Consider the following 55688-nt stretch of genomic DNA (forward strand, 5'->3'; position numbering starts at 1 on the left):
GGCCGACGGCGATCCCCGCCCGATCGGGCAGCTGCGCACCCTGGTCTACGCCGACCTGCTGCAGCGCCCCTGGGAGACCGGCCGGCCGCCGGTGACCGCGCACCTGCAGGTCATCGCCCCCCTCGGCGCCCTGACCGGCCGCAGCACCGAGGCCGGTGCGGTGGACGGGCTGCCGATCACCGCCGCCCACCTGCGGGAGCTGCTCACCCAGCTCGACGCCCTGGGGCTGCGAGCGCCCGACGGCGGCACGGTGACGCTGACGCTGGTCGACGACGACGGCACCCTGCGCGCGACGAGCACGCTGGACCAGCTGGGCCGGTTGGCCGGCCGCGGCTGCCCCGACCACCCTGACACCGATACCGACACCGCTTGCGAGTGCGCGGTGCTCGACCGGCCCGAGCCGACCGACGCCTACCAACCCTCCGCGGCGCAGCAACGGTTCGTGCACACCCGCGACCGCACCTGCCGCTTCCCCACCTGCGGCCAGCGCGTCGGCTGGGCCGACGCCGACCACGTCGTCCCGCACGCCCACGGCGGCACCACCGACTGCGCCGACCTGTGCTGCCTGTGCCGCAGCCACCACCGGCTCAAGACCTTCACCCGCGGCTGGCGCTTCCGGATGAGCGCCGACGGCGTCCTGGCGGTGACGACCCCGTCCGGCATCACCCGCACGACCCGGCCACCCGGGACGCGACCACCACCGGCGAGACCTGATCCGCCACCGGTGGATCCCGGACCACCGCCACCGGTCGACCCGGCCGACGACCCGCCGCCCTTCTGACCGCCGCCGTTCCACGTGGAACGGCGCGCGGGAGGGGTGTGACCACGGTGACAGCGAGGTCGTACGGTGCGCGGCGTGGGTGCGACGCACGAGGTCCTGAACCAGGCCCCGCCGCTGGTCGGGTACGACCCGATCGCCGGAGACGCGGCGCTGCGGGAGGCCTGCCTCCGGCACGCCGACGAGGCGACGCTCGCCTCGCTGGCCGAGCTCGGCGCGCTGGCCGGGAGCGAGCAGGCGCGCGAGTGGGGCCGGCTGGCCGACGAGAACCGCCCGGTGTTGCGCACCCACGACCGCTACGGCCACCGGGTCGACGAGGTGGAGTTCCACCCGGCCTGGCACGAGCTCATGCGGACGGCGTTCGAGCACGGCCTGGCCGGCGCGCCGTGGGCCGCGGCCGACGCCGGCTACCGGCACGCCCACGTGCGCCGCGCCGTCGGCTACCTCGGCTGGACGCAGGTCGAGGCCGGCCACGGCTGCCCGGTGACCATGACCTACGCGGCCGTGCCGGCGCTGCGGGCGGCTCCCGACCTCGCCGCCCGCTACGAGCCCGGCCTCACCGCGACCGGCTACCGGTTCAGCCTCACCGACCCCGTCGCCAAGCCGGGCCTGGTCGCGGGCATGGGGATGACCGAGAAGCAGGGCGGCTCCGACGTCCGGGCCAACACCACGCGCGCGGTCGCGGACGCCGACGGCAGCTACGTGCTCACCGGGCACAAGTGGTTCACCAGCGCCCCGATGAGCGACCTGTTCCTGGTGCTGGCCCAGCTCGACGAGGGCGTCTCCTGCTTCCTCGTCCCGCGGGTGCTCCCGGACGGCAGCCGCAACGTCTTCCGCCTGCAGCGCCTCAAGGACAAGCTCGGCGACCGAGCCAACGCCTCCAGCGAGGTCGAGTTCGACGGCACCACCGGCTGGCTGGTCGGCCCGCCCGGCCGCGGCGTCCCGACGATCATCGAGATGGTCAACACCACCCGGCTGGACTGCGTCATCGGCTCGGCCGCGACGGTCCGGGCGGCGCTCACCCAGGCGGTCCACCACGCCCGGCACCGCTCCGCCTTCGGCGCGCTCCTGGCCGACCAGCCGCTCATGCAGAACGTGCTGGCCGACCTCGCCGTGGAGAGCGAGGCCGCGACGGCCCTGGCGATCCGGCTGGCCGCCGCGGTCGACGCCGGCGAGACCGCGTTCCTGCGGCTGGCCGGCGCCGCCGCCAAGTTCCTCGTCTGCAAGCGGACGCCGGCCGTCGTCGGCGAGGCGCTCGAGGTGCTCGGCGGCAACGGCTACGTCGAGGAGTCGGGCATGCCGCGGCTCTACCGGCAGGCGCCGCTCAACTCGATCTGGGAGGGCTCCGGCAACGTCATCGCGCTCGACGTGCTGCGGGCCCTGGGCCGCAGCAGCGAGTCGCTGGCCGCCGTCACCGACGAGATCGAGCTGGCCCGCGGCGCCGACGCCCGCTTCGACGACGCGGTGAAGCGGCTGGCCGCCGAGCTCGGCGACCCGGACGCGCTGCCGCTGCGCGCCCGCCGCGTCGCCGGCCTGCTCGGCCAGTGCCTGCAGGGCTCGCTGCTGCTGCGGTACGCCCCGCCCGAGGTCGCCGACGCGTTCTGCGCCACCCGCCTCGGCGGGGACTGGGGCCCGGTGCTGGGCACGCTGCCGTCGACGGTGCCCGCCGCGCGGATCGTGGAACGGTCAACCGTTGCCCCTGCCTGAGCGTGCGCCGCTCCACTACCCTCGGGTACGCGTCGCGCACGGACCGACTTCCCATCCCGTCCCGGTCCGGTACCGGTGACCCGCACCACGGGGTCCGGCGTGCGGCAGGGGGAGAGAGAAGGCGTGCACCCATCCGACCGTGCAGGCGCGGCGGCACCGCCGAACCTGCTGGCCAGCGTCCCGGACGCGGTCTGTCACCTCGACCGGGAGTGGCGCTTCACCTGGCTCAACGCCGCGATGGAGGAGCTGCTGGGGCGGCCGGCCGACAGCCTCCTGGGGCAGACAGTCCTCGACTGCATCCCCGACCTGCGCGACACCGAGTTCGTGGCCGAGCTCGGCGGCGCCCTCGACGACGGCCACCCGCGCGTCTTCGAGTACCTGCACAAGCCGCGGGACCGCTGGTTCGAGGTGCGCGCCTCGGGCGACAGCGCCGGCCTGGTCGTGTTCATCCGCGACGTCGACTCGCGGCACCGCGCGCACGCCGCCCAGGCGCACGCCCTGCGGCAGACCACCGCCGTCCTCGACGCCTACCCCACCCCGACCGTGCTGGTCGACCGCGCCGGCCGGGTCCGCAGCGTCAACCGCAGCTGGGCCGACACCGCGGACCTCGTGCGCGCGGGGGGCTGGGAACCGGCCGAGGTGGGCGACGACTACCTCGCGCGGATCGGCCAGGGCCTGACCCCGGACGACCTGGCCCGCATCGCCGGCGGGCTCGCCGAGCTGCGGGCGGCGCCGCCCGGGGGACCGACGCGCACCTTCTCCTGCGAGTACTCCATCGAGTCCCCCAGCGGTCGCACCTGGTGGCGCATGCAGGCGGCGCGGGTGGAGGAGGACGGCCAGCTCGTCGCCACCCACATCGACATCACCGAGCGCGTCCGCGACCAGGAGCGGCTGGCCTGGCAGGCCACCCACGACGACCTCACCGGGCTGGCCAACCGCGCCCGGCTGCTCGAGCTGGTCGGCGAGGCGCTGACCGACGACCGCAGCCGCACCGCGGTGCTCTTCCTCGACATCGACGGCTTCAAGACCATCAACGACTCGCTCGGCTCCGAGGTCGGCGACGAGCTGCTGCGCCAGGTCGGCGCCCGGCTGGTCGCCCAGATCCGGCCCGGCGACGCCGTCGGCCGGCTGGGCGGCGACCAGTTCGTCGTCCTGGCCCGCTCGTGCGACACCCCGGAGGCGGCGTCGCTGGCGTTCCGGCTGCAGCGCTCCTTCGCCCGCCCGTTCGTCGCCCTGGGGGTCTCGGTGCCCGTCTCGGCGAGCATCGGGGTCGCCGTGGCCCAGCCCGGGCTGCGGCACGCCCACCAGCTGCTCAGCGACGCCGACGCTGCCAGCTACGCGGCGAAGGCGGCCGGCCGCGACCGCGTCCACCTGTTCTCCCCGGGCCTGCGCGACGCCGCCCGCTGGCGGATGGACGTCGCCACCCGGCTCCGCGACGGCGCGCTCGACCAGTTCGTCGTCCACTACCAACCAGTGGTGCGCCTGGACACCGGCGAGGTCGAGGGGGTCGAGGCGCTGCTGCGCTGGCAGCACCCCGAGCGCGGCCTGCTCTCGCCCGACGCCTTCCTCTCCGTGGCCGAGGAGACCGGCCAGCTCATCCCGATCACCCGCTGGCTGCTGCACGAGACCACCCGCCAGGCCGCCGAGTGGGCCGAGCAGGGCCTGTCGCTGCGGATGGCGGTCAACATCAGCGCCCGCCACTTCTCCGCCGAGACGCTGGTCCGCGACGTCCGGACGGCGCTGCACGAGTCGGGCCTGGCGCCCGAGCAGCTGATGCTCGAGCTGACCGAGACCAGCGTCGCCGAGGACCCCACCCGCGCCGAGGACCAGCTCGCCGTCCTGCGCGGCTTCGGCGTCCGGGTGGCCATCGACGACTTCGGCACCGGCTGGTCCTCGCTGGCCCAGCTCATGGCGCTGCCCATCGGGACGCTGAAGATCGACCGCTCGCTGATCAATGCCGCCGAGCGGCTGGCCTCCGGCGGCACCGGCGCGGTGCTCGGGGCGATCGTCGAGCTCGCGCACACCCTGGGCATCCGGTCGGTCGCCGAGGGCGTGGAGACCGCCGAGCACCTGCGGATGGTCCGCGAGGCCGGCTGCGACTCCGCGCAGGGCTACCTGCTCGCCCACCCCATGAGCGCCGAGGACGTCGAGCGCTGGGCGGACCGGGTGCGGGCCGGCGGCGGCGACTCCTGCGCGCTGGCCCTCGCCGGCCGGCTGCGCTGAGGGGGCTGCCCTGAGCGGACGGACGGGAGCGCGCCGGCGGTGACCGGTCCCGTCCGCCGGCGCGCCGTCCGCCGGGCCACCGCCCCGGCCGGCCCGCCGCCCGCCGTCGTCCCGCCCGTCGTCCCGCCCGTCACAGCCCCGCCCGCCGTCGAACCGCCCGCCGTCGAACCGCCCGCCGCCCCGCCGGTGCCGGACACGTCGGGTGGCCCCGGTCCGGACGCGACGGCGACCGGGCAGACTGCCCCCGTGACCGCGACCAGCGACGAGACGCCCCTGGCCGAGCCCCGGACCGACGGCGGCCGCGGGCGGCCCGCGCTGGACCTGCTCATCTGGGACGCGCCGAACATCGACATGACCCTGTCGACGGTCATCGGCGCCCGCCCCACCGCCGCCTCCCGGCCGCGCTTCGACGCGATCGCCGCCTGGTTCGTCGACGGCGCCGGCGACGCCGCCGCGCCGGACGCCCCCGAGGTCGAGGCCTGCGTGTTCGCCAACATCCCGCCGGTCGTCGGCTCCCTGCAGCGCTGGGTGGAGGCGCTGCGCGGCTTCGGGTACGCCGTCTTCGCCCGGCCCAAGAGCCAGCCCGACGACGACATCGACCAGGCGATGCTCGACCACATCGAGGTCCGCGCGCACAGCCACCGGCTGCGGCGGCTGGTCGTGTTCTCCGGCGACGGGCGCAACTTCGCCGAGCCGCTCGAGGAACTGGCGCGGACCGGCACCCAGGTCGTCGTCGTGGCCTTCAGCGAGGTCGCGGGCTACGCCATCGGCTCGGACCTGCTGGAGTTCATCGACATCGAGGACGTCCCCGGCGCCTTCGCCGCTCCGCTGGACCGCGTCCGGCTCGACGCCCTGCCGCCGGACGGCGCGTGGCTGCGGCCCACCCGCAGCCTGCGGGACTTCGTCTCGAACTGGACCGCCCGCCGCAGCAGCTGAACCGCGCCGTGTCCCGCGGTCCCGTCCGGGGAAGGGAGGGGCCATGGCGGTCTGCGAGGTCTGCGGCAACGACTACGACATGAGCTTCGAGGTGGTGGCCCAGGGGGCCCGGCACACCTTCGACAGCTTCGAGTGCGCCATCCACCGCATGGCGCCCATCTGCGAGCACTGCGGCGTCAAGGTGGTCGGGCACGGCGTCGTCGTGGAGGGGCAGTTCTACTGCTGCGCCCACTGCGCCCGCGCCGAGCACGACGGCGCGGCGGTGGCCGACTCGGCCTGAGCCGGGGTCAGTCGCGCGGGATCTCCGGCGCGCGCGGCTCGGGGACCTGGCTGCCGAACCCCTCGACCGGCTCCAGGCCCGAGGGCAGCCGCGCCCACACGTGCTTGCGGCCGGGGCGCTTCTCCCAGCCGTAGTCGACCGACAGCTGCGCGACCAGGTGCAGGCCCATCCCGCCCAGGGACGGGTCGCGGTCGACGGCGGGCACCGGCGGCCGCTCGGGCGCCTCGTCGCTGAGGTCCAGCAGCCAGCCGGCGGGGCTGGCCACCACCAGCGCGCGGACGTCGCCGCCGCCGTGCCGCAGGGCGTTGGAGGCCAGCTCCTCGAACACCAGCAGCAGCCCGTCGCGGGCGTCCTCGGTCGACGACGTGCTCACCGACGGGTGGGCGATGCGCGCCCGCAGGTCCGCGCGGACCCGGGAGACGACGTGCATGGCCTCCAGCTGCCAGTGCCAGACGTCGCCGGCCACGGAGGGCACCGGAGTGCACGGCCACGCCTCCTGGCCCATGTCCCACCCCTCGCGTCTGCTCCGCCGACCGGCGTCCATCCTGACCGAAAGCGCCCTGGCCCGCAGCGGCGGGCCCGCGCGTCCCCCGCACGGGGGTGGTCACCCGGGTCCCCGGGAGCCGCCGGTACGGGCAGGATGGGCCCGTGGAGGACCTCTGGCGCGCGCTGAGCCGCCTGCAGCTGGCCGACCGGGGCCTGGACGACGTGCTCCACGAGGTCACCCGGATCGCCGCCGAGAACATCCCCGGCGCCGAGTCGACGTCGATCACCCTCGTCCGCGGCGACGTGGCCACCACCGCCGCCCACCACGGGGACATGGCCCTGGCGGCCGACGAGCTGCAGTACGAGCGGGGCCACGGGCCCTGCCTGGACGCCGGCCGCGGCGGCGTGGTGCTGCGCATCGACGACACGCACACCGAGACCCGCTGGCCGGACTACGTCGCGCGGGTGGTGGAGGTCGGCGTCCGCAGCTCGCTGTCGATGCCGCTGCCCTACCAGGGCACCACGATCGGGGCGCTGAACAACTACTCCACGCGGCCCGCCGCGTTCGCCTCCGACCGGTCGGCCGAGGCGGCCCGGGAGGTCGCCGAGGCGGTCGCCGTCGCCGTCGCCAACGCCGACGCGCACGCCCAGCTCGGCGAGCACGCCCGCAACATGGAGCTGGCGATGCAGTCCCGCGCGGTCATCGAGCAGGCCAAGGGCGTGCTGATGGCGCAGCGGCACGTCGACGCCGACGCCGCCTTCGAGCTGCTGCGCGAGGCGTCCCAGCGGTACAACCGCAAGCTGCGCGACATCGCCGCCGGGATCGTGGCCTCGACCCAGGGCACGCGCTGAGCCGGATCGGCCCGCCCGCGCCGCTCAGCCCACCCTGGCGGCGAGGTCGGCCAGCCGGCTGACCAGGAACTCCACGGCGGCCGGGCTGTCCACGGTCTCGGCGACGTCGACCGCGGTGGGGGAGGCCGACACCGTCCGGCGGTCGACCAGCGTGTGCCCGCGGGCCGGCCCCGCGGTGGTGTCGACGACGACGTCGCGGCGGACGGTGCCCAGCGTGCCCGGCACGATCGCCTCGGTGAGCGCCAGCGCGTCGTGCACCACCACGCCGGTCGTGCCGTAGGAGGTGCGGGCGTGGTCCAGGTACTGCTGCAGGATCGCCGCCGCCGTCTTCCCGACCGGCCCGGCCGCGGCGAACCGGGCGACGCCGTCCTCGTCGAGGACCGTGGGCAGGGTGACGTCGAGGCCGACGAGCACGGTGGGCACCGTCGAGCCGAGCACCCGGGCCGCGGCCTCCGGGTCGGACCACACGTTGAATTCCGCGGCGGCGGTGACGTTGCCGCCGCGGCCGGCAGAGCCGCCCATGAGCACCAGCCGGTCGATCCGCTCCGCCGCCCCGGGGTAGGTGGCCAGCAGCAGCGCGATGTTGGTCCACGGCCCGATCGCGGCCACCGTCACCGGCTCCTCCGACGCCAGGAGCAGCTCGGCCAGCGCGACGACGGCCGGGCGGGGGTCGACGGCGGCCGGGGAGGGCGGCAGCTCGACGCCGCCGAGGCCCGCGGCGCCGTGGACGTGCCCGGCCCGCTCGGGCTGGGGGAACACCAGCGACTCGGCGGCGCCCGCGGCCACCGGGACGTCGGAGCGGTCGGCCAGGTGCAGCACCCGCAGCGCGTTCTCGGTGGTCTGCGCGAGGTCGACGTTGCCGTGCGTGGTGGTGACCAGGCGGAGGTCGACCTCGGGGCTGGCCAGCGCCAGCAGGATCGCCAGCGCGTCGTCGATGCCGGGGTCGGTGTCGATCACCAGGGGCCGCGGTGCGGGAGGAGGCACCCGGCCATCCTCGCAACCCGGCCGGGGGGCGCCTGCGCCGCGGTCAGCCCGCGGCCCGGCGCCGCGGCAGCGCGGTCACCAGGTACAGCACCACCCCGACGGCGAGCAGGACGCCGGCGAACGCCCACGTCCGGGCCTCCTGGGGCCACAGCAGCACCAGGCACGAGGCGATGCCGAGCACCGGGACCACCGGCGGCACCCGGAAGTGCGGGGCGTCGACGCGGTCGCGGCGCAGCACCAGCACCGCGGCGTTGGTGCTGAGGAAGACGAACAGCAGGAGGAGGACGACCGTGTTGGCCAGCGTGGCCAGGTCCCCGGCCAGGCTCAGGCCCATCGCCACGAGCGTGGTGACGGCGATGGCCACCCACGGCGTCCGGCGGCGCGGCAGCACCCGGCCGAGGACCGCCGGCAGCAGGCCCTGCTCGGCCAGCCCGTAGGCCATCCGGCTGGCCATGATCATCGTGAGCAGCGCGCCGTTGGCGACGGCGACCAGCGCGACGACGCTGAACAGCTCGTCGGGGACGCCGGCGTCGGCGGCGCGGACCACCTCGAGCAGCGGCCCGGTGGAGCCGGCGAGCTCCTCGGGCGGGAGGACGACCGCGGCGGCCAGCCCGACCAGCACGTAGACGACGCCAGCGGTGAGCAGCGCCCCGAACAGCGCCCGCGGGTAGACCCGGCGCACGTCGCGGACCTCCTCGGCGACGTTGGCAGAGGTCTCGAACCCGACGAACGAGTAGTAGGCCAGCAGCGCCGCCGACAGCACCGCCGTCCCCGCGGACACCCCGGGCGGGAACTCCACCACCCGGCCAGGGTCGCCGTCGCCCCGCCCCAGGACCACCGCCCCCAGGACGACGACGAGCACCAGGCCCGAGGTCTCCACCAGCGTCATGACCAGGTTGGCGCGCAGCGACTCCCGGATGCCGCGGGCGTTGAGCAGCGCCACGGCCAGCAGGAAGACCAGGGCGGCCGGTGCGGCGGGCACGTCGAGGAAGACGGTGAGGTAGTCGCCGGCGAAGGCCAGCGCCAGGCCCGCGGCGCTGGTGACGCCGGCGGCGAGCATGCAGAAGCCGACGAGGAAGGCGACCACCGGCGAGCGGAACGCCCGCTCGGCGAACACCGCCGAGCGCCGGCGCGCGGGTACTTCGTGACCAGCTCGGCGTAGGAGCCCGCGGTGAGCAGCGCCAGCAGCAGTGCGACCAGCAGCGGCACCCAGATCGCCCCGCCGACCTCCGCGGACACCTCGCCCACCAGCGCGTAGACACCGGCACCCAGGACGTCGCCGAGGATGAACAGGTAGAGCAGCGGGCCGGTGACGGCGCGGCGCAGCTTCGTGTCCGGCTCGGCCGGGCCGCCCGGGATCCGGTCGGGGGCCGCGGTTGCGGGCTGCTCTCTCACCGGTCGAGTCTCGGCAGGGCCGGAACACCCGGCAACCGGACCGCACCGTTCCGGGACACGGGACGGGCCGCCGGGACGGGACACGGGGACGGGCCGCCGGGACGGGCCACCGGACACGGCTCGACACGCCGGGCGCGGCGGGGCGTGTCCCGGGATGACCGGAGGCCCCGCGGGGGCCTCCCACGCTCGCGGGCCGTCGACGGGTCGACAAGTGATCGCCGGCAGCGCCGGGTGACCAACGCGCTGGTCAGGGCGTCACAACGGTTGCGTCACGGGGTCTCCAGGACGTGTCCCGATCGGCCGTCCGCGAGGCCCGTCGTCCCTACCGTTCCCCCTGTCCGCAGCACCTTCCCCGGCTGCGGACCAGGACCCCTCAGGAGGACGGCATGGCGATCGACCGGGCACCCGCCCCGTCGTCGGCGACCCTGCCGGACGACCTGTCCCTGGCCGGCCTGCTCGGCCTGCTCGACCGGGCGCACGAGCTGCCGCGGCGACCCCGGCCGCGCCGCGCGGTGGCGACCCGCTCGCCGGGCGCCGCCCGCGCGCTGCGCCCGCTGCCGCTGGCCCGCCCGGTGCCCGTGCCGCGGCCGCGCCCGGTGCCGCCGGCAGTGGCTCCGGTCCCCGCGACCCCGGTCCCGGCAGTTCCGGCGGCGCCGGCCCCCGTGCCGGCTCCCGCCCCGGCGACCGGCCCGCGCTGGCGCGCGCGGCTGCGGGCCTCGGTCCGGCGGCTGGCGATGTGGGGCGCCGGCCCCGGCGGCGCCCACGCCGCGTGGCCGACCGCGCCGGTCGTCGTCCCGCCGGCCGGGCCGGGCCTGGTCCGGCGGCTGGCGCTCTGGGGCGCCGGCCCCGACGGCGCGCACCTGGCCTGGGGCCGGCCCCGCCCGGCGGCACCGGCCGCCCCGCGGCCCCGCGTCCCGAACGACCCCGTGGTGCTCACCGAGCTGCCGAGCACCCCCACGATCCGGCCCGTGGCGTCTTCCCCCGCCGCGGCGTCGCCCCCGGCCGGCTCCGGCCGGCCGGTCCCGCCCCGTCCCGCCGCCCCCCGCTCCGCGGGCCCGGCGCTGGCCCCGGCCGGCTGGCCGGCGCGGCCCGCCGCCGGGCGGCCGACGGCGCGGGCGCCCGACCCGCCGCGCACCGCCGGGGCGGTGCGCACCCGGGGCGACCCGGGCGGGCACCCGGCGCGGGGTTCGCCCCGGCCACCGCCGCCGGCTCCCGGCTGATCCGCAGCGCGCCCCCTCCCCGGGGACGCGCGTCCGCCCCTCGTCGACGTGCTCGACGGGCCCGGCCGCCCCCTTCCCCCCGCGGGTGGCCGGACCGCCGGCCCGCTCCCCGAGCAGATCCACCTCCCGGCCGACCACGGCCGCCCCTGGGCCTCCACCCGCGGCACGCCGCCGCCGGGCAGACCCCTCCGCACGACGATCCGGCCTCGACCCCCCGCCGACTCACCCCCGGGTGCAGCGCGCGGACCCTCCAGGGAGGCCCCGGACCGCACCGCGGAGCGGCGCCCGGCAGCGGGAGTCCCCCCGCCGCCCGACAGACGCTCCCGCACGACGATCCGGCCTCGACCCCCCGCCGACTCACCCCCGAGGTGCAGCGCGCGGACCCTCCAGGGAGGCCCGGACGAGCGCGGCGCGGCCTGTCCGGCGACGGTCGCCGCGGCGAGGAGGACCGGGTCCCGCCGGTGCCCGGCGGGGGACGACCCGCCCCGTCGTCCCCCCGGGTCTCTGACCGCGCGGAACCCGGCCAGGCAGGCGCCCGGCCCGCCGGAGGAGGTGGACGCCCGCGGGACCCGGCCGCGGTCCCCGGCCCGGCGCCGCGAGGAGGACGACGGACGCCGCCCCCGCTCTGGGGCGCGCTGCGACGAGACGACACGACGGGCGGGCACCGGTCCCGACGAGTTGCGCATCCCACCCGTGCACGGTTCGTTCCCCTCCGTGGAGGTTCCTCCACCGGACGAGGGGACGAGATGCACACACGCACGAAGGCGGTGCTCACCGGCGCCGCGGCCCTGCTCACGGTCGGCCTGGTGGCACCCGCACCCGCCGGGGCGGTCACCGGGGGCATCGAGGACCGGGCGAACGTCTACGACGACGTGGGCCTGCTGGTCTTCTACGACGCGACCGGCCGCTACCGCTGCTCGGGGACGCTCGTGTCGGAGACCGTGGTCCTCACCGCGGCGCACTGCACGGCCGGCACCGTGGGCGACACGATCGTCACCTTCGAACCGGTGGTCGACGAGGAGGCGCCCTCCGACCTGCCGACCGCCGGTGTCCCGGCCGAGGGCTTCGGGTCGGGGGAGGACCTCCCCGACGGCTGGTACCCGGGTACGGCGTACACCCACCCGGAGTACTCGGACTTCACCGACACGGACAACTGGAACGACGTCGGCGTCGTCGTCCTCGACGCGCCGGTCACCGGCATCGAGCCGGCCCAGCTCGCCGCGCCGAACGAGCTGGACCGGTACGCCCAGCCGCGGCTGAACCGCACGACGTTCACCGCCGTCGGCTACGGCACCGAGGTCCGGCAGGCCGACTCCGGCCCGCAGAAGCCGACCCCGCAGAGCTTCCCGATCCTGCGCCGCTACACCGACGTCGTCGGCCATAAGCTGACCCCGCAGATCCTGCAGGTCAACGGCAACGAGCACGACAACCGTGGCGGCGGGGGCACCTGCTTCGGCGACTCCGGCGGTCCGAGCTTCAACCCGGAGACCGGGCACGTCGTCACGGTGACCAGCTACGGCTACACCTCCAACTGCCGCTACATCGACGGCCTGCAGCGGGTGGACGTCCCCGTGGTCCAGGACTGGCTGGCCGGGTTCGGGGTCACGGCCGCCTGACGCCGCACCGCCCGCCGGGAGCCCCGGTCCGCGACGCGGGCCGGGGCTTCCGCTCGTCGGGACGCGGTGTCGACTCGGGCACACCGGTTGTCGTCCCGGGGCCGGGCATGGGACAAAGGACGGCGGACCACCGCTCTCTCCTGAATGGACTCCTGCTGCCCGTGACCGTCCCCGAGCAACGTCCGGGGCCACGGGGAGCGGCAGCCCGCCCGCTGTCCGTGCTGCCCGACGATCCCGAGGTCGCCCGGCTCCGCTTCGAGCTGGCGATCGACGCCGCCGGCATCGGCAGCTTCGACTGGGACCTGGAGACCGGCCGGCTCGCCTGGGACGACCAGCTGATGGCGATCTTCGGGATCGAGCCCGACGGCTTCGGCGGGACGATCGAGTCCTTCGCCGAGCGCCTGCACCCCGACGACCGCGGCCGCACCCTCGCCGCGCTTCAGGAGGCGATCGACACCGTCGGCGCCTACGACGCCGAGTTCCGCGTCGTGCTGCCCTCCGGTGAGACCCGGTGGATGCAGGGCCGCGGGCGGGCGCTGGCCGACGACCGGGGGCGGGCGGTGCGGCTGCTCGGCGCCGGCATCGACACCACCGGCCGGCACGAGGGCGACGCCCGGGTGTCCCGGGTCCTCGAGACCATGCGGTCGGCGTTCTTCGCCCTGGACCGCGAGTGGCGCTTCACCTACGTCAACGCCGAGGCCGAGCGTGTGCTGCGCCGCGGCCGCGACGAGCTGCTCGGCGGGGACATCTGGGAGCTGTTCCCGGCCGCCGTCGGCAGCGACTTCGAGGTCAACTACCGCGCGGCCATGACGGGCGGCGAGGAGCGGGTCTTCGAGGCCCACTACCCCCCGCCGCTGGACGCCTGGTACGAGGTCCGCGCGTGGCCGGGTCCCGACGGGCTGTCGGTCTACTTCCTCGAGGTCACCGAGCGCCGCGCCGCCGAGCAGCGGGCCCGGGACAGCGCCGCCCGGCTGTCGCTGGTCGCCGAGGTCAGCGCGCTCATGTCGGCGTCGCTGGGCTCCGGGGGCGCCGAGGAGCCGGCGCTGCAGCGGGTCGCCGAGGCCGTCGTCCCCGTGCTCGGCGACTGGGTGATCCTCACGCTGTCCGCCGGCGAGGACGGCCGGATGCGCGACGTCGCGAGCTGGCACCGCGACCCGGCGATGCGGGCGGCCGCGGCGGCCTACGCCGACCTGCGGCTGGCGTCGGTCCCCGCCGACGCGCCCGTGCTGCAGGCGCTGCAGTCCGGCCGGCTGCTCACCGTCGACGACGTCCCGGCGGCCATCCGCCCGACACTCCCGGACCAGGTCCGCGAGGTCTTCGACGCCCTCGCGCCGCGGACGGCGGTCACCCTGCCGCTGATGGCCCGCGGGCGGACGCTCGGCGCGCTCAGCGTCTACCGCGGCGCCGACCGGCCGGCCGCGAACGCGGAGGAGGTCGCCGCCGCCCGCGAGGTGGCCGACCGCGTCGCCCTGGCCCTGGACAACGCCCGGCTGTTCGACCAGCAGCGGCGGCTGGCCGAGGCGCTGCAGCGCAGCATGCTCACCGCGCCGCCGCAGCCCGACCACGCCGAGATCGTCGTCCGCTACCAGCCGGCGGTGGAGGTCGCCCAGGTCGGCGGCGACTGGTACGACGCGTTCCTCCAGCCCGACGGCGCGACCGTGCTGGTCATCGGCGACGTCGTCGGCCACGACACCGAGGCCGCGGCGAGCATGGGCCAGCTGCGCGGCATGCTGCGCGGCATCGCCTACCGCGGCGACGTCCCGCCCGACGCCGTCCTGGCCGAGCTCGACGCCGCCGTCGACGCGCTCGGCATGCGCACGATGGCCACCGCGGTGGTCGCCCGCGTCGAGCAGACGCCGGAGCAGCGCGCCGCCGGGACGACGACGCTGCGCTGGTCCAACGCCGGGCACCCGCCGCCGCTGCTGCTCACCCCCGACGGCGAGGTGCACACGCTGGGCACCGAGCGCGGCCAGCTCATGCTCGGCGTCGACGCCGGCGCCCGGCGCAGCTCGGCCGCGGTGGAGGTCCCCCGCGGCTCGACGCTGCTGCTCTACACCGACGGGCTGGTCGAGGGCCGCGACCTGCTGCTCGACGACGGGATCGGCCTGCTGGGGACCGCGCTGGCCCGCCTCGCGGACCTCCCGCTCGAGCGGCTCGGCGACGCGTTGCTCGCCCGGCTGCGCCCCGAGGGCCTCCAGGACGACGTCGCCCTGGTCGCCATGCGCCTCCACCCGCAGGGCTGAAGCTCAGCGCGGGGGGAGCACCGCCCAGACGGTCTTGTGGCCGTCGTCCGCGTACCAGCCGTGCGCCGTCGACAGCTCGGCGATGAGGTAGAGCCCCAGCCCGCCCTCGGAGGGGTCGCGGTCGACCGCCGGGGTGGGCGGGGTGCCGGCGGCGCCGTCGGACACCGCGACCAGGATGGCGTCCGCGGTGCGGCGGACCACCGCCTCGACCGCGCCGCCGCCGTGGCGCAGCGCGTTGGAGGCCATCTCGTCGAGCACGAGGACCAGCCGGTCGCGCACGTCCGGGGAGCCGGGCGCGACGTGCGACCGCCGCAGCTCCTCGCGCACCCGGGGCAGCTCGGCGACGTCGGACAGCTCCCAGGACAGCCCGTCCCAGGCGGGCGGTGGCGACGCCGACGGCCAGCCAGGACCGGCCGTTCCGCGTGTCACCCCGTGGACTCCTCGTGTCGGCGTCCCGTCGTGGACGCGAAGTCGAACACCTGCGTATGGCTCGCGGACCGGTTCCGTAAACCCCGGTGCGACCAGCGTCACACGGCAGGGGACCGGATCAGCAGGTGGGGAGGGCCGCGCGGTAGGCCGCGACGACCGCCGGGTCGCGCATCACCGGCCCCATGACGGCGACCCCGTGCGCCCCGGCGGCCAGGCACCCGGCCACGTCCCCGGGCCACACGCCGCCGAGCGCGAGCACCGGCGGGGCACCGTCGCCGAGCGCGGCGACGTGGGCGGCGAGGCCGGCCGCGCCCAGCGCCGGGCCGTAGCCGGGCTTGGAGGCGGTGGGGGCGACGGGGGACAGGGTCACCCAGTCGCAGCCCTCGGCCGCCGCCCGCGCCAGCTCCGCCGCGGAGTGGCAGGAGCGGCCCAGCAGCGGCGGGCGCACGGCGGGGACCGGGTCGGTGGCGGACAGGTGCACTGCCGTCCCCGCCGGCGCCCCGGCCGCGCCGCCCCACACCAGCAGCCCGCCCACCGGGTCGAGCACCGCCCGCAGCTCGCGGGCCAGCGCCGCCCGCTCGGGCAGCGGCAGGTCCTTGTCCCGCAGCAGCACCGCCCGGGCGCCCGCCGCGACGGCGTCCGCGACCACCTCCGGGAGCGGGCCGCGCGCCTGCGTCCGGTCGGTGACGACGAGCAGGCGGGGGACGGTCACAGCGCGGGCAGCCCCTCGAACGGCGTCGACGCCTCGGCGTGCCAGCGGCGCGGGATGCGCCCGGCCAGCTTCGCCAGGCGGCCGGCCTCCACCGCCTGCCGCATCGCCAGCGCCATCCGCTCGGGGTCGCGGGCGCGGGTGACCGCGGTGGCCAGCAGCACCGCGTCGCAGCCCAGCTCCATGGCCAGCGCGGCGTCCGAGGCGGTACCGATGCCGGCGTCGAGGACCAGCGGCACGTCGACGGCCTCCCGCAGCAGCGCGATGGCGTGCGGGTTGCGGACGCCCAGCCCGCTGCCGATCGGCGAGCCCAGCGGCATCACCGCGGCGCAGCCGGCGTCGGCCAGGCGGCGGCCGAGCACCGGGTCGTCGGTGGTGTAGGCGAGCACGGTGAAGCCCTCGGCGACCAGCTGCTCGGCGGCGTCGAGCAGCTCCACGGCGTCGGGGAGCAGGGTGACGTCGTCGCCGATGACCTCGAGCTTGACCCAGTCGGTGCCGAACGCCTCGCGGCCCAGCCGGGCGGTGCGCACCGCCTCCCGGGCGGTTCTGCACCCGGCGGTGTTGGGCAGCAGCCGGACGCCGGCCCGGTCCAGCACCTGCATCATCGAGCCGGCCGCCGACGCCTCGACCCGCCGCAGCGCCACGGTGACAACCTCGGTGCCCGAGGCGCGCACCGCGGCCTCCAGCGCCTCCAGGCTGGGCACGCCGCCGGTGCCGAGCAGCAGCCGGGAGCCGAACGTCTCGCCGCCCAGCTCGAAGGGGTCGTCCACCACGGTCAGCCTCCTGCGGTCGGGGCGAGCACCTCGACGGCGTCGCCGGGGGCCAGCGGGGTCTGCGCCCAGCTGCTGCGCGGGACGACGTCGCCGTTGCGGGCGACGGCCACGCGGTCGTGGCCCGCGGCGCGCTGGGCCACGAGGTCGGCCACGGTGGCGCCGTCGGCCAGGTCGGCCGGGGAGCCGTTGACGGTCAGCTGCACTGCGTCCTCCTCGGAGGTCCGACCCGGAAGCGGTCGGCGGTGAACGGGGCGGCGACCGCGGGCAGCGCGCCGGTGGCGAGCAGCTCGGCGGTGGCCTCGGCGGTCACGGGGGTGAGCAGGACTCCGTTGCGGTGGTGGCCGGTGGCCAGCACCAGCCCGGGCAGCGACGAGGGCCCCAGCAGCGGCGCGTTGTCCGGCGTCCCCGGCCGCCAGCGGGCCAGCGTCTCGGTCAGCTCGAGCTCCGAGACCTCCGGGACGACGTCGATCGCGTCGTGCAGCAGGTCGTGCACGCCGCCGGCGGTGACCCGGGCGTCGAAGCCGCGGTCCTCGCTGGTGGCGCCCACGACCAGCCGGTCGCCGGCGTGGGGGACGAGGTAGACGGGCCGGCCGCGGACCAGCGCCCGCACGGTGCCCTCGAGCAGCCCGGCCGCACCGGCCAGCCGCAGGACCTGGCCCTTGACCGGGCGCACCGGCAGCGGCGGGACGCCGGGCAGCTGCCCGCTGCGCGCGCCGAGCGCGAGCACCGTGGCGCCGGCGGGGAGCACGTCCCCGGACGCCAGCCCCAGGCCGGCGGCGCGGCCGCCGTCGACGACGACCCCCGCCACCCGGTCGCGCACCAGGGTCACCCCGGCCGACGCCGCCGCGGCCAGCAGCGCGGCGTGCACCGCCCGCCCGTCCACCGAGTGGTCGCCCTCGACCAGCAGCCCGCCGCGCACCCGGGTGGCCAGCGCCGGCTCGCGGCGGCGGGCCTCGCGCGGGGTCAGCCGCCGCGCCGCCAGGCCGAGCTCGCCCTGGAAGGCGTGCAGCGCGTCGAGCTCACGGACGTCGTCCTCGTCGAACCCGACCACCAGCGTGCCGGCGGTGCGCAGCCCGACCGGCGTCCCGGCGGCGGCCTCGAGCTCCGCGGCGAAGGCCGGCCAGCGGGCGAGGGAGTCCAGGCCCAGCCGCAGCAGCGGCTCCTCGCGGTAGCCGGCCTCGGTGACCGGCGCGAGCATCCCGGCCGCCGCGGCGGAGGCGCCGCTGCCGGGGGCGTCGTCGACGACGGTCACCGACAGCCCGCGGCGGGCGGCCCGCCAGGCCACCGCGAGCCCGACCAGGCCGCCTCCCGCGACGGCGACGTCGGTCACCGCCGGCGGCCGGCCAGCACGAGCGGCACGGTGAGCACGACGGCCACGGCCAGCCCCACCAGCGACGCCGACCAGCCGTTGGCCGGGTCGATGCCGAGGTCGGCCTGCCGGGCGCCCCACCACGCCGTCCAGCCCGCTCCCGGGCCGGGGAAGTACGTGGGCAGGGTCAGCTGGTAGGCGACGAACCCGGCCGCCCACGGCAGCAGGTACAGCGGCCGGGCGGGCGCGGTGTCGGAGGTGTCCCAGCGCCCGCGCGGGGTCAGCCGGTAGGCCACGATCAGCACCCCGGCCAGCGGCACGAACACCGCGCCGATGAGGAAGAGGAACGGCTCGTAGGCGGCGACGTCGAAGGTCAGCGCGAGCAGCGTCGCGACGGCGCCCACGCCCACGGCGAGCACCCGCCGGTCCAGCCGCGCCACGACGTTCTGCGCCGACACCGCCGTCGAGTAGAGGTTGGCGAAGGCCTCGTCGAGCTCGACGGCCACCAGCACGAGCACCGCGACGGCGCCCAGCGGGACGGCCAGCAGCGCGCCGATGACGTCGATGCCCGCGCTGCCGTAGGCGGCCAGCGCCAGCACGCCGAGGGTGAACATCACGACGGTGGCGGCGCCGTAGCCCACCGCCGACCCGACGCCGGCGGCGCGGGCGCTGCGGGCGTGGCGGGTGTAGTCGGCGGCCAGCGGCAGCCAGGACACCGGCAGTGCGATGACGATGTCGGCGGCGGTCCAGAACGACGTCGCCCCGCCGCCCTCCAGCGGCGGCAGCGGCTCGGCCAGGACCTGCACGAACAGGTAGGCGACGGCGGCCAGCGCGGCCCAGACGGCGTACCGGGCGAGCACCCGCACCACGCCGAGGGGCCGCAGCGCCATCGCGGTCGCCAGCACCCCGGCGGCGACGACGAACGGCCAGCGCGGCGCGTCCAGCACCCGGGCGGCGGCCTCGGCGATGACGACGATCTCGAACGTCGCCCACCCGATGCACTGCACGAGGTTGAACGCCGTGGGCAGCCAGGACGTGCGCCGGCCGAGCAGCCCGCGCAGCAGCACCATCCCGGGCACGCCCTCGCGCGCGCCGGCGGCGGCCACCAGCCCGAGCAGCGCCGACCCGAGCACGGCGCCGACGACGACCGCGGCGAGCGTGACCGCCAGCGACCGCCCCGGCAGGACGACGAACACCGCCGCCACCGGCAGCAGCAGGCTGACGCCGAGGTCGGCCCACAGGCCGAGGTTGGCGGCCAGGCCCAGCGTGCGCGGCGGCGCCTGGTCGAGCGTCAGGGGTGCGTCGGGGGTGCGGACGTCATCCGCCGTGCTCATGGCTGCTCCCTACGCCGGCATTACCCGGTCAGGTTCCAGCGGTCGGCGGCGCGCTCAGCCGCCCTCTCAGCCCGGTTGCCCCGAGCTCCCGCACATGGCGGCGCCACCATAGCCACCCCGTAGGGTCGGGCGCCGTGCCGGTCGCCGACCTGCTCGCCCGCCACGCCGACGCCTGGGGCCGAGCCACCCGCCACCCGTTCCTCGACGCCGTCCGCGACGGCACGCTGCCGCCCGCTGCCTTCGACACCTGGCTGGTGCAGGACGCGTACTTCGTCGCCGACCTGCTGCGCTTCCAGGCGCGGCTGCTGGCCCGGGCGCCCCGCGCGGCGCAGGGGGTGCTCGCCGCCGGCTGCGTCTCGCTGGTCGCGGAGCTGGACTGGTTCACCGAGCAGGCCGCCGCCCGCGGGCTGGACCTCGACGCCCCGCAGCTGCCGGCCACCATCGCCTACGGGGACCTGCTGTACCGGCTCGACGCCGCCGACCTGCCCACCGCGCTCACCGCGCTGTGGACGATCGAGCGGACCTACCTCGACGCGTGGTCGGCCGCCCGGCCCGGCGCGGAGCCGTACCGGGAGTTCGTCGAGCACTGGACGGCGCCGGGCTTCGCCGGGTACGTGGCCGGGCTGGAGGCGGTGGCCGGCGGGGCGCCCGACTCCGTCTTCCTCGAGGTGGTCGCCGCGGAGACCGCGTTCTGGCAGATGGCGCTGGACGCGTGACCCTCGCGGCGGACCTCTGGGCGGGCAGCGCCGACCTCGCCGCCGCCGCGCGGGAGCACCCGTTCGTCACCGGGATCGCCGACGGCACGCTGCCGCGCGAGCGGTTCGCCGGCTACGTCGCCCAGGACGCGTTCTTCCTCGAGGCCTTCGCCCGCGCCTACGCGCTCGGGGTGGCGCACAGCCGCGACCGGGCGACGCTGGAGGCCTTCGCCGACCTGCTGGCCGGCGTCCGCGAGGAGCTGCGGCTGCACGACGGCTACGCCGCCCGCTGGGGCATCGACCTGGCCGACGTCGTCCCGTCCCCCGCGACGCTCGCCTACACCGAGTTCCTGCTGGCCACGGCCGCGCTCGGTGACGCCGGGGAGGTGTGTGCGGCGATGACGCCGTGCATGCGGCTCTACGCGCACCTCGGCCGGGCCCTGGTTCCACGTGCAACCGGGCCGTACCGCGAGTGGGTCGACACCTACGCCGACCCGGGCTTCGAGGAGCTCGCCGCAACACTCGAGGCGCTGCTGGACCGGCTGGCCGCCGACACCCCGGCCGTGCGCCGGGCCTACCGGCGGGCGATGGAGCTGGAGCTGGCCTTCTTCGACGGCGCCTGGCGGACCGGGGGTAGCGTCGGCGGGCAGTGACTCGGGGTGTCCGCCGTCCGGTGGGCTGAGAACACACCCGTCGAACCTGTCCAGGTCATGCTGGCGAAGGGATGTCACGGCGTGGATGCCGCTGCTCTGACCGCTGCCCGTCAGGCCCTGACGGGCGCCGCACCGCTGGTGCACTGCCTGACCAACACCGTCGTGCAGACGCTGACGGCGAACGCGCTGCTCGCCGTCGGCGCGGCCCCGGCGATGGTCGACGAGCCGCTGGAGGCCGAGGGCTTCGCCGCGGTGGCCTCGGCGGTGCTGGTGAACGTCGGCACCGTCAACCAGCGCACCGCCGAGGCGATGCGGCTGGCCGCCCGCTCGGCCGCGGCCGCCGGCACGCCGTGGGTGCTCGACCCGGTCGCCGTCGGCGCGCTGCCCTACCGCACCGGTCTCGCCGCCGAGCTGCTGGAGTCGCGCCCGGCCGTCGTCCGCGGCAACGCCTCCGAGGTCATGGCGCTGGCCGGCGCCGGGACCGGCGGCCGCGGCGTCGACTCGACGAACAAGGCGGACGAGGCGCTCGACGCCGCCGTCGCGCTGGCCGGGCGCACCGGGGGAGTGGTCGCCGTCAGCGGGGAGGTCGACGTCGTCACCGACGGGACCCGCACCGTCCGGGTGGGCGGCGGCTCGGTGCTGCTCACCCGCACCACCGGCGCCGGCTGCGCCCTCGGCGCCCTGGTCGCGGCCTACGTCGCCGTCACCGACGACCCGCTGACCGGCGCGGTCGCCGCGCACGCCCACGTCGCGCTGGCCGCCGAGGCCGCGGCCGCCGCCGCTGCCGGGCCGGGCACCTTCGCGCCGCTGTGGCTCGACGCGCTCGACGCGGTCCCCGACCTGTCCGCCGCGGAGGTGACCCGGTGAGGCCGGCGTTCGACCCGACGCTCTACCTGGTCACCGACACCGCGCTGGCCGGGCCCCGCGGCGTGCCCGACGTCGTCCGGGCGGCGGTGGCCGGCGGGGTGACCGCGGTGCAGGTCCGGGACAAGACGGCGTCGTGCCGGCAGCTGTACGCGCTGACGCTGTCGGTCGAGGAGGTCCTGGCCGGCACGGGCGTGGCGCTGTTCGTCAACGACGACGTCGAGGTCGCCCTGATGGCCGGCGCCGACGGCGTGCACGTGGGCCAGGACGACACCCCGGCCGCCGAGGTCCGCGCGCGGATCGGCCCCGACCGGCTGCTGGGCCTGTCGGCCGGGTCCGACGACGAGCTGGCCGTCGCGCTGGCGCTGCCGCCGGGCACCGTCGACGTCGTCGGCATCGGGCCGGTCTGGTCCACCCCCACCAAGCCCGACGCCGGCACCGGCCTCGGGCCCGAGGGGGTGGCCGCGCTGGCGGCGAAGGCGGCGGCCGGCGGGCTGCGGTCGGTGGCGATCGGCGGCATCGACGTCGAGCGGGCCCCGCTGGTCACCGGCGTGGACGGGATCTGCGTGGTCTCGGCGGTGTGCGCGGCGCCCGACCCCGCCGCCGCGGCCCGGGCGCTGCGGGCGGCCCGGTGACCGGGCGGGCGGGGGTGCCCGTCGCGCTGACCGTCGCCGGCAGCGACCCCAGCGGCGGCGCCGGCATCCAGGCCGACCTCAAGACGTTCAGCGCGCTCGGCGTCTACGGCACCGCCGTCCTCACCGCGCTGACCGCGCAGAACACCCGCGGCGTCACCGGCGTGCAGCCCGTGCCCGGGGCGTTCGTGGGCGAGCAGGTCCGCACCCTGCTCGACGACGTGACCGTGCACGCGGCCAAGACCGGCATGCTCGGCACCGCCGACGTCGTGCGGGAGGTCGCCGCGGTGCTGGCCGGCCGCGCCGCCGGGCCGCTCGTCGTCGACCCGGTCATGGTCGCCACCAGCGGCGACCGGCTGGTCGACGACGACGCGATCGCCGCCGTCCGCACGGAGCTGCTGCCGGTGGCCGAGCTGGTCACCCCGAACGTGCCCGAGGCGGCCGCGCTGCTGGACACCGCGCCCGCGACGTCGGTCGACGAGCTCGCCGCGCAGGCGGAGGCGCTGCTGGAGCTCGGGCCCGGCGCGGTGCTCGCCAAGGGCGGGCACCTCGGCGGGGCGGAGAGCGTCGACGTCCTGGCCACCGCCGACGGCGTCGAGGTCACCCGGCGGCCGCGGGTCGACACCACCGCCACCCACGGCACCGGCTGCACGCTGTCCTCGGCGATCGCGGCGCTGGTGGCCCGCGGGGTCGGCGGCCCGGGGCGGTGGGAGCCGGTGGTCGAGCAGGCCCGCGACTACCTGCAGCAGGCGCTGCGGGCGGGGGAGTCGCTGGGCATCGGCTCCGGCCACGGCCCGGTGCACCACTTCGCCGGCACCTGGCCCGCCTGAGCCCCTCCCGCGACCGCGGGGGTCACGGGGCGGGCAGGAGCCGGTCGAGCAGGTCCCGGGGCAGCAGGCCGGCCGGGCCGAAGCGGCGGGCCGCCTCGACGAACTCCGGCGCGGTGGCCGCGAGACCGGCGAGCAGCCCGCGCGCCGCCTCCTCCCGCCCGGCCAGGGCGGCGACGACCGCCCGCCAGAGCACCTGGTCCGGCTCGGTCCCCGGGTCCTGCGGGCGCAGCTCCCCCAGCTGCCGGTCGGCGGTGTGCGGGTCCCCGTCCAGGGCGAGCTGGAAGGCCCCGACCACCCGCTGGTAGCGCAGCAGCCGGGCCACGAGCCGGTCCAGCTCGGCGACCGGGTCGGCGTGGTCGTCGACCCGCAGGTCGACGACCCGGTCGTGCCACGGGCGGCCGGTCGTCCGCAACCGCACGACCGTGACCGAGGCCGACCGCCGTCCCCGGAGGTCACCGCCGGCGTCCTCGGCCGCGTGCAGGGAGTGCAGCAGCCGCTGCGCCAGCGGCCCGGGCGTGCGCTCGACGTCCTCGACCATCGCCTCCCACACCCGCGGGCCGGTGACCAGGTTGGCCAGCGCCGCGCAGTCGGTCCCCACCCGGTGTCCCGCGGCGGCCACGCACGCGTCCCCGGTGGAGACGGCGACGTCCCCGGACGCGTCGAGCAGGGCCACCTGCCGCCGCTCGGGGTGCGGGTCGACGCTCTGCAGCGCGGTGAGCGACTCCCGGGCGCTCAGGCCGCCGCGGAGCAGGTCCAGCCCGACCTCCCCGTACATGGGCTCGCCCATAGACTGGGTCGCGATGACGCCCTGGCCGGGGCGGGCGAAGGGCACGCTGCTGCCGACGGCGAGGGCCTGCGACTGGGTGGCCACGCCCATCTCGCCGGTGTCCCGGTCGCGGGCGACGATCGAGTACGTCACCCCGCGTCGGCTACCCGCTGACGGGCCGGCGCAGCACCTCATCCCGGGATCGGGGCCCCGGAATCGCGTTGCGGCGGCGGCTAGAACGGACGGGTGGAGATCGTGCGGACCGGCCCGGACGACGCCCGGTTCGCCGCCTGGTGCGCGGTGTGGGCGGCGGCCCAGCGCGCCGACCGCCCCGGCGAGGCCCCGCGGCCGGCGAGCGACCACGTCGCGCTGGGCCGGCGGCTGACCACCCCGGGCGGCGCCGTGCAGGGCACCCACCGGGCCGCGGTCGCCGGCGGCGCCGTCGTCGGCGCGCTGCGCCTGCTGCTGCCGGTGCGCGACAACACCTCGGTCGCGCACGTCGACGTCGCCGTGCACCCCGCCGCCCGCCGGCGCGGCGTCGGCACCGCGCTGCTGGCGGAGGCGACGCGGCTGGCCGCGGCGGCCGGGCGCTCGTCGCTGGTGGCCGAGGTCGACGAACCCGGGCCGGGCACGGCCGGCCGCGCCTTCGCGCAGGCGCACGGGTGGACCTGCGGCCTGCAGGAGACCCGCCGCGACCTGCTGCTGCCCGTGGACGAGGACCGGCTGGCGGCCCTGGAGGCCGTGGCGGCCGCCGCGAGCGCGGGTTACGAGGTGCGCACCTGGCGGGACCGGACGCCGGACGAGCTGCTCGAGGACCGGGCGCTGCTCGGCCGCCGGATGTCGACGGACGCGCCGAGCGGGGACGTGCCGGTCGGCGAGGAGGACTGGGACGCCGCCCGGGTCCGCGAGCAGGAGACCGTCGTCCTGGACCGCGGCCGCACCGTCCTGTCGGCCGGCGCGCTGCGGAACGGCCGGCTGGTCGCCTTCACCGACCTGCACGTCCCCCTCGAGCAGCCGGAGCGGGCCAACCAGGGCGCCACGCTGGTGCTGCGGGAGCACCGCGGGCACCGCCTCGGCGCCCGGGTCAAGGTCGCGGTCCTGCGCGAGCTCGCCGCGACGCTGCCGGAGGTGCGGCGGATCAGCACGTACAACGCCGACACCAACCGGCCGATGGTCGCGGTCAACGAGGCGCTCGGCTTCGTGCGCGCGGGCGGGCTGTCCACCTGGTCGACCCGCCTGCCCGCTTGACGCGGTCCCGGCCGTGCCGGGACCGTGCCGCATGGCGACCGACCGCCCGCACCCCGTCTTCAGCCGGTTCTACGAGCGGATGAGCCGGCGGATCGAGGACGCCGGCATGGCCGACCTCCGCCGCGAGCTGCTCGGCGGGCTGGCCGGCGTGGTGGTCGAGGTCGGCTGCGGCAACGGGCTGAACTTCCGCCACTACCCGCCGGCGGTCACCCGCGTCGTCGCGGTCGAGCCCGAGCCGCGCCTGCGGGCCGCGGCCGAGCGGGAGGCGGAGACGGCCGGCGTCCCCGTCGAGGTGCACGCCGGCACGGCCGACGCGCTGCCGCTGCCCGACGGCGCCGCCGACGCCGGCGTGCTGTGCCTGGTCCTGTGCAGCATCCGGGAGCGGGCGCAGGCGCTGGGCGAGCTGCGCCGGGTGCTGGGTCCCGGCGGGGAGCTGCGGTTCCTCGAGCACACCGTCGCGCAGGACCGCCGGCTGCGGCGGGTGCAGCGCCTGGTCGACGCCACCGTCTGGCCGCTGCTCGCCGCGGGTTGCCACACCGCGACCGACCAGGTCGCCGACATCGAGCGGGCGGGCTTCACCGTGCGGCGGGTGCGGCGCTTCGACTTCCCGCCGATGCGCCTGCGCCTGCCCCCGAGCCCGCACGTGCTGGGGACGGCGGTCGCCTGATCAGTCCCACGGCGAGGGGTGCTCTCGCGGTGTCCCCGACGCTCGTGCGGTGTGGCAGCACCGCAGGACCACCCGGGGCGCCGCAGGAGGCGCACGGTCCTGGGCCGACGGCGTCCGGGCACCGCCGACCTCGCCGCCGCCCGTCGCGCGGAACGGGGAGCCGCTGGTTGACTCGGGGGATGGTCGCGCCCATCCCCGAGCCGGACCCGCCCCTCGACCCGACCGAGCCGGTCCCCGACGACCCGGGCGAGCTGCTCCCCGACGCGCCGGAACCCCTGCCGCCCGCGCCGGTCGAGCCGACGCCGGACGACCCGGGCGGTGACCCCGGCGGCGTCCCCGAACCCGCCTGAGGGCCGCGGCCGGTCAGAGGATCAGGCCCACCAGCAGGTGGGCGTTGAGGCCGATGATCAGCAGCGCGACCACCGAGCCCGCCGCCGTGGTCACCCGCCGGTTCACCCAGCCGCCCATGAGGTCGCGGCGGCTGGTCAGCCACAGCAGCGGCACCAGCGCGAACGGGATGCCGAAGCTCAGCACGACCTGCGACCAGACCAGCGCCGTCGTCGGGTCGCCGCCGAGGACGAGCACCGCGAGCGCCGGGGCCAGGGTGACCAGCCGGCGGACCAGCACCGGGACGTGCCGCTTGAGGAACCCGGCCATCACGACCTGGCCGGCGTGGGTGCCCACCGAGGAGGAGGCGAACCCGCTGGCCAGCAGCGCGACGGCGAAGGCCAGCGCCGCGCCGGCGCCGAGCTGGTCGCCCAGGCCCGCGTGCACGCTCTCCAGCGAGGCGATGCCGTCGTCCGCGGTGAACAGCTGCGCGGCGATGACCAGCATGGCCGCGTTGACCAGCCCGGCCAGCCCCATCGCGACCAGGACGTCGATCCGCTGGGCCCGCAGCAGCCGGCGCCGTCCCTGCTCGGTCCGCCCCGCGGTGACGACGTCGCCGTAGCGGCCCGGGGTCAGCGCGGAGTGCACGTAGATGACGTGCGGCATGACCGTGGCGCCGAGGATGCCGGCGGCCAGCACCAGGCTCCCCGGGCCGTCGAAGGAGGGCACCATGCCGCCGGCCAGCCCGCCGACGTCGACCCCCGACCCGACCAGCGTGTAGCCGAAGCCCAGCCCGATCACCAGCAGCAGCCCGGTGATGACCCGCTCGAACGGCCGGTGCCCCCGCGACTGGGCGCCGAGCAGGACGAAGGCGACGACGGCGGTGATGACCCCGCCGATCGGCAGCGGCACCCCGAACAGCAGGTTCAGCGCCACCGCGCCGCCGACGATCTCGGCGAGGTCGGTGGCGATGGCGACCGCCTCGGCCTGCAGCCACAGCCCCCAGGTGACCGGCCGCGGCAGCCGCTCCCGGCAGTTGGTGGCGAGGTCGCGGCCGGTGGCCAGACCGAGCTTGGCGGTGAGGCTCTGGATGAGCATCGCCATGAGGTTGGCCGCGACGATCACCCACAGCAGCGTGTAGCCGAACGAGGCGCCGCCGGAGAAGTTGGTGGCGAAGTTGCCGGGGTCGACGTAGGCGACGGCGGCGATGAAGGCCGGGCCGAGCAGCGGCCAGACCCGCCGGCGCCCGGTGGCGGCCGGCGGGGGCGTCTTCGGGGTGCCGACGAGCGTCGTCGGCAGGACGGCGGCCTCGGTCTTCGACAGGTACACGGGGGCCTCGCAGGGGACGGGACGGGGTTCCTGCCCCCCGCACTGCCCGCCCGGGGTGTCACGGTGGGGCCAGGACGTGGCCCCCGCGGGCCGAGGTGAGGCTGTCCTGCGTCAGCCCGCGGTGAGCCGCTGCGCCCGCTCGACGAGGGCGTCGATCCGGCGGGCGTGCGCCCCGCGCCAGTAGACGCGGCCGCAGTCCGGGCAGCGGGAGAAGTCGGTCGCGGTCCGCCGGGTGCCCGGCTCCAGCTCGCCGGCCACCTCGGCGGCGTCGACGGCGACCGGCACGCCGTTGCAGGCCGGGCAGCGGGTGAGCGGCGCCAGCGGCGGGCGGAAGCGGTCGAGGACGTCGGCGAGCTGCTCGTCGGGCGCGGCGCCGCGCACCCACGCGCCCGCCGGCAGCGCGCGGCGCATGAGCAGCCCGCGGTCCTGGGTGAGCAGCACCCGGTCCTCGGCGACGGCGGCCGCGACCAGCTCGGCGTCGTCGGCGTCGGGGGCGCGGGCCTCCGGCGACCACGCGGCGTCCAGGCCCAGCAGCCGCATCCGCCGGGCCAGGGCGCCGAGCCCGACGTCGAGCAGGAAGCCCCCGGGCGGCGCCGGCTGCGGCCGGGGGACGGGCCGGACGACGACGGTCGCGCCAGGCGGCGGCCGGGCGTCCCGGGGCAGGGGGACGCCGTCGACCAGCAGCGCGCCCACCTCGGTCAGCGGGACGCCGGCGGCCTGCACCAGGTGGCCCGCGGTCGCGTCCGGGTCGGCGGCGAGCACGCGCCGGCCCGACGCCCGGTCCCGCGCCGGCAGCAGCGGCCGCAGGGCGTCGTCGACCGCGACCGTGACCGTCACTCGATGACGACCCGCAGGCTCTTCATCGTCGGGTCGGCCGCGTCCGGGACGAGCATCCCGGCCTCCACCCCGCTGGTCAGGTAGTCCAGCGCCTCCTGGCTGACCCGCTCGCCGGGTGCCAGCACCGGCACGCCCGGCGGGTAGGGGCTGACCATCTCCGCGACGACGCGGCCGGCGGCCTCGGCGATCGGCACCTGCTCGACGCGGCCGAAGAAGGCGTCCCGCGGGGTCATCGCGTTCTCCAGTTCCAGCGCGCGCGGCTCGGGCAGGTCCACCCGGGGCGGTCGCTCCATGGAGCGCGCGCCGTCGACCAGCGCGCGCAGCGCCTCGACCAGCGTCGCCTCGGTCTCGTCGTCGTCGGCGTGGGTGAGGCGGGCGCTGATCCGGCAGGCGTCGGCGGAGCCGATGTCGACGTGCCGCTCGGCGCGCAGCCAGTCGCCGGCCTGGTAGCCGGTGATCCCCAGTTCCCGGACGTCGATCGTGAGCACCAGCGGGTCCAGGTCGAAGGCCATGCCGGGGCCGACCACCTCGCGGCCCATCAGCTGTACCCCGGGCAGCTCCCGGATCCGCCCGGCGACCCGGCCGGCCCGCTCGATCGCCGCGCCCAGCAGCTCGCGGCCGTGCTCGACCATCTGCCGCCGCCAGCCGTCGAGGGTCAGGTAGACCAGCGCCGAGGAGCTCGTCGTCCCCAGCAGGTCCTCGCGCTGCTCCAGCACGTCCGGGTCCACCCGGTCGCCGCGGAGGTGGAAGACCGACGACTGCTCGACCGCCCCGCCCATCTTGTGCACGCTCGTGACGACGACGTCGGCGCCGGCGTCCATGCCCCAGGCCGGCAGGTCGGGGTGGAAGGGCAGGTGGGCGCCCCAGGCCTCGTCCACGATCAGCGGCAGGTCCCGCTCGTGCAGCACCTCGGCGACGCCGGCGACGTCGGCGCAGGTGCCCCAGTCGGTCGGGGTGATCAGCAGCATGCCCTTGGCCTCGGGGTGCGCCTCGAGCGCGCGGCGGACGTCGTCGGGCTCCGGCGGGTGGGCCAGCTGCCGCTCGGCGTCGAAGTGCGGGTGCACCCAGACCGGCCGGATGCCGCTGATGATCAGGCCGGCGACCACCGACTTGTGCGCGTTGCGGCTGACCAGCATGGTCTCGCCCGGCCCGGCCACGGAGATCATCGCGCTCTTGACCGACAGCGAGCTGCCGCAGGTGGAGAAGAACGCCCGGTCGGCGTCGACGGCGTCGGCCATGAGGTCCTCGGCCTGGGTGACCACGCCCTGCGACTCGCGCCGGTCGTCGAGCCCGTTGAGCGACAGGACGTCGCTGCGGAAGACGTCGGCGCCGACGACCTCCAGCACCCGCGGGTCCACCCCGCGGCCCTGCTTGTGCCCCGGCGGGCCGTAGACGACGTCGCCGCGGCGGCGGAACTCCTGCAGGGCCTCGAGGACGGGGGCGCGTGAGTGGTCCACGGGCTCCCCCTACCCCGAGGTCACCGGAGGCAACTGCTTGAGCGTTCATGCAGCGGCGCGCACACTCGGGGGATGCCGGTCCAGCGCCTCAACCACGCCGTCCTCTACGTCCGCGACGTCGCGCGCAGCACCGCCTTCTACCGCGACGTGCTCGGCTTCCGGGTGAAGGCGGAGATCCCCGGCCGGGCGGTGTTCCTGCAGGCCGAGGGGTCGGCCAACGACCACGACCTCGGCCTGTTCTCCGCCGGGGCCGGCGCAGGCCCCTCGCAGGCCGGCCACGCGACCGTCGGGCTGTACCACCTGGCCTGGGAGGTGGACACCCTCGCCGAGCTGGCCCGGGTCCGCGACGCGCTCACCGCCGCCGGGGCGCTGGTCGGCGCCTCCGACCACGCCACCACCAAGGCCCTCTACGCCCAGGACCCCGACGGCCTGGAGTTCGAGGTCTCCTGGCTGCTCCCGGCCGACCGGATCACCGACGACGTCCGCGCGCAGGCCATGACGATCCGCCCGCTGGACCTCGACGCCGAGATCGCCCACCACGGCGGCGACACCCGCGGCGGCATCGGGGTCTCCAGCCCGGTCTGAGCGGATGGGTCGGCCCCCGCCGGATCGGGCATGACCGCGGGCGACCGCAGCCGCGACCGACCCCCCGGGAGTCCCCGTGACCCTGCCCACCGACCGTCCCCTCGCCCTCGTCACCGGAGCCTCCAGCGGCATCGGCCTGGAGCTGGCCAGGCAGTTCGCCGAGAACGGCTTCGACCTGGTCGTCGCGGCCGAGGACGACGAGCTGGACGCCGCCGCCGAGACGCTGCGGGAGGCGGGCGCACACGTCTCGCCGGTCCGCGCCGACCTGTCGACGTACGACGGCTGCGAGCTGCTGGTGGAGGCCGTCCGCGGCGCCGGGCGCCCGCTGGCCGCCGCCGCGCTGAACGCCGGGGTGGGCGTCGGTGGGGCGTTCACCGACACCGACCTGTCGCGGGAGCTGGAGATCGTCGCGCTCAACTGCGGCTCGACCGTGCACGTCGGCAAGGCCGTCGCCCAGGACATGGCGGCGCGCGGCGAGGGCCGGATCCTCATCACCTCGTCGGTGGCCTCGCAGGCGCCGCAGCCCTTCCAGGCCGTCTACGGCGCGAGCAAGGCGTTCACCCAGCACCTGGCGCTGTCGCTGCGCGAGGAGCTGTCCGACCGCGGCGTCAGCGTGACCGCCCTGCTGCCCGGGCCCACCGACACCGAGTTCTTCGACCGCGGTGACCTCACCGACACCCGGCTCGGCGCCACCGACGCCAAGGACGACCCGGCGCAGGTCGCCCGGCAGGGCTTCGAGGGCCTGATGAAGGGCGAGGCGTCGGTGTTCGCCGGGTCGCTGGCCAGCAAGGCGATGGGCCGGCTGTCGGCGATCACGCCGGGCAACGTGGCGGCCAAGCTCAACCGGAAGATGGCCGAGCCGGGCTCCGGGGAGGACTGAGCCCTCCGGCACGATCGGGGGCGTGACCGACGTCGTCCCCGCCCCCGTCGAGGTGCCCGCCGGCCCGGTGCGGCTGCGCCCGTGGCGGGCCGGCGACGCCCCGGCTGTGCACGCCGCCCTCACCGACCCGGCCACGGCCGCGTGGAGCAACCCGGGCCGGGTGGCCACGCTCGAGGACGCGCGGGTCTGGGTGGCCCGCCGCGCCGACTGGAGCAGCGGGCGGATCGCCGCCTGGGCCGTCGTCGACTCCGCCGGCGGCGAGCTGCTCGGCTCGGTGAACCTGCACTCCATCGACCTCGACCAGGGCGACGCCGAGGTCGGCTACTGGACGGTGCCCGCCGCGCGCGGCCGTGGGGTGGCGCCGCGCGCCGTCGACGCCGCGCTGCGCTGGGGCTTCGCCGCGCTGCCGGTCGACCGGGTCGAACTGGTGCACGCAGTGGAGAACCCGGCGTCGGGCCGGGTGGCGGAGAAGGCCGGGTTCACCTTCGAGGGCCGGCTGCGCCGCTCCTTCCGCTACGGCGACGGCGCCAAGCACGACGAGCTGCTGTGGGCGCGCCTGGCCGACGACGACGTCCCCGACCTCAGCACCCGCAGCTGACCGGCGCGGTCAGCGGGTCGACGTCCGGGCGGGTGAGGCCGTCCGCGGTCGCCACCGGCAGCCCCTCCCGCGCCCAGTACTCGAAGCCGCCGATCATCTCCCGCACCCGGTACCCGAGCAGGGCCAGCGCCAGCGCCGCGCGGGTGGCCCCGTTGCAGCCCGGCCCCCAGCAGTAGGTCACCACCGGGACGGACCGGTCCAGCTCGGCCTCCGCGCGCGCCGCGACCTCCGGGCCGGGCAGGTGCAGCGCGCCGGGCACGTGCCCCTGGTCCCACGCCTCCCGGCTGCGGCTGTCGAGCAGCACGAAGCCCGGCTCGCCGGACTCCAGCGCGGCGTGCACGTCGGACACGTCGGTCTCCACGGCCAGCCGGCGGGCGAAGTGGGCGGCGGCGTCGGCGGGGGCGGTGCTCCAGTCCATGCCGGTGATCGTGAGGCGCGGTCCCCGCCCCGACGAGGCCCCCGCCTGCCACGGAGCGTCGGTTTCCCGCCTTCCGCGCGCGGAAGGCGGAGCAGGGGTTGACGGCGCCGTCTCTGACATCTGAGATGTCAGTTGTGTCCGCCCCGCTCGTCCCCGTCGGCCGGGTGCTGCTGCGCGACCAGGCGCTGGCCCGCATCCGGTCGGCGATCGTCAGCGGCGAGCTGGCGCCCGGCGCCGTCGTCAAGGACACCGAGCTGGCCGGCCGCCTCGGCCTGTCGGTGGCGCCGGTGCGCGCCGCGCTGGCCAAGCTGGTCGACGAGGGGCTGGTCGAGGCCAAGCCGCAGAGCCACACGCGGGTCACCCCGCTGCGGCCGCGGCAGGTGCGCGACGCCGCCGTCGTCGTCCGGGCGATGCACGAGCTGGCGGCCCGGGAGGCGGCCGGCCGGGTGACCGGTGACGACGTCGCCGCGATGCGCGCCGCCAACGAGCGCTTCGCCGCGGCCGTGGCCGCCGGCGACCTCGACGCCGCGCTCGCCGCCGACGACGAGCTGCACGGCGTGCTGCTCGACCGCGCCGGCAACACCGCGCTGACCGCGACCGTCGAGCGGCTCACCCCCGCCATCCGCCGCCTGGAGCGGGCCCGGTTCGCCGCGGCGCACGGCCGGGGGTCGGTCGCCCTGCACGACCGCCTGATCGCCGCCTGCGAGGCGGCCGACGTCGACGCCGCCGTCGCGACCACCACCGAGATCTGGACCGCGCTGCTGTCCGAACTGGAGGAGACCCATGACGACGCTGGCTGACTTCCCCCGCACCCCGCTGCTGTTCGGCCCCTCGCCGGTGCACCGGCTGGACCGGCTCACCGCGCACCTCGGCGGCGCCGAGGTCTGGGCCAAGCGGGAGGACTGCAACTCGGGCATCGCCTACGGCGGCAACAAGACCCGCAAGCTCGAGTACCTCGTCGCCGACGCGCTCGCCCAGGGCTGCGACACCCTCGTCTCCATCGGCGGCGTGCAGAGCAACCACACCCGGCAGGTGGCCGCCGTCGCCGCCCACGTCGGGCTGTCCTGCGTGCTCGTGCAGGAGAGCTGGGTGGACTGGCCCGACGCCGTCTACGACAAGGTCGGCAACATCCTGGTCAGCCGGCTGGCCGGTGCGGACGTGCGGCTGGTCAAGGCCGGGTTCGGCATCGGGTTCAAGGAGAGCTGGGAGGCCGCGCTCGCCGAGATCGAGGCGCGCGGCGGCAAGCCCTACGCCATCCCGGCCGGCGCCAGCGACCACCCGCTCGGCGGGCACGGGTTCGCCAACTGGGCGCTGGAGGTGGCGCAGCAGGAGGCCGAGCTCGGCGTCTTCTTCGACACCGTGGTCGTCTGCTCGGTCACCGGCTCCACGCAGGCCGGGATGGTCGCCGGGTTCGCGCTGCTCGAGGAGCAGGGCGGCCGGCCGCGGCGGGTGCTCGGCGTCGACGCCTCGGCCAAGCCCGCCGAGACCCGCGACCAGGTGCTGCGCATCGCCCAGCGGACCGCGCGGGCGATCGGCGTGCGGCGCGAGCTGACCCTCGACGACGTCGAGCTCGACGAGCGGTACCACGCCGGCGTCTACGGCATCCCCGACGCGACGACGATCCGCGCGATGGAGACCGCCGCCCGCACCGAGGGCATGGTCACCGACCCCGTGTACGAGGGGAAGTCGATGGCCGCGACCATCGACCTGGTCGGCCGCCGCGAGATCGACCCGTCGTCGACCGTGCTCTACGCCCACCTCGGCGGCCAGCCCGCGCTCAACGGCTACAGCGCGCTCTTCTCCTGACGCCCGGGTCCGCCTCCCGCGCGCGAGAGGCGGACCCCGACCCCGAGCAGGCCGGCGGCGGTGCCCGGCTCACCCGGCGGCCGGGGACCCGATCCGTGCGCGGCGCGAGGCCGACCCGGCAGTCACGGGCGGGGAGGCCAGCGGCCGGGACCGGGCCGTGTCACCGCCGGCGGGGACAGGGCCCGGCCCCCCCGCCCGCAGGCCCGCGCCGATCACCCGGCGCAGCGCGACGACGGCGGCCGCCGTGCCCACCGACGACCACGTCGGCTCGACGGCCAGGCGCAGCAGCCCGGCCGCGAGCAGGAGGTCCAGGAACACCGCCAGCGCGAGCCGGGGCCGCCGGGTGCTCGCGAGGGTCACCGCCCCGGCGACCAGGGCGAGCCCGCTGACGGCGACGGCGAGCAGCCCGGGGGCGGGGCCGAGCGAGGTCACACCCCGCGCCCGCGGTGCTCCGCCGACGCCGGGTCGGGCGCCGGCGCACCGGACTCCTCGGCGACCTGCCGCCGCTCCTCGGCGATCTCCTTCGACAGGAAGTAGTTCAGCGCCGTGCGGATCGCGGCGACCGCGGCGAGCTGGCCGAGCTCGCGGAAGCTCGGCGCGACCGCCGTCCGCAACACGTCGCTGGCGAGCTGGAACTCGAGGCCCAGGGCGAGGAACCGGCCCAGGGTGAGCCGGACCGGCACGAAGGCAGACGTCCCGCCGCGGCGCAGCCCCACCCACAGGAAACGGGCGAAGGCCCACAGCGCGCCGGCGAAGATGACCACGGCCCCGCACGCCTCGACGACCGTGACCATGACGCCGACGACGTCGGCGAGCACTTCCTCCACGCGCACTCCCGTTCCCGAAGCGCCGCCTCACAGCGGGACGGCGAGCCCCTCCCCGTCCGGGGCGCCCAGAGCGTCCCCCAGGTCGGCGCGCCACGGGGCCAGCCCGGCCCCGGCCAGGACGACGTCGCGGACCAGCGCGTGCCACCGCCCGACCCGGCGCACCATGCCGTGCCCGCCGGGCAGCGTGAACCGCGCGACCCGCGCGCCGGCCCGGTGCGCGCGGACGGCGAAGTCCGCCGACAGCCGCGCCGGCACCCAGCGGTCGCCGCGGCCGTGGGCGAGGACGACGGTGCGGCCGCGCAGGTGGCCGACGGGCTCGCCCGGCGGCGTCCACGGCGCGAGCCCGCAGACGGCGGTCACCGACGGGTCGTCGCCCGCGCGCAGCACCGCCCGGCCGCCCATCGAGTGCCCGACCAGCACCACCGGGACGTCGCCGTGCCGCTCGCGCACGCGGTCCAGGGCCCAGCGGACGTCGGCGTGCGCGTCGGCGGCGACCCCGTTCCAGCCGGCCATGCGGTAGCGGACCAGGTAGGTCTCCACGCCCCGCCCGGCCGCGGCGCGGGACACCGCTTCCTGGATCGCCCGCATCCGCACCAGCGACAGCGCCCGCTCCCGCGGCGGCTCGACGCTGGCCACCGTGCCGCCGTGCGCGAACACGGCGACCGCGCGGGTGGGCGCGGTCGCCGGGGTGTGGTCGAGGGCCGGGACCCGTTCGGCGGTGGTCACCGGCGCCGTCGGCCACCGCCGCGCAGCCGGGCCCGCGCACGGTCGCCGAGGTCACCGGCCCGGAGCAGCCCACGGCTGAGCTGGGTCGGCCCGGTCCGCCGTTCGAGGGCGAGCCCCGCGCGCCGGAGCAGCCCGGTGCCCAGGGGGACGAGGACGGTCACGATGAACCAGACCCGCAGCCGGCGGGTGAGGAGCAGCCACATCCCCGGCCCCTTCCCGGTGCCGTCCCGCCTCAATCCGGGTCGGGCGCCAGCCGGACGACCATCTTCCCGGTGTTGGCCCCCTTGAGGAGGTCGAGGAAGGCCGGGACGGCGTTCTCCAGCCCCTCGTAGACGGTCTCGCGGACGGCGAGCTGCCCCGACCGGATCCACCCGGACACCGTCTCGGTGAACTCGCCGTGCAGGTCGGTGTGGTCCCCGACGAGCAGCCCGGTGACCGCGAGCCGCTTGGCGATCATCAGCGAGCTGAAGTTCTTCGGCCCGGGCACCGCCTCGGTGGCGTTGTAGCCCGAGATGGCGCCGCAGATCGCCACCCGGCCGTGCACGTGCAGCGCACCCAGTGCGGCGTCCAGGTGCTCGCCGCCGACGTTGTCGAAGTAGACGTCGATGCCGTCGGGCGCGGCCTGCGCCAGCAGGTCCTTGACCCGCCCGTCGTGGTAGTCGAAGGCGCCGGTGAAGCCGATCTCGCGCAGCCAGGCCACCTTGTCCGGGCTGCCCGCGCTGCCGACCACCGCCGAGGCGCCGCGCAGCCGCGCGAACTGGCCGACCGCGCTGCCCACCGCCCCGGCCGCGCCGGAGACGAACACGGCGTCCCCCTCGCGGAAGGCGGCCACCCGGAACAGCCCCGCCCAGGCGGTCAGGCCCGGCATCCCGAGGACGCCGAGGGAGTAGGTGAGCGGCAGGTCCTCGGTGGCCGGGAGCTGCCGGACGTGCCGGGCGTCGAGGACGGCGACGTCGCGCCAGGCGGCGTCGGTGAGCACCAGCGCGCCCTCGGGGACGTCGGGGGAGCGGGACTCGACGACGCGGCCGACCGCGCCGCCCTTCATCACCTCGCCGACCTCCCACGGCGCCGCGTAGGAGGGGCCCAGCCGCATCCGCCCGCGCATGTAGGGGTCCACCGACATGGCGACCATCCGCACCACCACCTGGCCGTCGGCCGGGTCCGGGTGCTCGACCTCGACCAGCCGGAAGTCGTCGGGGGTGGGCTCGCCGTGGGGACGGGCGGCCAGGTGCCACTCGCGGGCGGTGACGGTCACGGTCGCTCCCTGCGTCGTCGATCCGGGTCCGCGGGTGATCCTGCCGCCGTCCCGACGCGGCCGCGCCGCCGGGTGGTGCGGCCGTCCTAGGCTCGGATCGTGTTGTTCTCCCGGTCCAGGACCCAGCCGGTGTCGCCGGAGGACGCGCTGCCGGGTCGTCCCGACCCGCTGCCGCACGTCCCGGAGACCCACGCGGTGAACGGCAACCGCATCCAGCCGCCGTTCCCCGAGGGGATGCGGACCGCCGTGTTCGGCGCGGGCTGCTCCTGGGGCGTCGAGAAGGTGTTCTGGCAGGTGCCCGGCGTGTACTCCACGGCCGCCGGCCACGCGGGCGGGTACACGCCGAACCCGACGTACGAGGAGGTCTGCTCCGCGCGGACCGGCCACGCCGAGGTCGTGCTCGTGGTCTTCGACCCCGCCGCCGTCACCTACGGCGAGCTGCTCAAGGTCTTCTGGGAGGACCACGACCCCACCCAGGGCATGCGGCAGGGCAACGACGTCGGCACGCAGTACCGCTCGGCCGTCTACTTCCAGACGCCGGAGCAGGAGGCCGCCGCGTGCGCCAGCCGCGACCGGTACCAGGAGCGGCTGAGGGCGGCCGGCTACGGCGACTTCTCGACGTCCTTCTCCTACGCCGAGGACCACCACCAGCAGTACCTGCACGAGGTGCCGAACGGCCACTGCCCGGTGCACTCGACCGGCGTGAGCTGCCCGGTCGGCCTCCCCGGCGTGTGACCTCAGGGGGACCCATGGACGTCATCCGCACGCCGGAGGAGCGGTTCGCCGCGCTGCCGGACTTCCCGTACCCGCCCACGTACGTCACCTTCGACGGCGGGGACGGCACGCCGCTGCGGGTCGCGGTCGTCGACGTCGGCCCGGCCTCCGGCGAGGTCGTCGTCCTGCTGCACGGCGAGCCGTCCTGGTCCTTCCTCTGGCGGCGCGTGATCCCGGACCTCACCGCTGCCGGCCTGCGCGTCGTCGCCCCCGACCTGGTCGGCTTCGGCCGCTCGGACAAGCCCACCGACCCGGCCGCCTACAGCTACGCGGCGCACGTCGAGTGGATGCGCCGGACGCTGTTCGAGGGCCTCGGCCTGGTCGGGGTCACGCTGGTCGGCCAGGACTGGGGCGGGCTGGTCGGCCTGCGCCTGGCGGCCGAGCACCCCGACCGGTTCGCCCGGCTCGTCGTCGCCAACACCGGCCTGCCCACCGGCGACGCCCCGATGAGCGAGGCGTTCCTCGCCTGGCAGCGGTTCGCCGCCACCGCCCGGGCCTTCGACGTCGGCCGGGTCGTCGCCAACGGCACGGTCACCGACCTGCCGCCCGAGGTGGTCGCCGCCTACGACGCGCCGTTCCCCGACGAGGCGTCCAAGGCCGGCGCCCGGGTCTTCCCGAGCCTGGTGCCGACGGCGCCCGACGACCCCGCCGCGGCCGCCAACCGGGCGGCGTGGGAGGTCCTCACCCGCTGGGAGAAGCCGCTGCTCACCGCGTTCTCCGACTCCGACCCGATCACCGGCGGCGGTGACCGCGTCTTCCAGCGGCTGGTGCCCGGCGCCCGGGGCATGCCGCACACGACCCTGCGCGGCGGCGGGCACTTCCTGCAGGAGGACGTCGGCCCGGAACTCGGCCGCGTGGTCGCCTCCTTCGTCGCCGCCACGTGACCCCCGACGAGGTGCTCGCGCAGCTGCGGCGGGAGCCCGACGTCGAGGCGCCCGACCTGGTCGCCGTCGACGCCACCGACCGGCTGCTGCTCGACACCGCGGAGGACCTGCCGGGGCAGCGGGTGGTCGTCGTCGACGACGCGTACGGCGCGCTCACCCTCGGCGCGGTCGCGGCCGGGGCGCGCGACGTGCGGGTGGCCCAGGACCTGCTGGTCGGCGAGCGGGCGCTGGCCCTCAACGCCGGACGCACCGGCCTGGCCGGCACCTACCGCCCGGGGAGCCTGGACGCCGGCCTGTTCGACGGCGCGACGCTCGTGCTGGCCCGCGCGCCCAAGGCCCTCGACGCGCTGCGCGAGCTGACCGAGCTGGCCGCGGCGGCCGCCGCCCCGGACGTCACCGTGCTGGTCGGCGGGCGGGTCAAGCACATGACCCTCGGCATGAACGACGTGCTCCGGACCGGCTTCGGCGAGGTCTCGGCCACCCTCGCCCGGCAGAAGTCGCGGGTGCTCGTCGCCCGCGGGCCGCGGCCCGGCGTCGCGCCGTCCTTCCCCCGCTGCCGGCACGACGACGCCTTGGGCCTCGACGTCTGCGCGCACGGCGCCGCGTTCGCCGGCGCCCGGGTCGACGAGGGCACCCGGCTGCTGGTCGCCGCGCTCGAGGGCGCCGCCCCGGACGCGCGCAGCGCCCTCGACCTCGGCTGCGGCACCGGCGTGCTCGCCGCCGTCCTCGCCCGCTCCCGGCCGGAGCTGGCGGTCACCGCCACCGACCAGTCGGCCGCCGCGGTCGCCTCCGCCCGGGCCACGCTCGCCCGCGCCGGGCTGGAGCGGGTGGCGGTCCTGCGCGACGACGCCGCCGCGACCGTGCCCGACGCCGGCGTGGACCTCGTCGTCTGCAACCCGCCGTTCCACCTCGGCGCCGCCGTCGTCACCGCCGCCGCCGACCGGCTGTTCGCCGCCGCGGCGCGGGTGCTGCGGCCGGGCGGCGAGCTGTGGGCGGTCTACAACAACCGGCTGCCGCACCGGGCGGCGCTGCGGCGGCTGGTCGGCCCGACCCGCGCGGCCGCCCACGACCGCCGGTTCACCGTCACGGTCTCCACCCGCCGCTGACGGCCGCGACCCGTCAGAGGGTGAGGACCAGGACCGGCTCGTCGTCGGCCAGCTCGCCGGTGCGGACGAAGCCGAGCGAGCGGTAGAACGGCTCCGGGCCGCCTTCGCCGTCGACGACGCTCACCCGCAGCTCCGGCACGCCCTGCGCGCGCACGTACGCGGCCACCTGCTCGACCACCTGCCGGCCGACGCCACGGCCCTGCGCCGACGCGTCGACCATCAGCCGCCACAGCATGTGCCCGAGCTCCTCGGGGGAGTCCCAGAGCATCACGAAGCCGACCAGCCGCCCGTCGGAGCGCACCGCCCGGCACCACGCCTGTGGGTGGACGTACGCCTCGGCGATCGAGACGGCGTTGGGCGCCACCAGGTGCTCCTGACCGGGGGCGACCCGCAGGTCGCAGACGACCCGCACGTTCTCCGGGGTGAGCGGCTCCAGGACGACCATCAGTGCGCGGGGCGGGTGCTGCGCGTGCGCACCGGCGGCAGGGAGGACCACGGGAAGTCGATCCAGCGGTCGGTGCGCCGCCACACGTAGTCGCAGCTGACCACCGAGCGCGGCTTCTCGTAGACGACCGCCGTCCGCACGTCGGAGACGTAACCCGCGCAGAAGTCGCGGACCAGCTCCAGCGTCTTGCCGGTGTCGGCGACGTCGTCGGCGACCAGCACCCGCGCGCCGGTCAGGTCGACGGCGTCCAGCGTCGGCGGCAGCACCACCGGCAGCTCCAGCCGCTCGTCCACGCCGGTGTAGAACTCCACGTTCATCACGAACAGGTTCTTGACGTCGAGCGCGTAGCCCAGCGCCCCGCCGAGGAACAGCCCGCCGCGGGCGATCGAGAGGATCAGGTCGGGCTCGAAGCCGTCGTCGGCGACCTGCTGGGCCAGCTCGCGGGCCGCGGTGCCGAACAGCTCGTAGGTCAGGACCTCGCGCTCGTCGCTCACGGCCCCCACCTCAGCAGAAGCCCGGCGTGCCCAGCCACGCGACCTCGGCGGGCGGGACGTCGTCGCGCAGCACCGTCCCCTCGATGAGCCCGTAGGGCCGGTCGTCGGCGTGGTAGACGACGTCCGGGTTGTCCAGGCCGTAGGCCGACAGGTCCTGCAGGAAGTGGTGGCGGTTCGGCATCGACAGCCGCACCTCGGCGACGTCGGGGAAGGCCTCGAGCACCGCCTCGCCCATCCGGTACAGCGTCTGCTGCAGCGCGAGGGAGTGCGTGGCGGCGAACGCCTCGAGCAGCGTCGTCCTGACGCCGTGGAAGTGCGCGTCCCAGTCCAGCTCGGCGGAGGTGTGGCGCCAGCGGGCGGTCACCGCGGTGGCGAGGATGCGGTCGCGGGTCTCGGCCAGGGTCGTGTACCGGTCGCGCGGGAAGCCCCAGAACTCCGAGCCGGTGGTCTTGAGGACGACGAGGTCGGTCAGGCCGGCGAGCACGTGCACGTCGTCCCCGGCCACGGTGACCACCGCCGTCCGGACCTCCCCGCCGGGCCGGCGGAACGCGTGGTCGTGCGGCTGCCCGCCGACGGCGATCCGCTCCCAGCCGTAGGACTCCACGGCCACCCGGGCGCCGGTGATCCAGTCGTAGGACCCGGCGAGGTGGCGGGCCAGCCGCAGCCCGAAGGCCTCCGGCGAGCCGACGCCGTCGCGGGCGAAGGCGAACACGGTGTTCTTCTGCGCGTCGGTGGTGAGGACGTGGGCGTTGTCGCCCCGCGTGTGCGCGGCGGTGAAGTCCCCGCGGAGGCTGGTGCTCACGTTCAGGTCGACGAGCTCGTGCCGGGGGGAGCTGCGGTCGACCGCGACGACGCGGACCTCCGCCTTCCCGTACTGGTTGGGTCCGAGCACGATCGCCATGCGCGCAGCCTGCCGCACACCCGTTGCGCCGGTGTTGCACGTGGAACCGGCGCGCCTCAGCTGCCGCGATAGGTGGAGTAGGCGAACGGCGAGAGCAGCAGCGGCACGTGGTGGTGCTCGGCGGGCGCGGTGACGGCGAAGGTCAGCGTCACCTCCGGCCAGAACGCATCCACCCCGCGCCCGGCGAACCAGGGGCCGGTGGCGAACACCAGCCGGTGCGGCCCGGCGACGGTGGCGTCCTCGGTGAGCCGGCAGCGGCCGTCGGCGTCGGTGGTGCCCTCGGCGAGCAGGTCCCCGCCCGCGAACAGCCGGACGGCGATCCCAGCGGCCGGCCGCCCCGCCACGGCGTCGAGCACGTGCGTGGAGACGCTCACGAGACCAGCCCGCGCACCCGCAGCTCGCTGATCTGGGCCAGCTGCTCGACCACCTCGGCCCGCTCGGCGTCGTCGTCGTCGCCCAGCCGGCGGCGCAGCTCGGTGAGCATCTCCTCCGGGGACCGCCCGGCCGCGCGGATCAGGTAGACGTGCCCGAACCGCTCCTCGTAGGCGCGGTTGCCCTCGACGATCGCGGCGCGCGTGTCGTCGTCGGCGCCGCCCATCGACCCCTGCTCCCGGCGGGAGGCCGCCGCCTCGGCCGAGGAGCCCTCGACCCGGTCGCCGATCCGGGGGTGCGCGGCCAGCGCCAGCTGCACCTCGTCCCACGGCAGCGCCCGCGCCACCTCCCCGGCCCGGCGGACGAGGGTGTCGGCGTCGGGGAACGGGCGGCCGGCGACCAGCTCGGCGGCGAAGCGCGGCGCGGCGTTGCAGCCGCGCAGGGCCTCGACGGCGGCGTCGGCGGGCTCGCTGTTGAACTCGTCGAGGCGGCTCACGGTGACAGGATGGCAGCCCGCCGGTCGAGAAGAGGGTGCAGCGGATGAGCGACGTGCGCGTGCAGGGACCCGACGTCGAGCGGTCGGAGGAGGTGCTGACCCCCGAGGCGCTGGAGTTCGTCGCCGACCTGCAGCGCCGCTTCGGCCCGCAGCGCGACGCCGTGCTCGCCGCCCGCGCCGCCCGCCGCGCCGAGATCGCCGCCGCTCGCTGGCTGGACTTCCGCCCCGAGACCGCCGACGTCCGCGCCGGCGACTGGCAGGTGCCCCCGCCGCCGCCCGGCCTGGTCGACCGCCGCGTGGAGATCACCGGCCCGACCGAGCCGAAGATGGCCGTCAACGCGCTCAACTGCGGCGCCGACGTCTGGCTGGCCGACCTCGAGGACGCCAACACCCCGCACTGGCACAACGTCGTCACCGGGCAGCTCGTGCTCCGCGACGCCGTCCGCCGGCAGCTCGCCTTCACCAGCCCGGAGGGCAAGGAGTACCGGCTGCGCGAGGACGGCGACCTGCCCACGATCGTGCCGCGCCCGCGCGGCTGGCATCTGCCCGAGCGGCACCTGCTGGTCGACGGGCAGCCCGCCGTCGGCGCGCTGGTCGACGCCGGCCTGTACCTGTTCCACAACGCCGCCGAGCAGCTGTCCCGCGGCAGCGGCCCGTACTTCTACCTCCCGAAGATGGAGGGCCACCTCGAGGCGGGGCTCTGGAAGGTCGTCTTCGACCACGCCGAGCAGGTGCTGGGCCTCCCCGAGGGGTCGATCCGCGCCACGATGCTCGTCGAGACCATCCCGGCTGCGTTCGAGATGGAGGAGATGCTGCACGCGCTGGGCAGCCACGCCACCGGCCTCAACGCCGGCCGCTGGGACTACCTGTTCAGCGTCATCAAGGTCTTCCGCGAGGCCGGCCCGGACTTCGTGCTGCCCGACCGGGCCGCCGTCACCATGACCGCGCCGATGATGCGGGCCTACACGGACCAGCTCGTCGCCGTCTGCCACCGCCGCGGCGCCATGGCCATCGGCGGCATGGCCGCGGCCATCCCCAGCCGCAAGGACCCCGAGGCCAACGAGCGGGCGCTGGCCAAGGTCCGCGAGGACAAGACCCGGGAGGCCGGCGACGGATTCGACGGCTCCTGGGTGGCCCACCCCGACCTGGTGCCGGTCTGCCGGGAGGCCTTCGACGCCGTCCTCGGCGAGCGCCCCAACCAGCTCGACCGGCAGCGCCCCGAGGTGTCGGTGACCGCGGCGCAGCTGCTCGACGTCGCCGGCGTCCCCGGTGCCCGCACGATCGCGGGCCTGCGGGCCAACGTCGAGATCGCGCTCCGCTACCTGGCCGCGTGGCTCGGCGGCAACGGCGCGGTCGGCATCCACGGCCTCATGGAGGACGCCGCCACGGCCGAGATCAGCCGCTCCCAGGTGTGGCAGTGGGTGCACGCCGGGGTGGAGCTCGACACCGGCGAGACGGTGACGGAGGAGCTGGTGCGCCGCGTCGTCGCCGAGGAGGTCGCGGGGATCGGCGAGTTGCCCCGCCTCGACGACGCCCGCCGCCTGTTCGAGCAGGTCGCGCTGGCCGACGAGTTCCCCGACTTCCTCACCCTGCCCGCGTACGAGCTCATCGACTGAGGAAGGACCCCCGTGCCCCCCGAGAAGGACCCCCTCGCCCCCCGCCGCTCGCAGGCTCGCGCCGGGACCCTGCGAAGGGGCCGATGGGCGCTCGCGGCGGGCTCCTGCACGAGGGCCGAGCTCATCCGAGCTACGCGGTGACCCTGGACGAGGGGATCTACGCCGAGCTCGACCGCCGCCTCGCCCCCGTCGACGCCGCCCGCGCCGCCGCGTACCCGGGGGAGCGGCCGGGCCGGCAGCCGGTGCACACCTGCTACGTGCCCGCCGACGCCGTAGTCCCCGGCCTGGCCGCCGCCTGGGGCGCCGCGGCGCTGGCCACCCTCGACGAGCACGGCCTGCCCGACCTCGGGTACGACGCCGCGCTGCTGGACGAGGTGCTGCCGCGGGTGCGCGCGAAGCTCGCCGCCGAGCCGGTCGAGGACCTGCGGGTCGACGCCGAGGACGGCTACCGCGGGCACCCCGACGCCGAGGACGGCGACGTCCTGCGCGCCGCTGAGGCGGTGGCCGGCGACCTCGCCGCCGGGACCGCGCCGCCGTCGGTGGGCATCCGGGCCAAGTCGCTGGAGGGGGCCACCCGCCGCCGCGGCGTCCGCTCGCTCGACCTGTTCCTCTCCGCCGTCCGCGCGCGGAGGGCGACCGTCACCCTCCCGAAGGTGACCGACGTCGAGCAGGTGCGGGCCTTCCTGCCCGTCCTCGACGCGCTGGAGGCCGCGCACGGCCTCGCCCTCGACCTCGAGCTGCAGGTGGAGACCCCGCAGGCGGTGCTCGGCGCCGACGGCGCGGTGACGCTGGCCCGCATGGTGCACGCGGCCGGCCCGCGGCTGACCGGCCTGCACCACGGCACCTACGACTACAGCGCGGCGCTGGGCATCGCGGCGGCGCACCAGTCCTCCGACCACCCGGCGCTCGACCTCGCCAAGCAGCTCATGCAGGTCGCCGTGGCCGGCACCGGGGCGCGCGCGGTCGACGGCTCGACCAACGTCCTGCCGGTCGGCCCGCGGGAGCGGGTGCACGCCGGCTGGCGGGTGCACGCCGGGCTGGTCAGCCGCGCCCTGGAGCGCGGCCTCTACCAGGGCTGGGACCTGCACCCCGCGCAGCTGGTCACCCGCTACGCGGCCACCTACGCCTTCTTCCGCGGCGCGCTGCCGGCCGCGGCCGCGCGGCTGGCCGCCTACGTGGAGCGGGTCGACGGCGGGGTGCTCGACGAGCCGGCCACGGCCCGCGCGCTGGCCGGCGTGGTGACCCGCGGGCTGGACTGCGGCGCGGTCGACGACGCCGAGGTGACCGGCGCCACCGGCCTGGACCGCGCCGCCCTGGACGCCCTGGCCGGGCGGGACGCGGCGGGTCCCGGGAGCAACGCCTAGGCTGCCCTGCGTGGTGGCGCGGTGACCGAGGACGCGCGCACCTCGCTCTTCTCCGGCGGTGGCGAGGTGGGCCGGGAGATGGCCGCCCGCGACTGGTCCGGCACCCCCTTCGGGCCGCCCGAGCGGTGGCCGTCGGCGCTGCGCAACCTCGTCCGGATCGTCCTCACGTCCCGGTTCTCCATGTGGGCCGCCTACGGCCCCGAGCTGACCGCCTTCTACAACGACGCCTACCAGCGCGACACCCTGCAGGGGAAGCACCCGTGGGCGCTGGGCCGGCCGGCCCGCGAGATGTGGGCGGAGATCTGGGACGACATCGGCCCGCGGATCGAGTCGGTCCTCGAGACCGGCATCGCCACCTGGGACGAGGACCTGCTGCTGTTCCTCGAGCGCAGCGGCTACCCGGAGGAGACCTACCACACCTTCTCCTACAGCCCGGTCGCCGACGACGACGGCCGCACGGCCGGGATGCTCTGCGTCGTCACCGAGAACACCGACCGGGTGCTGGCCGAGCGGCGGATGGCCAGCCTGCGCGACCTCGCGACGGCGGTGGCCGCGACGCGCACCGAGGCCGACGTGCTGGCCGCCGTCGGCGCGCAGCTCGCCCGCAACGACGCCGACCTGCCCTTCTCCGCCACCTACCTGGTCGACGAGGACGGCACCGCCCGGCTGGGCACCGCCACCGGGCTGACACCGGGCTCGGCCGCGGCGCCGGGGACCCTCACCGACGACGCGGTGTGGCCGCTGTCCCGGCTGCGCGCGGGCGAGCAGGTCGTCGTCGACGGCCTCGACCGCCTCCCCGGCCTGCCGACCGGCGCCTGGGCCCGCCCGCCGGAGCGGGCGCTGGCCGTGCCGATCTCCTCCCCGCTGCCCGACGCCGCCGGCATCGCCGGCTTCCTGGTCGTCGGCCTCAACCCGCACCGCGCCCTCGACGAGGCGTACACCGGCTTCCTCGAGCTGGTCGCCGGCCAGATCGCCTCGGGCCTGGCCAACGCGGGCAGCCACGCCGCCGAGCGGCGCCGCGCGGAGGCCCTCGCCGAGCTGGACCGCGCCAAGACCGACTTCTTCAGCAACGTCAGCCACGAGTTCCGCACGCCGCTGACGCTGATCATGGGGCCGGTCGCCGAGCTGCGGTCCTCCCCGGTGGCCACGGCCGACGCGCGGGTCGCCGAGGAGCTCGAGGTCGTCGAGCGCAACGCGCTGCGGCTGCAGAAGCTGGTCAACACCCTGCTCGACTTCTCCCGCATCCAGGCCGGCCGCATCGACGCCCGGTTCGAGCCGGTCGACCTCGCCGCGACCACCGCGGAGCTGGCCAGCGTCTTCCGCTCCGCCGTCGACCGGGCCGGCCTGCGGCTGACCGTCGACACCCCGCCGCTGTCGCAGCCGGTGCACGTCGACCGGGACATGTGGGAGAAGGTCGTCCTCAACCTGCTCTCCAACGCCCTGAAGTTCACCTTCGCGGGCGGCATCACCGTGCGGCTGCGCGAGGTGGACGGCGTCGCCGTGCTCACCGTCGCCGACACCGGCACCGGCATCCCCGCCGCGGAGCTGCCGCGGCTGTTCGAGCGGTTCTCCCGCGTCTCCGGCGCCCGCAGCCGGTCGGGGGAGGGCAGCGGCATCGGGCTGGCGATGGTCCGCGAGCTGGTCGGCCTGCACGGCGGCTCGATCGAGGTGGACAGCGCCCCCGACGTCGGCACCGCCTTCACCGTCCGCGTGCCGCTGGGCACCGCGCACCTGCCCGCCGACCGGCTCGCGCCCGCGGCGGCCGAGCCACCGGCGATCTCGCCCGGCGCCACCCCGTTCGTCGCCGAGGCGCTGCGCTGGCTGCCGGGGGAGTCCGACGACGCGCCCGCCGCGGCACCCGGCGCGCAGGGCGGCCGCGCCGGCCGGGTCCTGGTCGCCGACGACAACGCCGACATGCGCGACTACGTCGTGCGGCTGCTCGCGCCGCTGCACGAGGTCCGCGCGGTCGGCGACGGGCAGGCGGCCCTGGAGACGGCCCTGGCCGACCCGCCGGACCTCGTCGTCAGCGACGTGATGATGCCGCGGCTGGACGGCATGCAGCTGCTGGCCGCGCTGCGTGCCGACGCCCGCACCTCCCGCGTGCCGGTGGTCCTGCTCTCCGCCCGCGCCGGCCAGGAGGCCGCCGTCGAAGGCCTGGCCGCCGGCGCCGACGACTACCTGGTCAAGCCGTTCTCCGCGCAGGAGCTGCTCGCCCGCGTCGACGCCCACCTGCAGCTCGGCCGCGCCCGACGGGAGGCGGAGGAGCGGTTCACCACCATGGCCGACCTCGCGCCGGCGCTGATCTGGGTCGCCGGCGACGACGGCGGGCGGCAGTTCCTCAACGCCGGGTGGACCGCCTTCACCGGCCGCGCGGTCGAGGAGGAGCTCGGCGAGGGCTGGCGGTCGGGGCTGCACCCGCAGGACGCGCAGCGCTACGCCGGCACCGTGGCCGCCGCGGTCGCCGCCGGGCAGGGCTGGGAGGTCGAGTTCCGGCTCCGCCGCGCCGACGGCGCCTACCACTGGCTGCTCGAGCGCGCCGTGCCGATCGGCGGCACCGCCGGCGGCTGGGTGGGCAGCTGCACCGACATCAACGCCCGGTACCGCGAGACCGAGCGGCAGACCCTGCTCGCCGAGGTCGGCACGGCGCTGGACCGCGAGACCGAGGCCGAGCGGCAGCTCGCGGGCCTCGCGCGGCTGCTGGTCGACCGGCGGCTGGCCGACGTCTGCACCGTCCGCGTGGTCGGCGACGACGGGCGGCTGCGCTACGCCGGGCGCGCCGGCGTCGACGGCGACGTCCGTGCGGCGCTCGCCGGGCTGGAGCCGCACGGCGGGCTGGGCCGCGAGGTGCTCGACACCGGGCGACCGGTGCTGCGGCCGCTCCTGTCCGGCGCGGGGGACGGGGGCGTCCGGCTGGACCTCCGCTCGGCGCTGGTCGTGCCGCTCACCGTCCGCGGCCGGGTGCGCGCGGTGCTGGCGATGGGCCGCCGCGACGACGCCCCGCCGTTCCACGACGACGACCGCGCGCTGGCCGAGGAGATCGCCACCCGGTCCGCGCTGGCCCTCGACAACGCGCTGCTGCTGGCCGACGAGCGGGCCACCGCCCGTCGGCTGGGGCTGCTGCAGCGCGTCACCGCCGAGCTGTCGGCCGCCACCACGCCGGTGGAGGTCGCCGAGGCGGCGGCCCGCCACGTCGAGGCCCTGACCGGCCGGGGCAGCTCCGTGGGCGTCTACGAGATCGACGACGCCCGGCGGGCGCTGCACCTGCTGTGGAGCAACGCCGGCGCCCGGGACGCGCAGCAGTGGTCGGAGATCCCGCTCGGCGCGTCGCTGGCGGTCACCCGGGCGGCTGCGGAGCGGCGGGCGGTCTGGATCGAGGACACCGCCGCCTCGCCGGACACCGCACCCGTGCCCGGCGGTCCGGGCGCGGTGGTCGCGCTGCCGCTGCTGGTCGCCGGCCGCGTCGTCGGCGTCGTCGGCGTGGGCGCGCCGGCGGCCCAGCGGTTCCGGGCCGTGGAGCGCGGCATGCTGCTGGCCGTCGCCGAGCAGTGCGCCTCGGCGCTGGAGCGGGCCCGGCTCTACCGCGCCCAGCAGGACATCTCCTCCACGATCCAGCTCAGCCTGCTGCCCGCTGCGGTGCCCCGGCTGGAGCGGCTGGCGCTGGCCGCGGAGTACCTCCCCGGCGCCGCGGGCACCTCGGCCGGCGGCGACTGGTACGACGTCGTCGAGCTGGGCCCGGGCCGGGTGGCCATCGCCGTCGGCGACGTCGTCGGGCAGGGCCCGGCCGCCGCCGCCGTCATGGGGCAGCTGCGCAGCGCGCTGTCCACGGCGCTGCTGCAGGGCAGTTCCCCGGCCGAGGCGCTGGAGCTGCTGGACCGGTTCGCCGCGCGGCTGCCCGGCGCCCTGGCCTCGACGGCGGCCTGCGTGGTGCTCGACTGGGCCGCCGGCACCGTGCGGTGGGCCCGCGCCGGCCACCCGCCGCCGCTGCTGGTGACCGACGGCGCGGCGACCTTCCTCGAGGAGGGCGCGGGCGCGGTCCTCGGCGCGCCGGGCCGGCGGCCCTACGCCGAGGGCAGCACCGCGATCACCCCGGGGACGACGCTGCTGCTCTACACCGACGGCCTGGTCGAGCGCCGCCGGGAGCCGCTGGACACCGGCCTGCGCCGGGTCGCCGATGCCGCGGCCCGGCTCTCCGACGTCGAGCCGTACCGGCTGACCCGCGCGCTGCTGGCCGAGGTGCTCGACGACGACGCCCTCCCCGACGACGTCGCGGTCATCGCCGCGCGGCTGGTCCCGCCGCCGCTGCACGAGGTGCTGGAGGCCGACCCGGCCCGGCTGCGCGGGGTGCGGCGTAGCGTGACCGCCTGGGCGCGGGCGGCCGGGCTGGGCGGGGACTCCCTCGACGACCTGCAGCTGGCCCTCGGCGAGGCGCTGGCCAACGCCGTCGAGCACGCCTACGCCACCGCCGCCGGCGAGGGCCGCTGCGAGTACCGGCTCGAGCGGACCGCCGACGGGAGCGTCGACGTCTGCGTGCGGGATGAGGGCGTGTGGCGCCCGGCGCCGGCCGACCGGGGGTACCGCGGCCGGGGGCTGGAGCTCATCTCGGCGCTGGCCGACGACGTCGAGGTGGGCCGCTCGGTCGACGCGAACGGCGCCGAGGGCGCGGGCACCACGGTGCGCTTCCGCTTCGTCCCGGCCGGCCCGGGGCGGGGGGAGCCGGTGACCCGGCGCGCCGTCGCCCGCACCGACGCCGGGCCGGCCCGTCTGGCCGTGGACCGGGTCCCCGGCGGCGTGCGGCTGGACTTCGCCGGCGACGTCGACCTGGCCGCCACCCCGGTCCTGCGCGAGGAGGCGCTGCGGGCGCTCGACGGCGTCGCGGACGGGGCGCGGGTGGTGCTGGACCTGCGGCAGGTGCCCTACCTGGCCAGCGCCGGCGTCGGGCTGGTCCTCGAGCTGCTCCGGCTGGTCGAGGAGCGCCGTGCGGTGCCCGAGGTGCGCGCCGCGGAGGGCTCCGCGCCGGCCCGCGTGCTCGTCCTCGCCGGGGTGCCGGCCGTCCCGGTGCCCGCGGCGTAGTGGCGCCGGCGCACCCGTACGGGGGCGTACCGGGCCCCCCGCGAGCGGGCTCCCCGCACCGTGCCCCACAATCGGGAGCGGTGGGCCGGAGCAGTTCCGGACCGGAGACGGTCGAGGGGCCAGTGGAACCTGGGACGGGAGCGGCCGTCACGCGGTCGGAACCGACGAGCGGCGCGGCGGCGCAGGGCTCGTCCACCATCGCGTCCCGGTCTGCCTTCGCCCACACCGCCGCGCTGGTCCGCGGGCCCGACGAGGCGGTGGCCGTGGCCGCCGCCTACCTGGACGAGGGCCTGGCGGCCGGGGACCTGTCGGTCCTCGCCTGCCCGCCGGAGACCGTCGCGGCGGTCCGCCGGGCGCTCGGCATGCGGTCCACCGAGCTCGAGGACGACCCGCGGATCTTCCTCGTCGGCGCCCGCGTGCCCGACGCCTTCGCCGTCATCCGGCAGCGCGTGGAGCACGCCGCCACCCGCGGGTCGGGCCGGCTGCGCATCCTCGCCGAGCCGCTGTACGGGTCGGTCCGGCGGCGCTGGCGGGAGATCCTCCGGTACGAGGCGGCGTCGAACGCGCTCGTGCAGGGGACGCCGCTGTCCTGCATGTGCGTCTACGACCGGGACCGGGCTCCGGCCGAGGTCCTCCGGAACGCGCGGCACACCCACCCGGAGCTGTGGATGGGCGGCATGCGGGTGAGCAACTCCGAGTACCGCGACCCGGTCGCCTGCCTGCAGGACCTCGCCGCCGTCCGGGAGCCGGTCGAGGCCGGGGAACCCGTGTACGCCGTCGACGGCGCGCCGGCGCTGGCCGGCCTGCGCGGGGAACTGCGGCGGGTGTTCGCCGAGGTCGTCCCCGACGAGGACCAGCGCGCCGACCTCCACCTCGGCGTGAGCGAGGTGGCGGCCAACGCCTTCCGGCACGGCCGGCGGCCGATCTCCGCCCGCGTGTGGGCCGACCGCGACACGCTGGTGGTCACCATCACCGACTCCGGCACCGGCTTCGCCGACCCGCTCGCGGGTTTCGTGCCGGCCCACGGCGACGACCTGGCGGCCGGCGGCATGGGCCTGTGGCTGGCCCGCAAGCTGTGGGACGCGGTCGACCTGGTGGCCGGCCCGGCGGGGCTCACCGTCCGGCTGGCCTCCGGCCTGGTGGAGCCCTCGGCGCGGCGCGGCGCGGCTTGACGCTGCCGTTCTCTCACTGCTGAAGTACCGGAGTGGAGGACGCGGTCGACCTCATCCTCGAGCAGTGGGCCCGCGAGCGTCCCGACCTCGACTGCTCGCCGATGGGGGTCATCGGCCGGATCACCCAGCTGCAGCGGGAGGTCCACCTCGCCCAGCGCGCCACCTTCGCCCGGCACGGCCTCGACGCGCCGTCCTTCGACGTGCTCGCCGCGCTGCGGCGCGCCGGTGAGCCCTACCAGCTCACGCCGACGGCGCTGATGCGCACCGCGCTGGTCACCTCCGGGGCGATCACCCAGCGGCTGGACCGGCTGGAGGAGAGGGGACTGATCACCCGCACCCGCAGCGAGGCCGACGGGCGGGCCGTCGTCGTCACGCTCACCGACGCGGGGCGGGCGGCGCTGGACGCGGCCCTGCCCGACCACCTGGAGACGGAGCGCGGCCTGCTGGCGGGGCTGTCCGAGGACGAGCTCGCTCAGCTGGCCTGCCTGCTGCGCCGGTTCCTCGTCACGCTGGGCCGGGTGCCGCAGCGTCCCTAGTCCGCGGGCGGCACGTCGGCGGGACGCAGGTCGGCGCGGACCCGGACGAAGCGCAGCGGGTGCCGGAACACCCCGGCGGTGAGCGCGGCATCCGCGCTGACCTCGACGACGGCCGTGGGCCGCACACGGGTGAGCGCCACCGACAGCCGCCCGCCGCCGAAGCGGCCGGTGCCGATCCGCTCGGGCCAGGGGTGGTCCTCGCCGGCGGGGGTGAGGACGGCGGCGAGCTCCGCCGACTGGGCGGGGGAGAGGGGCCCGGTGCGGCCGACGACGACCAGCTCGCCGTCCCGGTAGCGGCCGGCGACCAGCTGGCCCGGCCGGTCCACCGGCCCGATGACGCCGCCGGCGAGCACCTCCGTCGTCTCCCAGGACTTGACCTTCAGCCACTCGCGGCGCCCACCCGCGTACCGGGTGGCCGCGCCCTTGGCGACCAGGCCCTCGACGCCGAGCGGGCGCAGGTCCGCGGCCCAGCCACGGGCCTCCTCCGGGTCGGCGGTGACCGGCGAGAGCTGCATCGGCGGCGCCCACCGCCGCGCGAGCTCCTCAAGGGCGGCGCGCCGGCTGCGGAACGGCCGGCGGCGCTGGTCGGCGCCGCCCGCGGCGAGCAGGTCGAAGGCGACGTAGGAGGCGGGGTGCGCGGCGGCCAGCGCGGCCATCCGGGAGGGGACGGTCACCATGCGGCGCTGCAGCAGCCCGAAGTCCAGCCGCTCGCCGTTCCAGACGACGACCTCGCCGTCGAGGACCGTCCCGGCCGGCACCTGGGCGAGCGCGGCCGCGGCGAGGTCGGGGAAGCGGTCGGTGAGGTCGCGGCCCTGCTTGGACCACAGCCGGGTGCCGGCGCGGCCGCGGACCACCACCAGCCGGTAGCCGTCCCACTTGGGCTCGTAGCGGCAGCCACCGGGCAGCGCGGACGCGACCGGCAGGTCCCGCACCGGCCGGGCCAGCTCCACGGCGACCGGCCCGGCGAGGTCCGGCGGCAGGTCCGGCAGGCCGGGAGCGGTGAGCGGCACCGGGACAGCGTCGGGGCTGCGCGCCCCCGGCGCAGGCTCCTGAGCTGGGGGATCACCCCATCAGGGTGGGTCGCCACCCTCCGCGACGGCTCCGGCCGCAGGCACGGCCGGGGACCCGCCGTCCAGCCACGATCGGGTCACGACGGTGCGGCGGGGGTCACGCGCCGTGGGGGAAGCGGTCGACCACCGCAACGGTTGAGTCCTCAACGAGTCGGTCCCGTCGTCGTCCCGGAGGTCCCGGTGTCCCGTCCCGTCCTGCAGGTCATCGTCGCCAGCACCCGCCCCGGCCGCCGGGGCATCGCCGTCGCCCGCTGGGTCCAGCGCCTGGCACAGGAGCACGGCGGCTTCGACGTGGAGCTGGTCGACCTCGCCGAGGTGGGCCTGCCGGTGTTCGACGAGCCGAACCACCCGCGGCTGCAGCAGTACACCCACCAGCACACGAAGGACTGGAGCGCGACGGTCGCCCGCGCCGACGCGTTCGTCTTCGTGACCCCGGAGTACAACCACTCCTTCCCGGCGTCGCTCAAGAACGCGCTGGACTACCTCTCGGTCGAGTGGGCCGACAAGGCGGCCGGGCTGGTCACCTACGGCGGCGTCTCGGCGGGCCTGCGGGCGTCGTCGGCGGTCAAGCCGGTGCTCGGCGCGCTGCGGCTGCACACCGTCCCCGAGGCGATCTCGGTGCCGTTCTTCGCGCAGTTCCTCGACGACGAGGACCAGTTCACGCCCAACGCCGAGCTCGAGGCCGGCGGTAAGGCGATGCTCGACGAGCTCGCCCGCGTCACCCCCGCCCTGCGCTCCCTCCGCGCCGCCTGACCTGGGCGGCGGAGATGGCCATCTCTGCCGCCTACGTGCGGGACAGCAGGAGCAGGGCCCAGGCGGCGAGCGAGGGGCCGTCGGTGAACCTGCCGTCGCGGACCATCGCCCGCAGCTCGGCCTCGGGCACGAACGCCGCCACCATGTCCGCCTCGGTCACCTCGCGGGCGGTCGGGCCGGGCGTGAGGTCGGTGGCCAGCCAGACGTCGAACTCCTGGGTGGAGAGCCCCGGCGCGAGGTCCGCGTGGCCGAGGTGCTCGAGCCGGCCGGCCCGCAGCCCGGTCTCCTCGGCGAGCTCGGCGCGGGCCAGCTCCTCCGCCGTCCCGCTCGTGCCCGCTGCCAGTGCCTCGGAGGACCAGGTGCCCTGCGGGAACTCCCAGACCCGGCGGCCCAGCGGGTGGCGGAACTGCTCGACCAGCCAGAACCCGTCCCGCTCCGCCGCGATGACGGTGGCGAAGTCCGGCTTCTCGACGACGGAGTAGACGCCGGTGGAGCCGTCCACCCGCTCGACGGTGTCCTCGCGCACCCGGATCCACGGGTTGCGGTAGACCTCCCGGCTGCCCGTCGTCCGCATGCACGGCAGCCTGGCAGAGGCGGAGCATGGAGGCCGGAGGTGGGAGGGTGACCCAGCGGAAGCCGCCCGGGGTGTCGTTCGAGACCTGGGTCGAGCGGCAGATCGGCCAGGCCCAGGACCGCGGCGACTTCACCGGGCTGCGCGGCGCCGGCAGGCCGCTGCCGGCGTTCGACCCCAACGAGACCGCCTACGACTGGGCGGTGGCCAAGGCCCGGCGCGAGGGCGTGGCGCCCGCGGACATGCTGCCGCCAGGCCTGGCGCTCCGCCGGGAGCGGGACGAGCTGCCCGCGCGGGTGGCTGCGCTGCCGTCGGAGGACGCCGTGCGCGCCGTCGCCGAGGACTACAACGCCCGGGTCGAGGCCTTCTGGCGGCGGCCGGCGGAGAGCCGCTGGTCGCCGGTGCCGGGCCTGGCCGACGTCGACGCGCTGGTCGAGGGCTGGCGCCGCGACCGCCCACCGCCCGCTCCGGAGCCGCCGGCCGCGGCGTCGCCGGGCACGCCGCAGCGCCGCCGCTGGTGGCAGCGGCGGCGCTGAGCCCTCCCGCGATCATGGCGCGGTGACCGTCGTCCGGGGGTACCCGGTGGTCACGGCGCCATGATCGCGGAGGTCCGTTCAGGCGGGCACGCGGTCGAGGAAGCCGAGCACAGTGCGGATGCGGCCGTCCCCGTCGGTGACAGCGACGTCGAACCCGGTGACCGGCGGCTCGGCGCCGTCCGGGCCGAGGTGCCACGTGAAACGCACCTGGCCGTGGTGCGCGTCGGCCGGGCCGGCGAGCCGGAAGACGAACCCCGGGAACTGCGCGTGGACGGCGGCGATGGTCGCGTCCAGCCCGTCGCGGCCGGCGACGTCGGCCATCGGGTCGGTGTAGGTGACGTCCTCGGTGAACAGCGCCTCGACCAGCGCCCGCCGCGCGGCGGGGTCGGTCTCGTTCCAGGCGGCGAGGTAGCGGTCGGCGAGGTCGGGGGTGGCGGTCATGGCGGTCTCCTCAGGGGGATCAGTGGGCGCGGAGGGCGGTGAGCTGGAGGGCGGCGAACCCGGCGACGACGGCGGCCTGGAGCAGCACCCAGACCGTCCCGGCGGCGGTGAGGTCGAAGCGGCCGGCGACGACGGCGGCGACGCTGCCGGCGGCCCACAGCGCGTTGGCGCCGACGACGACCTCCGTGGCGCCCCGCGAGACGCGCGGGCGGGCGGCGACGAGCGCGACCCCGGCGGCGAAGACGGCGAGGAAGGCGCCCAGCCCGCGCAGCGTCCCGGTGGGGACACCCAGCAGGTCGGACAGCAGCGGCGCAGCGGCCAGGTAGGCCAGGCCGTTGGCGCCGGTGACGACGGCGTCCAGGCGCAAAGCGACGCGGAGCAGGTCGAGGGGGCGGCGGGCGGTGGTGGTCGTT

The 55688-nt window shown here is 76.9% G+C and carries 60 protein-coding genes and 2 riboswitches (1 of these 62 running past the window's edge); of the genes, 32 read left to right on the top strand and 28 right to left on the bottom strand.

Annotated elements, in window-relative coordinates:
• The 5 genes from ACI8AA_RS13955 to ACI8AA_RS13975 form a co-directional block, all read left to right on the top strand.
• A partial coding sequence (locus ACI8AA_RS13955; RefSeq protein ID WP_457045008.1) for an HNH endonuclease signature motif containing protein occupies window positions 1-781 on the top strand: 781 nt, incomplete at its 5' end.
• Window positions 782-856: 75 nt separating this feature from the next.
• The gene (locus ACI8AA_RS13960) at window positions 857-2485 is read left to right on the top strand and encodes an acyl-CoA dehydrogenase family protein (RefSeq protein ID WP_457045009.1); all 1629 of its coding nucleotides are present in this window, start codon (window positions 857-859) and stop codon (window positions 2483-2485) included.
• Between the two features lie 123 nt (window positions 2486-2608).
• Window positions 2609-4708 carry a putative bifunctional diguanylate cyclase/phosphodiesterase gene (locus ACI8AA_RS13965; RefSeq protein WP_457045010.1) on the top strand — a complete coding sequence of 700 codons (2100 nt, stop codon included), beginning with the start codon at window positions 2609-2611 and terminating at the stop codon, window positions 4706-4708.
• A 246-nt stretch (window positions 4709-4954) separates the two neighbouring features.
• Window positions 4955-5644, top strand: coding sequence for an NYN domain-containing protein (locus tag ACI8AA_RS13970; protein ID WP_456927790.1), 690 nt, complete (start codon window positions 4955-4957; stop codon window positions 5642-5644).
• A gap of 43 nt (window positions 5645-5687) precedes the next feature.
• Window positions 5688-5924, top strand: coding sequence for a hypothetical protein (locus ACI8AA_RS13975; protein ID WP_387988703.1), 237 nt, complete (start codon window positions 5688-5690; stop codon window positions 5922-5924).
• A 7-nt stretch (window positions 5925-5931) separates the two neighbouring features.
• Here the strand turns inward: ACI8AA_RS13975 and ACI8AA_RS13980 are convergent, their stop codons facing one another.
• Window positions 5932-6390, bottom strand: a complete 459-nt coding sequence (locus ACI8AA_RS13980; RefSeq protein ID WP_456936224.1) for an ATP-binding protein — start codon at window positions 6388-6390, stop codon at window positions 5932-5934.
• Window positions 6391-6572: 182 nt separating this feature from the next.
• On the opposite strand from ACI8AA_RS13980, the gene ACI8AA_RS13985 reads away from it, so the two are divergent.
• Entirely contained in the window at window positions 6573-7262 is a 690-nt protein-coding gene (locus ACI8AA_RS13985) for a GAF and ANTAR domain-containing protein (protein WP_457045011.1), read from the top strand.
• A 24-nt stretch (window positions 7263-7286) separates the two neighbouring features.
• Here ACI8AA_RS13985 and ACI8AA_RS13990 read toward each other — a convergent pair whose 3' ends face one another.
• Together ACI8AA_RS13990 and ACI8AA_RS13995 are read right to left on the bottom strand one after the other, a co-directional pair.
• Complete coding sequence (locus tag ACI8AA_RS13990) at window positions 7287-8246, bottom strand: nucleoside hydrolase (protein WP_457045012.1); 960 nt, start codon at window positions 8244-8246, stop codon at window positions 7287-7289.
• 43 nt (window positions 8247-8289) lie between these two features.
• Entirely contained in the window at window positions 8290-9363 is a 1074-nt protein-coding gene (locus ACI8AA_RS13995; RefSeq protein ID WP_457045013.1) for an APC family permease, read from the bottom strand.
• Window positions 9364-10027: 664 nt separating this feature from the next.
• Here ACI8AA_RS13995 and ACI8AA_RS14000 point away from each other — a divergent pair.
• The 3 genes from ACI8AA_RS14000 to ACI8AA_RS14010 all read left to right on the top strand — a co-directional run bounded on the left by ACI8AA_RS14000 (window position 10028) and on the right by ACI8AA_RS14010 (window position 14720).
• Window positions 10028-10861 carry a hypothetical protein gene (locus tag ACI8AA_RS14000; RefSeq protein WP_457045014.1) on the top strand — a complete coding sequence of 278 codons (834 nt, stop codon included), beginning with the start codon at window positions 10028-10030 and terminating at the stop codon, window positions 10859-10861.
• Window positions 10862-11607: 746 nt separating this feature from the next.
• Window positions 11608-12477, top strand: coding sequence for a S1 family peptidase (locus tag ACI8AA_RS14005; RefSeq protein ID WP_457045015.1), 870 nt, complete (start codon window positions 11608-11610; stop codon window positions 12475-12477).
• 161 nt (window positions 12478-12638) lie between these two features.
• Window positions 12639-14720 carry a SpoIIE family protein phosphatase gene (locus ACI8AA_RS14010; RefSeq protein ID WP_457045016.1) on the top strand — a complete coding sequence of 694 codons (2082 nt, stop codon included), beginning with the start codon at window positions 12639-12641 and terminating at the stop codon, window positions 14718-14720.
• A gap of 3 nt (window positions 14721-14723) precedes the next feature.
• On the opposite strand, the gene ACI8AA_RS14015 is transcribed toward ACI8AA_RS14010, so the two are convergent.
• The 6 genes from ACI8AA_RS14015 to ACI8AA_RS14040 form a co-directional block, all read right to left on the bottom strand.
• Window positions 14724-15149 carry an ATP-binding protein gene (locus ACI8AA_RS14015; RefSeq protein WP_457045017.1) on the bottom strand — a complete coding sequence of 142 codons (426 nt, stop codon included), beginning with the start codon at window positions 15147-15149 and terminating at the stop codon, window positions 14724-14726.
• Between the two features lie 118 nt (window positions 15150-15267).
• Window positions 15268-15861, bottom strand: a complete 594-nt coding sequence (locus ACI8AA_RS14020; protein WP_457045018.1) for a thiamine phosphate synthase — start codon at window positions 15859-15861, stop codon at window positions 15268-15270.
• A complete protein-coding gene (locus tag ACI8AA_RS14025) occupies window positions 15858-16631 on the bottom strand; it encodes a thiazole synthase (RefSeq protein ID WP_457045019.1) in 774 nt (257 codons plus the stop codon). The genes ACI8AA_RS14020 and ACI8AA_RS14025 overlap by 4 nt, the downstream gene beginning before the upstream one ends.
• A gap of 2 nt (window positions 16632-16633) precedes the next feature.
• Window positions 16634-16834: a sulfur carrier protein ThiS gene (gene thiS, locus ACI8AA_RS14030; RefSeq protein ID WP_457045020.1), complete on the bottom strand. Its 201-nt coding sequence runs from the start codon at window positions 16832-16834 to the stop codon at window positions 16634-16636.
• Window positions 16825-17961, bottom strand: a complete 1137-nt coding sequence (gene thiO / locus ACI8AA_RS14035) for a glycine oxidase ThiO (RefSeq protein WP_457045021.1) — start codon at window positions 17959-17961, stop codon at window positions 16825-16827. Before thiO ends, thiS begins: the two co-directional genes overlap by 10 nt.
• Window positions 17958-19274, bottom strand: a complete 1317-nt coding sequence (locus tag ACI8AA_RS14040; protein ID WP_457045022.1) for a purine-cytosine permease family protein — start codon at window positions 19272-19274, stop codon at window positions 17958-17960. Before ACI8AA_RS14040 ends, thiO begins: the two co-directional genes overlap by 4 nt.
• A gap of 3 nt (window positions 19275-19277) precedes the next feature.
• Window positions 19278-19369: riboswitch (TPP riboswitch) on the bottom strand.
• 39 nt (window positions 19370-19408) lie between these two features.
• Here ACI8AA_RS14040 and ACI8AA_RS14045 point away from each other — a divergent pair.
• The 5 genes from ACI8AA_RS14045 to thiD all read left to right on the top strand — a co-directional run bounded on the left by ACI8AA_RS14045 (window position 19409) and on the right by thiD (window position 22948).
• Entirely contained in the window at window positions 19409-19990 is a 582-nt protein-coding gene (locus ACI8AA_RS14045) for a thiaminase II/PqqC family protein (protein WP_457045023.1), read from the top strand.
• Window positions 19987-20622 carry a TenA family protein gene (locus tag ACI8AA_RS14050; RefSeq protein ID WP_457045024.1) on the top strand — a complete coding sequence of 212 codons (636 nt, stop codon included), beginning with the start codon at window positions 19987-19989 and terminating at the stop codon, window positions 20620-20622. Before ACI8AA_RS14045 ends, ACI8AA_RS14050 begins: the two co-directional genes overlap by 4 nt.
• A riboswitch (TPP riboswitch) is annotated at window positions 20615-20711 on the top strand. It overlaps the preceding gene by 8 nt.
• The gene (thiM, locus tag ACI8AA_RS14055) at window positions 20704-21489 is read left to right on the top strand and encodes a hydroxyethylthiazole kinase (protein ID WP_456927806.1); all 786 of its coding nucleotides are present in this window, start codon (window positions 20704-20706) and stop codon (window positions 21487-21489) included. It overlaps the preceding riboswitch by 8 nt.
• Entirely contained in the window at window positions 21486-22121 is a 636-nt protein-coding gene (thiE, locus tag ACI8AA_RS14060; protein ID WP_457045025.1) for a thiamine phosphate synthase, read from the top strand. The genes thiM and thiE overlap by 4 nt, the downstream gene beginning before the upstream one ends.
• Window positions 22118-22948: a bifunctional hydroxymethylpyrimidine kinase/phosphomethylpyrimidine kinase gene (thiD, locus tag ACI8AA_RS14065; protein ID WP_457045026.1), complete on the top strand. Its 831-nt coding sequence runs from the start codon at window positions 22118-22120 to the stop codon at window positions 22946-22948. Before thiE ends, thiD begins: the two co-directional genes overlap by 4 nt.
• Before the next feature lie 22 nt (window positions 22949-22970).
• Here the strand turns inward: thiD and ACI8AA_RS14070 are convergent, their stop codons facing one another.
• Entirely contained in the window at window positions 22971-23867 is an 897-nt protein-coding gene (locus ACI8AA_RS14070) for a DUF1028 domain-containing protein (RefSeq protein ID WP_457045027.1), read from the bottom strand.
• A 93-nt stretch (window positions 23868-23960) separates the two neighbouring features.
• Here ACI8AA_RS14070 and ACI8AA_RS14075 point away from each other — a divergent pair, with 93 nt between their 5' ends.
• The 3 genes from ACI8AA_RS14075 (at window position 23961) to ACI8AA_RS14085 (ending at window position 25979) form a co-directional block, all read left to right on the top strand.
• Complete coding sequence (locus tag ACI8AA_RS14075; RefSeq protein ID WP_457045028.1) at window positions 23961-24962, top strand: GNAT family N-acetyltransferase; 1002 nt, start codon at window positions 23961-23963, stop codon at window positions 24960-24962.
• A gap of 31 nt (window positions 24963-24993) precedes the next feature.
• On the top strand, window positions 24994-25629 hold the full coding sequence (locus tag ACI8AA_RS14080; RefSeq protein WP_457045029.1) for a class I SAM-dependent methyltransferase: 636 nt from the start codon (window positions 24994-24996) through the stop codon (window positions 25627-25629).
• A 179-nt stretch (window positions 25630-25808) separates the two neighbouring features.
• Window positions 25809-25979 (top strand): hypothetical protein, encoded by a 171-nt coding sequence (locus ACI8AA_RS14085; protein WP_456936205.1) that lies wholly within the window; start codon window positions 25809-25811, stop codon window positions 25977-25979.
• Window positions 25980-25992: 13 nt separating this feature from the next.
• Here the strand turns inward: ACI8AA_RS14085 and ACI8AA_RS14090 are convergent, their stop codons facing one another.
• From ACI8AA_RS14090 to ACI8AA_RS14100, 3 genes are all read right to left on the bottom strand, one after another.
• Entirely contained in the window at window positions 25993-27285 is a 1293-nt protein-coding gene (locus tag ACI8AA_RS14090; RefSeq protein WP_457045030.1) for an Nramp family divalent metal transporter, read from the bottom strand.
• Between the two features lie 111 nt (window positions 27286-27396).
• Window positions 27397-28122, bottom strand: a complete 726-nt coding sequence (locus ACI8AA_RS14095; RefSeq protein ID WP_457045031.1) for a Mut7-C RNAse domain-containing protein — start codon at window positions 28120-28122, stop codon at window positions 27397-27399.
• The gene (locus tag ACI8AA_RS14100) at window positions 28119-29579 is read right to left on the bottom strand and encodes an aminotransferase class I/II-fold pyridoxal phosphate-dependent enzyme (RefSeq protein WP_457045032.1); all 1461 of its coding nucleotides are present in this window, start codon (window positions 29577-29579) and stop codon (window positions 28119-28121) included. Before ACI8AA_RS14100 ends, ACI8AA_RS14095 begins: the two co-directional genes overlap by 4 nt.
• 72 nt (window positions 29580-29651) lie before the next feature.
• Between ACI8AA_RS14100 and ACI8AA_RS14105 the strand changes: the two genes are divergently transcribed.
• The 3 genes from ACI8AA_RS14105 (at window position 29652) to ACI8AA_RS14115 (ending at window position 31642) form a co-directional block, all read left to right on the top strand.
• Window positions 29652-30164, top strand: coding sequence for a VOC family protein (locus ACI8AA_RS14105; RefSeq protein ID WP_457045033.1), 513 nt, complete (start codon window positions 29652-29654; stop codon window positions 30162-30164).
• A 76-nt stretch (window positions 30165-30240) separates the two neighbouring features.
• Window positions 30241-31044 carry an SDR family NAD(P)-dependent oxidoreductase gene (locus tag ACI8AA_RS14110; RefSeq protein ID WP_457045034.1) on the top strand — a complete coding sequence of 268 codons (804 nt, stop codon included), beginning with the start codon at window positions 30241-30243 and terminating at the stop codon, window positions 31042-31044.
• Between the two features lie 22 nt (window positions 31045-31066).
• Complete coding sequence (locus ACI8AA_RS14115; RefSeq protein ID WP_457045035.1) at window positions 31067-31642, top strand: GNAT family N-acetyltransferase; 576 nt, start codon at window positions 31067-31069, stop codon at window positions 31640-31642.
• Here ACI8AA_RS14115 and ACI8AA_RS14120 read toward each other — a convergent pair.
• Window positions 31626-32060, bottom strand: coding sequence for a rhodanese-like domain-containing protein (locus ACI8AA_RS14120; RefSeq protein WP_457045036.1), 435 nt, complete (start codon window positions 32058-32060; stop codon window positions 31626-31628). The genes ACI8AA_RS14115 and ACI8AA_RS14120 overlap by 17 nt on opposite strands.
• Before the next feature lie 134 nt (window positions 32061-32194).
• Between ACI8AA_RS14120 and ACI8AA_RS14125 the strand changes: the two genes are divergently transcribed.
• Together ACI8AA_RS14125 and ACI8AA_RS14130 are read left to right on the top strand one after the other, a co-directional pair.
• The gene (locus ACI8AA_RS14125; RefSeq protein ID WP_457045037.1) at window positions 32195-32860 is read left to right on the top strand and encodes a GntR family transcriptional regulator; all 666 of its coding nucleotides are present in this window, start codon (window positions 32195-32197) and stop codon (window positions 32858-32860) included.
• On the top strand, window positions 32844-33866 hold the full coding sequence (locus ACI8AA_RS14130) for a 1-aminocyclopropane-1-carboxylate deaminase (protein ID WP_457045038.1): 1023 nt from the start codon (window positions 32844-32846) through the stop codon (window positions 33864-33866). Before ACI8AA_RS14125 ends, ACI8AA_RS14130 begins: the two co-directional genes overlap by 17 nt.
• A 69-nt stretch (window positions 33867-33935) precedes the next feature.
• Here ACI8AA_RS14130 and ACI8AA_RS14135 read toward each other — a convergent pair whose 3' ends face one another.
• Genes ACI8AA_RS14135 through ACI8AA_RS14155 form a run of 5 tightly spaced genes read right to left on the bottom strand, consistent with a single transcriptional unit; the run spans window position 33936 to window position 36674 of the window.
• The gene (locus ACI8AA_RS14135; protein WP_457045039.1) at window positions 33936-34298 is read right to left on the bottom strand and encodes a DUF1622 domain-containing protein; all 363 of its coding nucleotides are present in this window, start codon (window positions 34296-34298) and stop codon (window positions 33936-33938) included.
• Entirely contained in the window at window positions 34295-34693 is a 399-nt protein-coding gene (locus ACI8AA_RS14140; protein WP_457045040.1) for a DUF1622 domain-containing protein, read from the bottom strand. The genes ACI8AA_RS14135 and ACI8AA_RS14140 overlap by 4 nt, the downstream gene beginning before the upstream one ends.
• Before the next feature lie 27 nt (window positions 34694-34720).
• Window positions 34721-35419, bottom strand: a complete 699-nt coding sequence (locus tag ACI8AA_RS14145) for a serine aminopeptidase domain-containing protein (protein ID WP_457045041.1) — start codon at window positions 35417-35419, stop codon at window positions 34721-34723.
• Window positions 35416-35622 carry a hypothetical protein gene (locus ACI8AA_RS14150; protein ID WP_387991279.1) on the bottom strand — a complete coding sequence of 69 codons (207 nt, stop codon included), beginning with the start codon at window positions 35620-35622 and terminating at the stop codon, window positions 35416-35418. Before ACI8AA_RS14150 ends, ACI8AA_RS14145 begins: the two co-directional genes overlap by 4 nt.
• A gap of 29 nt (window positions 35623-35651) precedes the next feature.
• Window positions 35652-36674, bottom strand: coding sequence for an NADP-dependent oxidoreductase (locus tag ACI8AA_RS14155; RefSeq protein WP_457045042.1), 1023 nt, complete (start codon window positions 36672-36674; stop codon window positions 35652-35654).
• Between the two features lie 99 nt (window positions 36675-36773).
• Here ACI8AA_RS14155 and msrA point away from each other — a divergent pair, with 99 nt between their 5' ends.
• From msrA to ACI8AA_RS14170, 3 genes are read left to right on the top strand one after another with little or no spacing between them, the layout of a single operon-like run.
• The gene (gene msrA / locus ACI8AA_RS14160; RefSeq protein WP_457045043.1) at window positions 36774-37409 is read left to right on the top strand and encodes a peptide-methionine (S)-S-oxide reductase MsrA; all 636 of its coding nucleotides are present in this window, start codon (window positions 36774-36776) and stop codon (window positions 37407-37409) included.
• Between the two features lie 14 nt (window positions 37410-37423).
• Complete coding sequence (locus ACI8AA_RS14165) at window positions 37424-38332, top strand: haloalkane dehalogenase (RefSeq protein WP_457045044.1); 909 nt, start codon at window positions 37424-37426, stop codon at window positions 38330-38332.
• Window positions 38329-39438, top strand: a complete 1110-nt coding sequence (locus tag ACI8AA_RS14170; RefSeq protein ID WP_457045045.1) for a class I SAM-dependent methyltransferase — start codon at window positions 38329-38331, stop codon at window positions 39436-39438. Before ACI8AA_RS14165 ends, ACI8AA_RS14170 begins: the two co-directional genes overlap by 4 nt.
• Window positions 39439-39451: 13 nt before the next feature.
• Here the strand turns inward: ACI8AA_RS14170 and ACI8AA_RS14175 are convergent, their stop codons facing one another.
• From ACI8AA_RS14175 to uraD, 5 genes are read right to left on the bottom strand one after another with little or no spacing between them, the layout of a single operon-like run.
• Window positions 39452-39883, bottom strand: coding sequence for a GNAT family N-acetyltransferase (locus tag ACI8AA_RS14175; protein ID WP_457045046.1), 432 nt, complete (start codon window positions 39881-39883; stop codon window positions 39452-39454).
• On the bottom strand, window positions 39883-40377 hold the full coding sequence (locus ACI8AA_RS14180; RefSeq protein ID WP_456940337.1) for a phosphoribosyltransferase: 495 nt from the start codon (window positions 40375-40377) through the stop codon (window positions 39883-39885). The genes ACI8AA_RS14175 and ACI8AA_RS14180 overlap by 1 nt, the downstream gene beginning before the upstream one ends.
• Before the next feature lie 10 nt (window positions 40378-40387).
• Window positions 40388-41278: a factor-independent urate hydroxylase gene (gene pucL / locus ACI8AA_RS14185; RefSeq protein ID WP_457045047.1), complete on the bottom strand. Its 891-nt coding sequence runs from the start codon at window positions 41276-41278 to the stop codon at window positions 40388-40390.
• Between the two features lie 56 nt (window positions 41279-41334).
• Window positions 41335-41652: a hydroxyisourate hydrolase gene (gene uraH / locus ACI8AA_RS14190; protein WP_457045048.1), complete on the bottom strand. Its 318-nt coding sequence runs from the start codon at window positions 41650-41652 to the stop codon at window positions 41335-41337.
• Window positions 41649-42146, bottom strand: a complete 498-nt coding sequence (uraD, locus tag ACI8AA_RS14195) for a 2-oxo-4-hydroxy-4-carboxy-5-ureidoimidazoline decarboxylase (protein WP_457045049.1) — start codon at window positions 42144-42146, stop codon at window positions 41649-41651. The genes uraH and uraD overlap by 4 nt, the downstream gene beginning before the upstream one ends.
• Before the next feature lie 44 nt (window positions 42147-42190).
• Here uraD and aceB point away from each other — a divergent pair, with 44 nt between their 5' ends.
• From aceB to ACI8AA_RS14220, 5 genes are all read left to right on the top strand, one after another.
• Window positions 42191-43762: a malate synthase A gene (gene aceB, locus ACI8AA_RS14200; RefSeq protein WP_457045050.1), complete on the top strand. Its 1572-nt coding sequence runs from the start codon at window positions 42191-42193 to the stop codon at window positions 43760-43762.
• Between the two features lie 137 nt (window positions 43763-43899).
• On the top strand, window positions 43900-45126 hold the full coding sequence (locus tag ACI8AA_RS14205; protein WP_457045051.1) for a DUF6986 family protein: 1227 nt from the start codon (window positions 43900-43902) through the stop codon (window positions 45124-45126).
• 21 nt (window positions 45127-45147) lie between these two features.
• Window positions 45148-50196 carry a SpoIIE family protein phosphatase gene (locus ACI8AA_RS14210; RefSeq protein WP_457045052.1) on the top strand — a complete coding sequence of 1683 codons (5049 nt, stop codon included), beginning with the start codon at window positions 45148-45150 and terminating at the stop codon, window positions 50194-50196.
• A gap of 122 nt (window positions 50197-50318) precedes the next feature.
• A complete protein-coding gene (locus ACI8AA_RS14215; RefSeq protein WP_457045053.1) occupies window positions 50319-51368 on the top strand; it encodes an anti-sigma factor RsbA family regulatory protein in 1050 nt (349 codons plus the stop codon).
• Window positions 51369-51400: 32 nt separating this feature from the next.
• Window positions 51401-51904: a MarR family winged helix-turn-helix transcriptional regulator gene (locus tag ACI8AA_RS14220; RefSeq protein ID WP_457045054.1), complete on the top strand. Its 504-nt coding sequence runs from the start codon at window positions 51401-51403 to the stop codon at window positions 51902-51904.
• On the opposite strand, the gene ACI8AA_RS14225 is transcribed toward ACI8AA_RS14220, so the two are convergent.
• On the bottom strand, window positions 51901-52914 hold the full coding sequence (locus tag ACI8AA_RS14225; protein ID WP_457045055.1) for an ATP-dependent DNA ligase: 1014 nt from the start codon (window positions 52912-52914) through the stop codon (window positions 51901-51903). The two genes, ACI8AA_RS14220 and ACI8AA_RS14225, sit on opposite strands and share 4 nt — an antisense overlap.
• Window positions 52915-53154: 240 nt before the next feature.
• Here ACI8AA_RS14225 and ACI8AA_RS14230 point away from each other — a divergent pair, with 240 nt between their 5' ends.
• Window positions 53155-53727, top strand: coding sequence for an NADPH-dependent FMN reductase (locus tag ACI8AA_RS14230; protein ID WP_457045056.1), 573 nt, complete (start codon window positions 53155-53157; stop codon window positions 53725-53727).
• A gap of 31 nt (window positions 53728-53758) precedes the next feature.
• On the opposite strand, the gene ACI8AA_RS14235 is transcribed toward ACI8AA_RS14230, so the two are convergent.
• Window positions 53759-54301 carry an NUDIX domain-containing protein gene (locus ACI8AA_RS14235; RefSeq protein ID WP_457045057.1) on the bottom strand — a complete coding sequence of 181 codons (543 nt, stop codon included), beginning with the start codon at window positions 54299-54301 and terminating at the stop codon, window positions 53759-53761.
• Window positions 54302-54348: 47 nt separating this feature from the next.
• On the opposite strand from ACI8AA_RS14235, the gene ACI8AA_RS14240 reads away from it, so the two are divergent.
• Window positions 54349-54834 (top strand): DnaJ family domain-containing protein, encoded by a 486-nt coding sequence (locus ACI8AA_RS14240; protein WP_457045058.1) that lies wholly within the window; start codon window positions 54349-54351, stop codon window positions 54832-54834.
• 78 nt (window positions 54835-54912) lie between these two features.
• Here ACI8AA_RS14240 and ACI8AA_RS14245 read toward each other — a convergent pair whose 3' ends face one another.
• Entirely contained in the window at window positions 54913-55275 is a 363-nt protein-coding gene (locus tag ACI8AA_RS14245) for a nuclear transport factor 2 family protein (protein WP_457045059.1), read from the bottom strand.
• A 19-nt stretch (window positions 55276-55294) separates the two neighbouring features.
• Window positions 55295-55688, bottom strand: partial view of a hypothetical protein gene (locus ACI8AA_RS14250; protein WP_457045060.1) — the 3' portion only. It continues 5 nt past the right edge of the window; 394 of the gene's 399 nt are visible here — the last part of the coding sequence; the start codon falls outside the window, past its right edge; the stop codon is at window positions 55295-55297.

Source organism: Geodermatophilus sp. SYSU D01180, from assembly GCF_054050415.1.

Coding starts and splice junctions, on each gene's coding strand:
- ACI8AA_RS13975 (WP_387988703.1), top strand. CDS start 5,688: ATGGCGGTCTGCGAGGTCTGCGGCAACGACTACGACATGAGCTTCGAG.
- ACI8AA_RS14000 (WP_457045014.1), top strand. CDS start 10,028: ATGGCGATCGACCGGGCACCCGCCCCGTCGTCGGCGACCCTGCCGGAC.
- ACI8AA_RS14005 (WP_457045015.1), top strand. CDS start 11,608: ATGCACACACGCACGAAGGCGGTGCTCACCGGCGCCGCGGCCCTGCTC.
- ACI8AA_RS14040 (WP_457045022.1), bottom strand. CDS start 19,274: ATGAGCACGGCGGATGACGTCCGCACCCCCGACGCACCCCTGACGCTC.
- ACI8AA_RS14080 (WP_457045029.1), top strand. CDS start 24,994: ATGGCGACCGACCGCCCGCACCCCGTCTTCAGCCGGTTCTACGAGCGG.
- ACI8AA_RS14085 (WP_456936205.1), top strand. CDS start 25,809: ATGGTCGCGCCCATCCCCGAGCCGGACCCGCCCCTCGACCCGACCGAG.
- ACI8AA_RS14105 (WP_457045033.1), top strand. CDS start 29,652: ATGCCGGTCCAGCGCCTCAACCACGCCGTCCTCTACGTCCGCGACGTC.
- ACI8AA_RS14120 (WP_457045036.1), bottom strand. CDS start 32,060: ATGGACTGGAGCACCGCCCCCGCCGACGCCGCCGCCCACTTCGCCCGC.
- ACI8AA_RS14130 (WP_457045038.1), top strand. CDS start 32,844: ATGACGACGCTGGCTGACTTCCCCCGCACCCCGCTGCTGTTCGGCCCC.
- ACI8AA_RS14150 (WP_387991279.1), bottom strand. CDS start 35,622: ATGTGGCTGCTCCTCACCCGCCGGCTGCGGGTCTGGTTCATCGTGACC.
- ACI8AA_RS14165 (WP_457045044.1), top strand. CDS start 37,424: ATGGACGTCATCCGCACGCCGGAGGAGCGGTTCGCCGCGCTGCCGGAC.
- ACI8AA_RS14175 (WP_457045046.1), bottom strand. CDS start 39,883: ATGGTCGTCCTGGAGCCGCTCACCCCGGAGAACGTGCGGGTCGTCTGC.
- pucL (WP_457045047.1), bottom strand. CDS start 41,278: ATGGCGATCGTGCTCGGACCCAACCAGTACGGGAAGGCGGAGGTCCGC.
- aceB (WP_457045050.1), top strand. CDS start 42,191: ATGAGCGACGTGCGCGTGCAGGGACCCGACGTCGAGCGGTCGGAGGAG.
- ACI8AA_RS14235 (WP_457045057.1), bottom strand. CDS start 54,301: ATGCGGACGACGGGCAGCCGGGAGGTCTACCGCAACCCGTGGATCCGG.
- ACI8AA_RS14245 (WP_457045059.1), bottom strand. CDS start 55,275: ATGACCGCCACCCCCGACCTCGCCGACCGCTACCTCGCCGCCTGGAAC.